43 protein-coding genes (1 of these 43 cut by a window edge) are annotated in these 57,671 nt (G+C 61.8%); 35 read left to right on the plus strand and 8 right to left on the minus strand.

All coding sequences use genetic code 11. The annotated features are described in order from the left end of the window. Window positions 1–603, minus strand: the 5' portion of a protein-coding gene (locus tag BUC24_RS23890) for a peptidoglycan-binding protein (protein ID WP_143167640.1). It extends 198 nt beyond the left edge of the window; the window shows 603 of its 801 coding nt (coding positions 1–603); the start codon lies at window positions 601–603; its stop codon lies off the left edge, out of view. A gap of 641 nt (window positions 604–1,244) precedes the next feature. Here BUC24_RS23890 and BUC24_RS23895 point away from each other — a divergent pair. The 6 genes from BUC24_RS23895 to BUC24_RS23920 all read left to right on the plus strand — a co-directional run bounded on the left by BUC24_RS23895 (window position 1,245) and on the right by BUC24_RS23920 (window position 20,445). Beyond that, a complete protein-coding gene (locus tag BUC24_RS23895; protein WP_178372613.1) occupies window positions 1,245–2,930 on the plus strand; it encodes a ShlB/FhaC/HecB family hemolysin secretion/activation protein in 1,686 nt (561 codons plus the stop codon). A 12-nt stretch (window positions 2,931–2,942) separates the two neighbouring features. Further along, entirely contained in the window at window positions 2,943–3,485 is a 543-nt protein-coding gene (locus tag BUC24_RS23900) for a toxin-activating lysine-acyltransferase (protein ID WP_073222818.1), read from the plus strand. Window positions 3,486–3,520: 35 nt separating this feature from the next. Continuing rightward, entirely contained in the window at window positions 3,521–18,469 is a 14,949-nt protein-coding gene (locus tag BUC24_RS26760; RefSeq protein ID WP_073222820.1) for a two-partner secretion domain-containing protein, read from the plus strand. Further along, window positions 18,466–18,978, plus strand: a complete 513-nt coding sequence (locus BUC24_RS27035) for a hypothetical protein (protein ID WP_073222821.1) — start codon at window positions 18,466–18,468, stop codon at window positions 18,976–18,978. Before BUC24_RS26760 ends, BUC24_RS27035 begins: the two co-directional genes overlap by 4 nt. A gap of 67 nt (window positions 18,979–19,045) precedes the next feature. Then, window positions 19,046–19,453 carry a hypothetical protein gene (locus BUC24_RS23915; RefSeq protein WP_073222823.1) on the plus strand — a complete coding sequence of 136 codons (408 nt, stop codon included), beginning with the start codon at window positions 19,046–19,048 and terminating at the stop codon, window positions 19,451–19,453. Between the two features lie 632 nt (window positions 19,454–20,085). Further along, the gene (locus BUC24_RS23920) at window positions 20,086–20,445 is read left to right on the plus strand and encodes a hypothetical protein (RefSeq protein WP_073222825.1); all 360 of its coding nucleotides are present in this window, start codon (window positions 20,086–20,088) and stop codon (window positions 20,443–20,445) included. A gap of 729 nt (window positions 20,446–21,174) precedes the next feature. Here the strand turns inward: BUC24_RS23920 and BUC24_RS23925 are convergent. Then, complete coding sequence (locus BUC24_RS23925) at window positions 21,175–22,011, minus strand: transposase (RefSeq protein ID WP_073222827.1); 837 nt, start codon at window positions 22,009–22,011, stop codon at window positions 21,175–21,177. Between the two features lie 155 nt (window positions 22,012–22,166). On the opposite strand from BUC24_RS23925, the gene BUC24_RS26765 reads away from it, so the two are divergent. From BUC24_RS26765 to BUC24_RS23940, 5 genes are all read left to right on the plus strand, one after another. Beyond that, complete coding sequence (locus BUC24_RS26765) at window positions 22,167–22,736, plus strand: hypothetical protein (RefSeq protein WP_143167641.1); 570 nt, start codon at window positions 22,167–22,169, stop codon at window positions 22,734–22,736. 20 nt (window positions 22,737–22,756) lie between these two features. Then, window positions 22,757–23,128, plus strand: a complete 372-nt coding sequence (locus BUC24_RS23930; RefSeq protein WP_073222829.1) for a hypothetical protein — start codon at window positions 22,757–22,759, stop codon at window positions 23,126–23,128. 212 nt (window positions 23,129–23,340) lie between these two features. Beyond that, window positions 23,341–23,763 (plus strand): hypothetical protein, encoded by a 423-nt coding sequence (locus BUC24_RS26770; protein ID WP_143167642.1) that lies wholly within the window; start codon window positions 23,341–23,343, stop codon window positions 23,761–23,763. A 149-nt stretch (window positions 23,764–23,912) separates the two neighbouring features. Continuing rightward, window positions 23,913–24,779: an Imm49 family immunity protein gene (locus BUC24_RS23935; RefSeq protein ID WP_073222831.1), complete on the plus strand. Its 867-nt coding sequence runs from the start codon at window positions 23,913–23,915 to the stop codon at window positions 24,777–24,779. 55 nt (window positions 24,780–24,834) lie between these two features. Next, window positions 24,835–25,176, plus strand: a complete 342-nt coding sequence (locus BUC24_RS23940) for a hypothetical protein (protein WP_073222832.1) — start codon at window positions 24,835–24,837, stop codon at window positions 25,174–25,176. 155 nt (window positions 25,177–25,331) lie between these two features. On the opposite strand, the gene BUC24_RS23945 is transcribed toward BUC24_RS23940, so the two are convergent. Continuing rightward, the gene (locus tag BUC24_RS23945) at window positions 25,332–26,789 is read right to left on the minus strand and encodes a cytochrome P450 (protein ID WP_073222834.1); all 1,458 of its coding nucleotides are present in this window, start codon (window positions 26,787–26,789) and stop codon (window positions 25,332–25,334) included. 255 nt (window positions 26,790–27,044) lie between these two features. On the opposite strand from BUC24_RS23945, the gene BUC24_RS23955 reads away from it, so the two are divergent. The 16 genes from BUC24_RS23955 to BUC24_RS24030 all read left to right on the plus strand — a co-directional run bounded on the left by BUC24_RS23955 (window position 27,045) and on the right by BUC24_RS24030 (window position 46,252). Continuing rightward, window positions 27,045–28,025, plus strand: a complete 981-nt coding sequence (locus BUC24_RS23955; protein WP_073222839.1) for a lipin/Ned1/Smp2 family protein — start codon at window positions 27,045–27,047, stop codon at window positions 28,023–28,025. 126 nt (window positions 28,026–28,151) lie between these two features. Then, the gene (locus BUC24_RS23960) at window positions 28,152–29,174 is read left to right on the plus strand and encodes a phospholipase C/P1 nuclease family protein (protein WP_073222841.1); all 1,023 of its coding nucleotides are present in this window, start codon (window positions 28,152–28,154) and stop codon (window positions 29,172–29,174) included. Then, on the plus strand, window positions 29,174–30,496 hold the full coding sequence (locus BUC24_RS23965; protein ID WP_229448639.1) for a peptidylprolyl isomerase: 1,323 nt from the start codon (window positions 29,174–29,176) through the stop codon (window positions 30,494–30,496). The genes BUC24_RS23960 and BUC24_RS23965 overlap by 1 nt, the downstream gene beginning before the upstream one ends. Next, window positions 30,493–31,011 (plus strand): hypothetical protein, encoded by a 519-nt coding sequence (locus BUC24_RS23970; protein ID WP_073222843.1) that lies wholly within the window; start codon window positions 30,493–30,495, stop codon window positions 31,009–31,011. Before BUC24_RS23965 ends, BUC24_RS23970 begins: the two co-directional genes overlap by 4 nt. Before the next feature lie 127 nt (window positions 31,012–31,138). Then, window positions 31,139–31,954: a hypothetical protein gene (locus tag BUC24_RS23975; RefSeq protein WP_143167643.1), complete on the plus strand. Its 816-nt coding sequence runs from the start codon at window positions 31,139–31,141 to the stop codon at window positions 31,952–31,954. Between the two features lie 153 nt (window positions 31,955–32,107). Continuing rightward, window positions 32,108–32,299: a hypothetical protein gene (locus tag BUC24_RS23980; protein WP_143167644.1), complete on the plus strand. Its 192-nt coding sequence runs from the start codon at window positions 32,108–32,110 to the stop codon at window positions 32,297–32,299. A gap of 361 nt (window positions 32,300–32,660) precedes the next feature. Then, window positions 32,661–33,545, plus strand: a complete 885-nt coding sequence (locus BUC24_RS23985) for a carbohydrate ABC transporter permease (protein WP_073222849.1) — start codon at window positions 32,661–32,663, stop codon at window positions 33,543–33,545. Further along, window positions 33,542–34,414 carry a carbohydrate ABC transporter permease gene (locus tag BUC24_RS23990; RefSeq protein WP_073222850.1) on the plus strand — a complete coding sequence of 291 codons (873 nt, stop codon included), beginning with the start codon at window positions 33,542–33,544 and terminating at the stop codon, window positions 34,412–34,414. Before BUC24_RS23985 ends, BUC24_RS23990 begins: the two co-directional genes overlap by 4 nt. A gap of 7 nt (window positions 34,415–34,421) precedes the next feature. Then, window positions 34,422–35,477 carry an ABC transporter ATP-binding protein gene (locus tag BUC24_RS23995; RefSeq protein ID WP_073222852.1) on the plus strand — a complete coding sequence of 352 codons (1,056 nt, stop codon included), beginning with the start codon at window positions 34,422–34,424 and terminating at the stop codon, window positions 35,475–35,477. Window positions 35,478–35,493: 16 nt separating this feature from the next. Then, the gene (locus tag BUC24_RS24000; RefSeq protein ID WP_073222854.1) at window positions 35,494–36,507 is read left to right on the plus strand and encodes a LacI family DNA-binding transcriptional regulator; all 1,014 of its coding nucleotides are present in this window, start codon (window positions 35,494–35,496) and stop codon (window positions 36,505–36,507) included. A gap of 86 nt (window positions 36,508–36,593) precedes the next feature. Beyond that, entirely contained in the window at window positions 36,594–39,086 is a 2,493-nt protein-coding gene (locus tag BUC24_RS24005; RefSeq protein ID WP_073222856.1) for a glycoside hydrolase family 3 protein, read from the plus strand. Then, on the plus strand, window positions 39,083–40,066 hold the full coding sequence (locus tag BUC24_RS24010) for a glucokinase (protein WP_073222858.1): 984 nt from the start codon (window positions 39,083–39,085) through the stop codon (window positions 40,064–40,066). Before BUC24_RS24005 ends, BUC24_RS24010 begins: the two co-directional genes overlap by 4 nt. A 27-nt stretch (window positions 40,067–40,093) precedes the next feature. Beyond that, a complete protein-coding gene (locus BUC24_RS24015; protein WP_073222860.1) occupies window positions 40,094–41,392 on the plus strand; it encodes a sugar MFS transporter in 1,299 nt (432 codons plus the stop codon). A gap of 135 nt (window positions 41,393–41,527) precedes the next feature. Then, window positions 41,528–42,316: a DUF4142 domain-containing protein gene (locus tag BUC24_RS24020; RefSeq protein ID WP_073222862.1), complete on the plus strand. Its 789-nt coding sequence runs from the start codon at window positions 41,528–41,530 to the stop codon at window positions 42,314–42,316. A gap of 57 nt (window positions 42,317–42,373) precedes the next feature. Beyond that, window positions 42,374–43,312: an AEC family transporter gene (locus BUC24_RS24025; RefSeq protein ID WP_073222864.1), complete on the plus strand. Its 939-nt coding sequence runs from the start codon at window positions 42,374–42,376 to the stop codon at window positions 43,310–43,312. Between the two features lie 39 nt (window positions 43,313–43,351). Continuing rightward, entirely contained in the window at window positions 43,352–46,252 is a 2,901-nt protein-coding gene (locus BUC24_RS24030) for a sensor domain-containing diguanylate cyclase (RefSeq protein ID WP_229448641.1), read from the plus strand. Between the two features lie 6 nt (window positions 46,253–46,258). Here the strand turns inward: BUC24_RS24030 and BUC24_RS24035 are convergent, their stop codons facing one another. Then, window positions 46,259–46,849: an FMN-binding negative transcriptional regulator gene (locus BUC24_RS24035; RefSeq protein ID WP_073222868.1), complete on the minus strand. Its 591-nt coding sequence runs from the start codon at window positions 46,847–46,849 to the stop codon at window positions 46,259–46,261. Between the two features lie 9 nt (window positions 46,850–46,858). Further along, window positions 46,859–47,320 carry an OsmC family protein gene (locus BUC24_RS24040; RefSeq protein ID WP_073222870.1) on the minus strand — a complete coding sequence of 154 codons (462 nt, stop codon included), beginning with the start codon at window positions 47,318–47,320 and terminating at the stop codon, window positions 46,859–46,861. Window positions 47,321–47,408: 88 nt separating this feature from the next. Here BUC24_RS24040 and BUC24_RS24045 point away from each other — a divergent pair, with 88 nt between their 5' ends. The 6 genes from BUC24_RS24045 (at window position 47,409) to BUC24_RS24070 (ending at window position 53,874) form a co-directional block, all read left to right on the plus strand. Next, a complete protein-coding gene (locus tag BUC24_RS24045; protein ID WP_073222871.1) occupies window positions 47,409–48,884 on the plus strand; it encodes a MocR-like pyridoxine biosynthesis transcription factor PdxR in 1,476 nt (491 codons plus the stop codon). A gap of 13 nt (window positions 48,885–48,897) precedes the next feature. Continuing rightward, window positions 48,898–49,458: a DNA-3-methyladenine glycosylase I gene (locus BUC24_RS24050; RefSeq protein WP_073222873.1), complete on the plus strand. Its 561-nt coding sequence runs from the start codon at window positions 48,898–48,900 to the stop codon at window positions 49,456–49,458. Beyond that, window positions 49,459–51,087 (plus strand): FAD-dependent 5-carboxymethylaminomethyl-2-thiouridine(34) oxidoreductase MnmC1, encoded by a 1,629-nt coding sequence (mnmC, locus tag BUC24_RS24055; protein WP_073222875.1) that lies wholly within the window; start codon window positions 49,459–49,461, stop codon window positions 51,085–51,087. Between the two features lie 107 nt (window positions 51,088–51,194). Then, window positions 51,195–51,902 carry a sensor histidine kinase gene (locus BUC24_RS24060; RefSeq protein ID WP_073222877.1) on the plus strand — a complete coding sequence of 236 codons (708 nt, stop codon included), beginning with the start codon at window positions 51,195–51,197 and terminating at the stop codon, window positions 51,900–51,902. Next, complete coding sequence (locus BUC24_RS24065; RefSeq protein ID WP_073222878.1) at window positions 51,899–53,572, plus strand: tetratricopeptide repeat-containing response regulator; 1,674 nt, start codon at window positions 51,899–51,901, stop codon at window positions 53,570–53,572. The genes BUC24_RS24060 and BUC24_RS24065 overlap by 4 nt, the downstream gene beginning before the upstream one ends. 86 nt (window positions 53,573–53,658) lie before the next feature. Beyond that, window positions 53,659–53,874 (plus strand): hypothetical protein, encoded by a 216-nt coding sequence (locus tag BUC24_RS24070; RefSeq protein WP_073222880.1) that lies wholly within the window; start codon window positions 53,659–53,661, stop codon window positions 53,872–53,874. A gap of 9 nt (window positions 53,875–53,883) precedes the next feature. Here BUC24_RS24070 and BUC24_RS24075 read toward each other — a convergent pair whose 3' ends face one another. Beyond that, window positions 53,884–54,612 carry a PhaM family polyhydroxyalkanoate granule multifunctional regulatory protein gene (locus BUC24_RS24075; RefSeq protein WP_073222882.1) on the minus strand — a complete coding sequence of 243 codons (729 nt, stop codon included), beginning with the start codon at window positions 54,610–54,612 and terminating at the stop codon, window positions 53,884–53,886. 142 nt (window positions 54,613–54,754) lie between these two features. Here BUC24_RS24075 and BUC24_RS24080 point away from each other — a divergent pair, with 142 nt between their 5' ends. Both BUC24_RS24080 and BUC24_RS24085 read left to right on the plus strand, forming a co-directional pair. Beyond that, a complete protein-coding gene (locus tag BUC24_RS24080; protein WP_073222884.1) occupies window positions 54,755–55,828 on the plus strand; it encodes a DUF3108 domain-containing protein in 1,074 nt (357 codons plus the stop codon). A 14-nt stretch (window positions 55,829–55,842) separates the two neighbouring features. Further along, entirely contained in the window at window positions 55,843–56,589 is a 747-nt protein-coding gene (locus tag BUC24_RS24085) for a DUF3108 domain-containing protein (RefSeq protein WP_073222885.1), read from the plus strand. Window positions 56,590–56,789: 200 nt separating this feature from the next. Here BUC24_RS24085 and BUC24_RS24090 read toward each other — a convergent pair whose 3' ends face one another. Both BUC24_RS24090 and BUC24_RS24095 read right to left on the minus strand, forming a co-directional pair. After that, window positions 56,790–57,056 carry a hypothetical protein gene (locus tag BUC24_RS24090; RefSeq protein ID WP_073222887.1) on the minus strand — a complete coding sequence of 89 codons (267 nt, stop codon included), beginning with the start codon at window positions 57,054–57,056 and terminating at the stop codon, window positions 56,790–56,792. 75 nt (window positions 57,057–57,131) lie between these two features. Further along, window positions 57,132–57,587 carry a hypothetical protein gene (locus BUC24_RS24095; protein ID WP_073222889.1) on the minus strand — a complete coding sequence of 152 codons (456 nt, stop codon included), beginning with the start codon at window positions 57,585–57,587 and terminating at the stop codon, window positions 57,132–57,134. Between the last annotated feature and the right edge of the window lie 84 nt (window positions 57,588–57,671).

Consider the following 57,671-nt stretch of genomic DNA (forward strand, 5'->3'; position numbering starts at 1 on the left):
CGCCAGATTGATGGTGGGGCTGAGCTTTTTGCCGTAGCGGATATAGTTGTGCCGCCCGGTGAGCTGAACAAACCCGCGCCCCTTGTATTTTTCGCCGTCGAAGGTGGCGTCATTGCCCAGATCCTTGCGGTGGTCGTACAGATCGAAGGGGTGCCCATTGGGCGAGGTGTTGAATTTGGATCTGCCCTCGCTGATCGGCAGGAATGATTCGGTCTCCGCGCGAATCGTGGCAATCGCCATCAGTACCATCGTCCTGTGCGACAAGCGGAAGCGGGCCAGCGACTGCAAAACAATCGGCAAGCTGCGCTTGATATTGGCGATCGGTGTGTCCGGGCACATCTTGCTTACGATCTGGGCTGTCATGCCGGTCGCCGCATCCGGTAGATCCGGGCTGGCCACCAGTCCCAGCGCGGCCAGCGTTCGCGGCCCCGCCACGCCATCGGCAAGCATCACCTCGCTGCGCTGAAATGCCAGCAGCGCGGCCAATGTGCCCAGGCCGAATCGGCCGTCCACCACGCCCGGGTTGAATCCCTTCGACAGCAGGGCCTCTTGCAAGCGCGTGACCGCAGGGCCAATCGCGCCAGGTTCCAGTACTTCATTCATCACAGCTCCGCTTGGCAGCGTCGCGAACTGACAAAAACGTGGGTGGTTTGATGTTCCACAAGTCGCGACATGGAAAACCGTGATTTCGATCATCCGCGCTTTACGCGGGAAATGGCTCTCCAAATATCACAATGGCAATTGCTCGTTCATAAAACAACGGACGAACACCATAAAGTTCCGTACGGAATCAAAAATAGCGTTAAAACACGCTTTCCCCTGCTTTTCTATTTCCCATGATGCATCAAAAGTGATTCCGCGTGGCAATACGAGAAAAACTACTAATCATTGGTACATACGGAACATTGTCATATGTTACTATATATTTCTTAGCAGACTGTTTAGTTAATTTTACAAAAGAGTGGCAATAAAGAAATATCTTTCCCGCCGACAGGCGTGACAGCGGCAACCCTCTCCACAGTCCTTCGTCGTACCAAAGACCCCGCAACGCAAGCGTTGTCAGCCAATGCAGGGCAAGGTGTGCGCGGCTATCGCGGCACCTGCAACTTTCAATTCCCCTGAGGATAAATATGCAACACGTTTCCACGCTGCGGCGCGGTCCGGCATCGTGCGCTCTGATGCTTGATGTCGATGGCAGTCTTTCCCGTCCATCTGGCCGCGCCGTGCTGGCCCTGGCACTCGCCATGTTGCCGGTTGCTTCCGCCTTCGGCCAGGCGAATTCGCCGGCAACAGCAGCCACTCAGGAACTGCTGCGCGAGCAGGAACGCGCCCGCTTGCTGCGCGAACAGCTTGAACGTCGCCCCGATGTGCGTCTGCCAGGCGCCGCCGTGGCCGCCGACGTCACGCGGCTTGCGTTTGACGAGAAGCCCTGCTTCACGATCAACAGCATCGTGCTGCAGGGTGACGCGGCCGATCAGTTTCAGTGGGCGTTGGAAGCCGCCGGGATGGCCAGCCCAGGCAAGCCCGATCCTGCCTTGGGCCGCTGCCTGGGCGCGCGTGCGATCGACCTGGTGGTGCGCCGGGTGCAGAATGCGATCCTGGCGCGCGGCTACGTGACCACGCGGGTGCTGGTCGCGCCGCAGGATCTGAACGGCAGCGTGCTGACGCTGACCCTGATTCCAGGCCGCTTGCGCAGCGTGCGCCTGCTGCCCGGGAGTGATGCGCGCGCCAATGTCGCCAATGCGGTGCCGGCCCAGCCGGGCGATTTGCTCAACCTGCGCGATGTCGAACAGGCGCTGGAAAATTTCAAGCGTGTTCCCACCGCTGACGCCGACATCCAGATCGAACCTGCGGCCGATGCCGGCGCCGGCCCTGGCGAAAGCGATCTGGCCATCAAGTGGCGCCAGGAGCGGCGCTACCGCATCAGCATGACGGCAGACGACGCCGGCGGCGACGCCACCGGACGCTATCAGGGCGGCGTCACGCTCTCGCTCGATCACGCGCTGGGCCAGAACGATCTGTTCTACGTCAGCTACAACCACGATCTTGGCCTGGCCTCCGACCGCCGTGGCACACGTTCGCGCGCGCTCCATTATTCACTGCCCTTCGGTTACTGGCTGGTCGGCCTTACCGCCAGCGACAGTGCCTACCATCAGACCGTGATCGGCGCCACCCAAAACTATGGCTACAGCGGTACCAGCCGCAATGGCGACGTCAAGGTCTCGCGCCTGGTCTATCGCGATGCGGACAGCAAAAGCACGCTGTCGCTGCGTGCGTGGCAGCGCGCCTCGCGCAACTTCATCGACGACACCGAAGTCCAGGTCCAGCGCCGCCGCATGGGGGGCTGGGAATTCGGCCTCGAACAGCGCGAAAACTTCGGCGCCGCCACGCTTGAAGCGCACCTCAACTACCGCCGCGGCACGGGCGCATTCGGTGCCGAGCGCGCGCCGGAAGAGCTGTTTGGCGACGGCACCTCCCGCTTCGCCCTGATCACCGCCGACGCCAACCTGAGCGTGCCGTTCACGATAGGCGCCAGCAAGCTGCGCTACACCGGCGCATGGCGCGTACAGAACAACCGCACGCCCTTACTGGCACAAGACCGCTTTGCCATCGGCGGTCGCTATACCGTGCGCGGCTTCGACGGTGATGCCAGCCTGGTTGCCGAACGTGGCTGGCTGGTGCGCAACGAGGTCGGCATGCCGAGCGGTCTGCCGAACACGGAAGCGTATGTCGGTATCGATCATGGTCAGGTCAGTGGCCCGGGTATCCGTCAACTGCCTGGCACCAGTCTGACTGGCGCGGTGGCTGGCCTGCGTGGTCAGGTCCGCGCCGTGCAGTTCGAGGTATTCGTCGGCACGCCTTTGCACAAGCCCGATCTTTTCCGCACCGCCGACTACACCGTCGGCTTTTCGATGAACAGCAGTTTCTGAGCGAGGCAGACCATGCAAGCGACTCCTTTCAACATTACCGCGCCAGCCCTTGGCATGCCCGGGCGCAGTGAACCTGAAGTCATGGGCGCGGTCACCTGGCTGTGGATGCATTCTCCGGTGCACCGCGAGCTGCCGCTGATCGCCCTGAGCCAGACCCTGCTCGCGCCGATGAAAGCGCAGCAGTACATCCTCGCATCGCAAGCCGATGGCGAGGGCGGCTTTCGTCCTGTTGCCTACCTGGCCTGGGCCAACCTGAGCGCCGAAGCGGAAGCGCGCTACGTGCAGGGCGGCGCCAGCGCGCTGCTGCGCGACGCAGACTGGACCAGCGGCGACCGCATGTGGATCACAGACTGGGTCACGCCGTTCGGCCATGCCAACGAGTTCCGCCACCTGGTGTCGACCTTACTGGCGCAGTCGTGCTTCCGCGCGCTGTATCACCGTGCCGGAAGCGGCCCGCAGCGCGTCAAGGCCATGCGCGGCGCAAACGTGAGTCGTGCCGAGGCTGACGCCTGGTGGAGCGCTCGCCCGCTCCCGGCACACGCCAGCGCCATCTGAATTCCCAATAAACGAATACAAATAGAAGCCTTACCATGAACAAGCACCTGTACCGCATCATCTTCAACGAACGCCGTGGGCAAATGATGGTTGTCGCCGAAAACGCCGATTCGCCCGGCAAGGCAGCCAGCGGTGACGGTGCGGCAACAGGTCCGTTCGATGCGGGGCCCGGCAGCGTGTTGACGGCGGCATTGCGGCCCTTGTGCGCTGCGGTGATGGCCGCGCTGGGACTGTCGATGCTGGTGGCCGCGCCTGCGCAGGCGCAGATCAAAGCCGATCCGCGCGCGCCGGGCAACCAGCGCGCGACTGTCCTCACCACGGCCAACGGCACGGCGCTGGTGAATATCCAGACCCCGAGCGCTGCCGGCGTATCGCGCAATACTTACACGCAGTTCGACGTGACAGCGCAGGGCGCGGTTCTCAACAACAGCCGCACCGATAGTCCTACCCAGATCGGCGGCTGGGTGCAGGGCAATCCCTGGCTCGCCGGCGGCGCGGCCAGGGTGATCCTCAACGAAGTCAACTCCGCCAACCCGAGCCAGCTGCGCGGCTATCTGGAAGTGGCAGGCCAGCGCGCCGAAGTCATCATCGCCAATGCGGCCGGCGTGCAGATTGATGGCGGTGGCTTCATCAACGCCAGCCGGGTGACCATCACCACGGGCCAGGCCCAGATGAACAATGGCGCCCTCGATGGTTTCCTGGTGCAGGGCGGTACAGTGTCGGTCAACGGGCTCGGTCTGGACGCAAGCCAGACCGACTTCACCACCATTCTCACGCGGGCTTTGCAGCTCAATGCGGGTATCTGGGCAAAAGACCTGCGCGTTGTCACAGGCGCCAACCAGTTCGATGCCGCTGGCGCGGCAGGGCAGGGCGGGAACATCTTGCCCGTGGCGCCTGTTGGCAATGCGAACGGCGTGGCGCTCGACGTCGCGCACCTGGGCGGCATGTACGCTGGGAAGATCACGCTGATCGGTACCGAGGCCGGTTTCGGCGTGCGCAACGCTGGCGCCATGTCGGCTACCGCCGGTCCGCTGGTGCTGAACGCAAATGGCTGGATCAGCAACAGCGGCAGCATCTATTCTGCTGCCGATACCGCAGTTACCAGCCATGGCGACATTACCGGCGCCGGCCTGATCGCAGCGCAAAACAATGCGGCAATCCTGGCCCAAGGCCCTGGCGCGCACATCGATGCCGCTGCCGGTTCGGCCTTTGTGGCCGGCATGAACGCTGACGGCTCGCTGCGCAACAGCGGTGCGCTGACGATGTCCGCGACCGACGCGATGGCGCTGCACGGAACGGTCGCTGCGGCCGGCCAGGCCGATATCAACGCAACCCAGTTCGATCTGACGGGTTCGCGCATTTCGGGCGCGCAGTTGTCGATCAATGCCAGCGCGGGCAGCATTGACGCCGGCCGCGCCAGCATCAGCTCACAGGGCGCGCTCGCGCTCGGTGCCGCCGGCGATCTGCGTACCGACGGTGCCCAGGTCACGGCCGACAGTCTCAAGGTCAGTGCCGCTAACCTGTCCAACGTGGGTGGCCGGATTGCCCAATTCGGCAATGGCGACCTGACGCTGGCGCTGCCCGGCACGCTCGATAACACGGGCGGCCAGATCGCCAGCAACAGCAACAATCTGGCGTTGCGCGCGACCACCCTGCTTAATGCGGCTGGCCTGATTGAACACGCAGGCAGCGGTGCACTGACGATGGACGCGAGCACGGTCAGCGCTCAACAAGGCGCGATTCGCGCGAACGGCAGCCTGGCCATCAACGCCGCTGATATCGATCATCGGGGCGCCAGCATCATCGCTCAGGATGTCACGATCGCATCGAACACGCTGGACAACCGTGCCGGCGCCATTGAGAGCAAGGGAGCTGCCAGCATCCGCACGGGCACCCTGAACAACGCAGCCGGCGCTGTGATTGGGCACGCCGGACTTGCCGTCGACAGCGGCAATGTCGACAACGGCGGCGGCAGCATGGTCGCCAACGGCGGCGATCTGCGCCTGCATGCCGCAAACTTCGACAACACCGCCGGCACCGTGTACGCGGGCGGCAATCTGGACTTAAGCGCAGCGAACGTGAGCAACACGGGCGTCATCGCGGCCGGCGCCAATGCCAGCATCAGCGCCACCCGCCTTGACAGCAGCGCCACAGGCTTGCTTGGCGCCGGCATCCGCGCCGACGGCGCAATGGCGCAATCCGGTAGTCTGCGGGTCACGACCACGCAGTCGCTGGCAGCGCACGGCCAGAACCTGGCCGCAGGCAGCGCAGTCCTTGCAGGCACCTCGGTCGATGTAAGTGGCAGCCAGACCGGCGCGACCGATGTTGCGTTGCGCGCCAGCGTGGACAACGTCAACACCAGCGGCGCCGTCGTGTCGGCGACCGGCGCGCTGTCGGTCAGCACCAGCCAGACGCTGATGAATGCTGGTGGCAAGCTCAGTGGCGGCCAGCTGGACCTTCACGCCACCAGTGTGGACAACGCCAATGGCACCCTGATGCAAACGGGCGCTGGCGATACGGCGATCAAGCTGACCGGTGCACTGGACAATAGCGGCGGCACCATCGCGGCCGCTCACGCGCTGACCGTGTCGGCGCCAACTCTGAACAACACACGCGGCCTGATTCAGGCCGGCGACGGCGCACTGACCCTCAATACGGACAGTCTGGTCAATGCGCAGGGCACGCTCAGCACCGGCGCCAGCATGGCACTCGGCAGCAGTGGCGACTTGCATAACGACGGCGTGCTGTATGCAGGCCAGGACCAGTCGATCACAGTCGGTGGTACTTTCAGTAATACCGGTTCCGTGGCCGCCAAAGGCGATGTCACGATCACCGCAGCCAGTGTCCATAGCAGCGCCGGCAGCCTGATTGGCGCCGGCTTGCGTGCAGACGGCAGCATGGGCCAGTCTGGCAAGCTGACTGTGACCGCAAGCGGCGCACTGCATGCCAATGGCAGCAACCTGGCAGCTGGCGACGCAGCATTGCAAGGCGCGAGCGTCGACCTGAGCGACAGCCAGACCAGCGCCGCCAATATCGCGCTGACGGCGACCAACGGTGCCGTCAGCACGGCGCGCGCGGTCATCGGCACGCAAGGCACGCTGAGCGTCGCCGCGACGGCGCTGGATAACCAGGCCGGCGTCCTCAATGCCGGGCAGCTGAAGCTCAATACCGGCAGCCTGAATAACAGTCACGGCACCCTCATCCAGAGTGGCAGCGGCAATACCGCGATTGCGACCAACGGCGCGATTGACAACACGGCTGGCCGCATCGCAGTCAACAGCAGCAACCTGACGCTGCAGGCCGCAAGCCTGGTCAATAGCGATGGCCGGATCGAACACGCCGGCAGCGGCACGCTGGCAATCGACAGTGCGACCTTGACTGGCCAGCGCGGCCAGATCATCAGCAACGGCAACCTGGCGATCACCGCCAACAGCATCGACCACCGTGATGCACTGACCGGCGCTCAGCATATTTCGATTACGGCGGCCAGCCTGGATAACCGCAACGGCCAGCTCTCGCAGCTTGGCCTGGGTCAGGCCAGCATCAACGTCAACAGCATCGACAACCGCACCGGTACCATCGAAAGCAATGGCGGCGCTACCATTGCGGCTAGCACAATCGACAACCGCGGCGGGCGCATCGCCGCCGGTGGCGACGCGGTGATCGCCGCCAGCTCGGCACTCGACAACAGTGCCGGCACAATCGAAGCGGGCAAGCACCTGAATGTCAGCGGCGGGGCACTCGACAACACAGGCGGCAGCGTTCAGGCATACGCTGGCAATGCCGCGCTGGCCGTGGCTGATCTGACCAACACAGGCGGCAGTATCTATGCCGGCGCCAATCTGGACGCGACGGCGGCCAACATTACCAGCACCGGCGTGATCGCCGCGCATGGTGATACCACCATCAGCGCCACCAGCATCAACGCCAGCGCGGCAAGTCTGATCGGCGCCGGCATCAATACCAACGGCAGCTACGCACAATCAGGTGCGCTGACTGTCACCACAACGCAATCGCTGGCAGCGCACGGCCAGAATCTGGCGGCCGGGAGTGCCAGTTTGAATGGCGCCTCAGTCAACCTTGACGGCAGCTTGACCAGCGCCGCAAACGTCACCCTGAACGCGGGCGCGGGCAATGTCAGCACCCGCGGCGCGACCGTTTCGACGGCAGGCGCGTTGACGGTCAACGCCAGTGCGCAGTTGCTCAATCAGGCCGGCACACTCAGCGCCGGCCAGCTTGCAGTGCACGTGACTGGACTGGACAACGCCGGCGGCACGATCATTCAAACAGCTGGCGGCGACACCACTGTCAATATGGCTGGCACGCTCGATAATACGGCTGGCCGTATTGCGGTCAACAGCGCCAACCTGACGCTGGGCGCGGGTACGCTTGTCAACACTGACGGCGTTATCGAACACGCCGGCAGCGCAAGCCTGGCGATCAACGCCGGCACCCTGAACGACCAGCGCGGCACCATCATCGGCAACGGCAGCGTGAATATCACTGCCGCTGCCTTCAACCACGATGCTGGCACCACCTTCGGCAAAAATCTCACGGTTCAGGCGGCAAGCCTGAGTAACCGCGCCGGCCACGTGAACAGCGCGGGCGCGATGAATGTGAACGTCACCGGTCAGCTCGACAACCGCACTGGCGACATCTCCGGCAATGGTGTAGTGTCCGTCAACGCGGGCGCACTCGATAACAATCATGGCGCGATCACATCGGCCCAGTCCCTGAACGTGGGCAGCCTCGGTGCGCTCGACAACAGCGACGGCATCATCACGGCCGCGCATACTGTGGCCGTGTCGGCCCAGGCGCTCGACAACACACGCGGCACCCTGCAGGCTGGCGAGGGCGCGCTGTCGGTCAGCGCAGCAAGTCTGAACAACACGGATGGCGCCCTCAATGCCGGCACCGATCTGACGCTTGCCACCAGCGCTGACCTGATCAACAACAGTGTCATCTACGCGGGCCGCGATCAGGCATTGAATATCGGCGGCACCCTGAATAACACCGGGTCGGTGGCGGCACAGCGCGACCTGACGATCAACGCGGGCGCTGTCATGAGCAGCCCTTCCGGTTTGCTGGGGGCAGGCGTAAAAGCAGATGGCAGCCTGGCGCAGGCGGGCAATCTGACCGTGAATGCCGTCAACGCGCTGCAGGCCACCGGCCGCAACGTCGCTGCCGGTAACGCTGCCCTGAGCGGTGGTTCGGTCAATCTGAACGGCAGCCAGACCGGCGCCACCAACATCGCACTCACCGCCACCAATGGCAATGTCAACACCGCGCAGGCGCAGATTGGCACGCCGGGCGCGCTCAGCGTGAATGCCCTGGCCGGCACCCTGAACAATCAGCAGGGCAAGCTGAGCGCTAATCAGCTCGCGCTGAATGTGGCCAACCTGAACAACGACCACGGCAGTGTGGTCCAGAGCGGCAACGGCGACACCAGCATTTCCATGGGCGGCACGCTGGACAACACCGCCGGCCGCATCGCCGTCAACAGCAGCAATCTGAGCCTGAACGCAGGCACCCTGATCAACACTGATGGCACGCTTGAACACGCCGGCAGCGGCGAACTGGCTATCAGCGCCGGCACCTTGTCGGGCCAACGTGGTCAGATCACGGCGAACAAGGCATTAAGCGTTAACGCCGGCAATATCGACCATCGCGATGCCGTCAGCGTGGCGCAGCAGATCAGCATCGCCAGCACCAATCTGGACAACCGCAATGGCCAGATCGCCCAACTGGGTAGCGGTACTGCCAGCGTCTCCGCCAGTGGCACGCTGAACAACAGCGCGGGCGATATCGCCGCCAATGGCGCCGTGCTGGTGTCCGGTGGCACGCTGAACAATACCGGCGGCCACATCGCCGCAGCCGGTAATACAGGTATTCATGCCAGCGTCGCGCTTGACAATACGAACGGTTTTATTGGTGCGGGCGCACAGTTGGACGTGTCGGGTGGCAATGTCGATAATGCCGGCGGCAATCTGCAAGCCCTGGGCGGCAACGCCACTTTGAACATCGGTAATCTGAGCAATGCGGCAGGCAGCATCTACGCCGCGGGCAATCTGGTTACCAGCGCGGCGAATGTGAACAACAGCGGCAATCTGTACGCCGCGGGCGCGCAAAACCTGACGGCAAGTGGCGCGCTGGTCAACAGCGGCCTGATCGCTGCACATGGCGACACCACCATCCACGCCGCCAGCGTGAACAGCAGCAGCACCAGCTTGTTGGCTGCCGGCATGAACCTGGACGGCAGCATGGCGCAGACCGGCCATCTGACAGTCAGCGCCACGTCGGGTCTGGCTGCCCACGGTCAGAACCTGGCACCTGACAGCGTGACCCTGCATGGCGCCTCGGTCGATGTCAGCGGCAGCCAGGTCAGCGCGGCAACGATCGGTCTGAACGCGACTGCCGGCAACCTCATCACCTCCGATGCCGTGGTCGCCACCACCGGCAGCCTGAACCTGAGCGCCAGCGGCACACTCATCAATCAGCGTGGCAATCTGAGCGCTAATACCCTGGTCGCGCAACTCGGGGCCCTGGACAATACCCAGGGCCTGATCGTGCAAACCGGCAGCGGCGATATTGACCTGAGCATGGGCGGCACCCTGAACAACACGGCCGGTCGGATCGCCGTCAACAGTGCCAACCTGACCCTGGGCGCTGGCACGCTGGTCAATACCGACGGCAAGATTGACCATGCTGGCACCGGCACGCTGGCCATCAACGCGGGCAGCGTCAGCGGCGCGCGCGGCCAGATCACGGGCAATGGCAATCTGACTATCACGGCCGGCAATATCGACCACCGTGATGCCAGCACCATCGCAAAGAACATCACCATCTCCGCAGCCAGCCTGGACAACCGACAGGGCGAGATTACCCAGTTGGGCACGGGCGCGACCAGCATGACCACCAGCGGCGCGCTGGACAACCGCGGCGGCGCCATCGCCAGCAACGGCAACACCAGCATCAGCACAGGTAGCCTGAATAATCAGGGCGGCGTCGTGCAAGCTGCCGGGGCTGCAGCACTGAGCATTGGCGCATCCGGCACGCTCGACAACAGCAACGCAGGTTTGATCGCAGGCGGCGGTAACACGACCCTGCTGGGTGGCACAGTCCTGAACCAGTCCGGCGAAGTTACGGCCGGCGGCACGCTGGGCGTCACCGCACTACAGGGCATGAACAACAGCAAGGGTGTTCTTGTGGCCAATGCCGACGTCGCACTGGTCGCGGGCGCGCTTGATAATACCGCTGGCAAGCTGGCCTCGGTTCACGGCAATATCAGCGCCACCACCAGCGGCGCAACGGTCAACGACAGCGGCCTGATCCAGGCCGCTGGCAACGTCGCGCTACGTAATGGGGGCCTGAGCAACAAACAGGCGGCCGGCAATGCGGCAGCCGGCACCATCGTTGCCACCAATGTCAGCATCGACAGCAATGGTCAGGCACTCGACAACCGCGTCGGTACGATTGCCGCCTCCCAGCTGCTGGATGTGCGCAGCGGCGCACTGAACAATGATGCCGGCCTGCTGCAGGGCGGTACCGGACTGTTGCTTAACACGGGCAGCGCGGCGCTGAGCAACAGCAATGGGGCCTCGCACCCGGGCGTCGCCGGCGGCATTGTCAGTGGCGGCACGGCGGCCTTGAATCTGGGCAGCTGGAATAACAGCGCAGGTTTCTTTGGCGCCAGCGGTGCGGTGACGGGAACCACCGGTCAGATCAGCAACAACCAGGGCGGCCAGATTGTTGGCGAAACCAGCATCGAGTTGAACATTGGCGGCCTGAATAACCAGGGCGGTCAGATCCAGGCGCTGGGCGACCTGGCACTGCGCGCGGGCGCGGGCACGATCGACAACCGTCAGAGCCTGATCCGCTCCGGCGCTACCCTGACCGTAAGCGCAGGCACGATCGACAACAGCAATACCAACGGCGCCAACCAGGGCCTGGAAGCGAAGGACGTGGTCCTGAGCGCAGCGAACTTGAGCAACATTGCGGGTGCGGTCCGTGCCGACAATAACACGAGCTTCACGGGCAATGGCAGCCTGGACAATACCCAGGGTCTGATCAGTGCCGGCAACACGCTGAGCATCAACGACGCCAGCGTCAGCCGCACCCTGAACCTGAGCAATACCGCTGGCACCATGATCGCCGGCCAGAACACGACTATTCGTGCGGGCAGCTTTGGCGGCGAGGGTAGTACCCTGTCGCTGGGCAATCTGACGCTCGACCTTGCCGGCAGTCTGGTGCTGGGCGGCGCTGGTCAGATCAGCGCCAACGGCAACACCACCCTGATCCTTGGCGGTAACCTGACCAACATCGGCAAGGTGCAGACCGGTGGCACGCTGGCAATCACCGCGCAGAACATCACCAACATGGCCAGCGGCGACATCAGCGCCTACGCTACCCGTCTGACGGCGTATGGCGAAGTGAGCAACCGCGGTGTGATCGATGGCGTGATCACCCAGGTCAACGCTGGTAGCGTGTACAACATCGGCAGCGGCAGGATATATGGCGACCATGTCAGCATCGGTGCGGGCGCGCTGGTCAACGACTTTGAAGGCGGCGCCGCCGGCACCATCGCCGCGCGCGGCAGGCTCGACATTGGCGCGCAATCGATCGTCAACAATGAACATGCGCTGATACTCAGCGGCGGCGACATGGCCATCGGCGGCGCCCTGGACGGCAACGGCTACGCCACTGGCCGCGCGGCTTCGGTCACCAACGTCAGCGCCACGATTGAAGCGCTCGGCAACCTGAGCATGAACACATCCCAGCTGGCGAACCTGAACGCGCACTTCAGCACGCAGATGAGCGCGCCGGTGTCGTCCGGCTCCTTTGTCGAGTTCGAAGGCAAGGGCAGCGGCATCCGTTACGCGCAGGGAACGCCAGGCGTGTACACCTACGACGACCAGTCGCTGCACCTGCACACGCCGGAGAACAATTACGAAGAGTGGAATCGCTACGATATCACTCGTACCACCCGGCAGACCGAGGTGGTCAGTTCCGACCCGGGCCGCATCGTTTCCGGTGGCGCGCTGAGCATCAGCGCCGACAGCATTCTCAACCGCGACAGCCACATTCTGGCAGGCGGTACCCTGAGCATCGCCGGCGCACTGAACAATGAATCGACCACTGGCCAGCTGATCACCAGGGACCAGGGCACGGTCACGGCCAACTGGCGCGTGCACCACAAGGGCAATGACTCGTCCGGCAACAGCACCACCGGATACGCGCCGCCGGAGCAGATCCAGACCATTTCGCTGGGCACAGCCCGCCTTGAAAGTGGCGTGGGCGGCACCAGCAATGGCGGCAGCGTGCCTGGCGCGGTCGGCGCAAACAGCGTCAACGGCAGCGCCAGCGCAGCCGGTGCCGCGGGCGCCACGGCCAAGCAGGCAGCCATCATCAAAGTCAGCACCAGTGTCGGCGCGGTTGACAGTGCCAGCGGCCAGACGGCAGCTGGGGCGCAGGGTACGGGCGGACGGAGCAGCACCGACCGCACGGGCGGCGCAGGCCAGCACGGCCAGATCGACGGCGCCGTTGGCGCCCAGGCTGGCGCCAACGGCGGCGCTGCCGGCCCTGGCGCGGTCGCCGCGATGGCATTGCAACTTGCCGGCAACGGTGTTGCGAATCAGCAGGCGGACAATGCGGCAGGCGCGGCAGTGCCGCAAGGCGCGAATCACGGCGCCATTGTTTCGGCAGTCATCCGTGCCGTGGCAGGCAGCCAAGCCAATGCGGCGGCAGCGTCCGCAGGCCCTGGCAAGGCAGATATCGCGGTGGCCAGCAACAGCGGCGCCACGGTGCCGCCGGTTGCCAAGGTCGGCCGCATGGCCCAGGTTGCCTTGAGCAATCCATCCGGCGGCGCCCAGATTGTGCGCACCGCTACCCCAACCACGCGCATCCCGGATGCCAGCCTGTTCAGGATTAACCGCTCGAATACGGCCAGCTACCTGATCGAAACCGATCCGCGCTTCGCCAATTACCGCACCTGGCTCGGTTCAGACTACATGCTGAGCCAGATCGAGCTGGATCCGAACGTGACCCAGAAACGCCTGGGCGATGGCTATTACGAGCAGACCCTGATCCGCGAACAGGTTGCGCAGCTGACCGGCCGCCGCTTCCTGGGCGACTACACCAGCGACGACACCGAATACCGCGCCCTGATGGATGCCGGCGTGGCATACGCCAAGACCTGGAACTTGCGTCCCGGCGTGGCCCTCTCCGACGCCCAGATGGCGGTGCTGAGCAGCGACATTGTCTGGCTGGTGGAAAAGGACGTCACCCTGGCCGACGGCTCCGTGCAGAAAGCGCTGGTGCCGCAAGTCTACGTGCGTGTGCGTGACGGCGACATCGATGGCAGCGGCGCATTGCTGTCGGGTAAAGATGTCGACCTCCAGATCACGGGCGACCTGGTCAACAGCGGCACCATCGCCGGCCGCGACGTGGTGCGTCTGACGGCCGACAATGTGCAGAACCTGGGCGGGCGCATCCATGGCGACGCGGTCTCGGTGGCAGCCAAGAACGACCTCAACAACATCGGCGGCACGATCTCCGCCAACAGCCTGCTGGTAGCCACGGCGGGCCGCGACATCAATATCGAAACCACCACCCGCAGTGCCAGCAGCGCAGTGGGCGGCAACAGCTTCAGCCGCACCACGACCGACCGCGTGGCCGGTCTGTACGTGACGGGCGAAGGTGCGACCGGCACTGGTACCTTGGTGGCGACGGCTGGCCGCGACATCAAGCTGACGGCAGGCCAGATCAGCAATGCCGCCAAGGATGGCGACACTGTTCTGGACGCAGGCCGCAATATCGAGCTCGGTACCGTGCTGAACGCCAGCGCGAACAATTTGAACTGGGATGCCAAGAACTACCAAAAGGATGGCAGCACGAGCGAAGTCGGCAGCCAGATTAATGGCGCGGGAAATATAGCGCTCAAGGCAGGCACGGACATCAGCCTGCGCGCTGCCAATGTGCAAGCTGGGGGCGCACTGGCGGCCCAGGCTGGAGGCGACATCAACGTCGTGGCCGGCGTCGCTACGGCCAGCCTGGCTTATGCGAGTCAACACACGGACACGGGCTTCCTGAAGAAAAAGACGGTCACGACCACCGGCAGCAGTGACAGTACATCAGCGCTGGGCAGCAGCTTGGGCGGCGCCACTGTGGGACTGATGGCCGGACATGACCTGTCGGTGGTGGGATCATCCGTGATCGGCGACGGCGCCACGACTCTGGCAGCCGGCAACAATGTGACGATCGCGGCCGCGACCGAGACCTATACGTCGGCTTCGCACGTTGAGGTGAAGAAGAGCGGCATTTCGAGCGCCGGCTTTAGCGTGAGCTACGGCACCCGGACCAATACGGTCGACCAGACAGCGGACGGCGTCACCCAGAGCGGGCAGGCGCGCAGCACGGTCGGTTCGGTGGCGGGCGATGTAGGCATCACGGCCGGCAACGCTATTAAGGTCAGCGGCGCCGATCTGGGTGCGGGCCATGATCTGGCGCTCACGGGCGCCAGCGTCACCGTCGATGCCGGCCTTGACAAGGGGACCGGATCGGCTACCACCAAGACCACTCAGGATGGCCTGACGCTGGCTTTAAGCAGCAGCGTGATCACAGCTGTGGAGGCGGTCAAGACGCTGAAGGAAGCGCAGAAGGCCAAGGATGGCCGTGTCAGCGCAATGGCGGCAGCATCGGCGGCAATGGCGGTGGCCAATGCGGCTGCCGCGGTAGGCGAGGCTGCCAATGGTCCCGTCGCGCGACTGAGTCTGACCGTGGGCCACTCGGAAAGCGAAACGACGCAGACGACAGCCACCAGTACCAACAGCGGCAGCGTGCTTTCGGCCGGCAACGATATCCACATCAGCGCCAGCGGAGCGGGCAAAGACAGCAATGTCATGATCGCCGGCAGCGAGCTGAACGCCAAGAACGATATCGTGCTCAAGGCCGACAACCAAGTCAACCTGGTTGCCGCGCAAGACCTTGAAAGCCAGCACAGCAAGAGCAAGAGCATGAGCGCGGCGGCCGGTATCGCCGTCGAATTCGGCAAGGGCGGCGCTTCGTTCGGCGTCACCGGCAGCCTGTCGGGAAGCCGTGGGCATGAAGATGGTGAAGGCACGACGCAACTAAACAGCCGTGTCACGGCAGGCGAGAAGGTATCGATCGTCAGCGGCGGCGACACCAACATCCGCGGCGCTGTCGTTAGCGGCGCCCAGGTGGTGGCCGACGTCAAAGGCAATCTGAACCTGGAGAGCTTGCAGGACACCGCCACCTTCGATGGCAAGAACCAGAGTGCCAGTATCTCGGGAACTTATGGCTTTGGCGCGAGTGTCAACGGCAGTTTCAGCCAGACCAGCATCAAGAGTGACTACGCGAGCGTGCAAGAGCAAACGGCGATCCGCGCGGGCGACAAGGGCTTCCAGCTCACGGTGTCTGGCAATACGGAGCTGAAAGGCGCCGCCATTTCGAGCACCGCGGCGGGCGCCGAGCACAGCAGCCTGGACACGGGGACCCTGACCAGCAGCGACATCGCCAACCATTCGACGATGAAGGCGAGCAGCATCGGCCTGGCGGGCAGCATGTCGTCAGGCGGCAGCGGCAAGCAGGAGGGCGGCAAGGACGCCGGGCCGGCCGGCTCCAATCTGATCAATTCCGGCAAGGACGGTAGCCAGGCGAGCCTGTCGGGTGCGGCGGCGATCAGTGAAAAGGACGCGAGCGTCACCAGAAGTGGCGTTGGCGCGGGGGCGATCGTGATCCGTGACAATGCCGGTCAAATGGCGGCCAGCGGAAAGGACGCGGACGCGACCATCTCCGGGACTAACCGCAATGTAGTGACGGGACAGGACACGGGCGGTGCTCTTGCGAACAACTTCGATCGTCAGGCAGTGCAGACGACGCTCGAGGTGACGGTGTCGTTTGGTGCGGCTGCGGCCAAGGCGGTCGGCGATTATGCGAGCAAGCAGTTGATGGAGGCATACACACTGAGGCAGGCGGCGTCGGACGAGGCCGATCCGAAGAAGGCGGCGGAAATGCTGGAGCGCAGCGCCCAGCTGGAAGCGAACTGGAAGGAGGACGGGACAGCCAGGGTTGCCCTGCACACTTTGGTAGGCGGTATCGCCGGCGGCACCAGCGGTGCTCTGGGCGCGGGAACGACAGCCGTGGCCTTACCCGCGATAGCGGAAAAAATCGACCAGCTCGATGCACCGGCCGGACTGAAGAAGGCGCTGACGCTGGCCGCAGGCGCGACAATCGGTGCTACGGCGGGCGGAAATGTCGGCGCTGCGACAGCAGCCAATGAGGTGGCGAACAACCGGCAGTTGCATCCGAACGAAGTGAAATGGATTGCCGACAACGCAAAATATTTTGCTCAGCAACTCAATGGTGGCAAGTCTCCAACGCAAGCGCAGGTGGCAGAAGCGGAGAAGATTCTTGCCCAGCAGGCCTACCACGACGTGCAGAATGGGGCGCCGGCTCTGAGCGATACCAATCTGGCGATCACAGCCCATGCGTTCCTGCGAAACGCGCATGGGATGTTGCCAGAGACAGGCTACATGTTCCAGGCGACAGCCGATCAAAAGGCGAATAGCGCCATGTACTCCCAGTATGCGGCGCAGACGGCTGCGTTCTATCAGAAAAACGGATTGGCGGTGCCGACGGCGAAGCAGGTTGAGGCAGGTAACGCCAAGGATGCTGCCGACCGGGAAAAAGTCAAGTCGCGGACGAAGGTGGCAGCGGTGAGTGCAGCAGCCATCGCGACCGCGCCCGCAGCCGTCGCCGGCGGTACAGTTCTTGTGACGGAGTGTCTGGTAAACGTCGTACTGTGCGTAAACAAGGCCGGCATTATCATCGCAGACGCAATGGCAGAAGTGCCGCACGGTATTGGTATTGTCGGCGGGGCAGGGGCAGCCGGGACGAAGGCGGCGCTCAATGCGGAGATCTCCGCAGAGGTAAAGGTTGCTTCCAGTGTGGCTGGTGAGGGCGGTGCGGGCCGGGCCACGCAAAAAATTGGCAGTTTGATGTTCAGCGAAGATGCTGCATTGGCCTCTGTCGGCGCGAAAGCGGCTGGACAGGATGCCAAAGCGGCGAAGGTCGCCGATGACGCCCTGGCCGTATGCACAAACGGGAGTTGTTTCGTCGCCGGTACGTTGATTCAAACTGCATCCGGGCTGCAAGCGATCGAAACTTTCCGTGGGGGCGAGCTGGTCTTGTCGCGCCATGAAGAGACGGGCGAGATTGGTTATCGCCCGGTAGTGGCGACCAAGCAAACACATGATCAAGAATTGTATGAAGTTGTTGTGCGTAACGCGCAAGGCGCCACCGAAATCCTGCATACCACGGCAGAGCATCCGTTTTGGGTTACCGGTAAGGGGTGGTTGAAGGCTGCACTGTTGGAAGGCGGGCACGAGTTGGTGAGCCGCGACAATGACGTTGCGTTGAATGTGGTGAGCAAGCGCGCGGTCGGCGAAACCGCGACCGTTTATAACATTCAGGTTCATGAACATAGCACTTATCACGTTGGTAAACTCGGCGTGTGGGTGCACAATGCTGATTGTTGTGTACTTGGGGCCGAAGGTGGTGCGGCCATCGCCGAGGCTGGAACGGCAGCTACCGGCCGTATTCAATCTCGAATCAATGTTGCAAATGGCCGTACAGCTACAACGCCACTACGTGACAGCGGAAGTCCAGTCTCTGCAGGATTCGACCATGTTCTTGAGGGACATTTCGGGATGCCGATTTCCAACTCGCGTTCTGTCTTCAGCATTACACCTGCTGAATTGAAAAACATTTTACAGAGCGAGAGAGTGGTCAACTCCCCGGTAATAGCGCTTGGTGACGGTCAGTTCGTTCGTACCGTTGATGTTGGACGTGTGATTGGCCTGACAACCGTTAAAGAAGGCGGGGCCGCGACCTCGGTATTAAAAGTATTTACTGATAGGGCGGGAAATCTTATTACGACTTTCCCGGTAAAAGGAGGAAAACGATGAGCAAACTCACGCGTAGCCAGTGGGCGGAATTTCAGAATACTATGGCCGAGATGGACGACGATTCATCGCCGCGCGAAATCTTGAATGTAATATTGGGTTGGCTTAGAAAAAATTCTGAGATATTTTCGGATGAGCCGTTTTCAATTTTTGGAATTAATAGATTTCTCGAACTTCGCGAAGAAAATTGTCCAGTTGAATCTTCTCCAATGCATGGCGTTGAATTTGCGAATTTTAGGAAGATAATAAAAAAATACGGCTGCGATGATATCGAAAATATTGCAAGATATCTCAGAGATACATTGGAAACTCTAGTCGTAATGGAGGCTGATAGGCAATGCCCTAGATGTGAGCGTTGGGGCATGGGTATATATACGAATAGCGAAGATGGAAGGATGGCATTTGAGTGTCGGCAGTGCGGCTATGGGGTCTATACCGATGGCTCTAGAGTTGGAGCTAATGAACTTACTTTCGCTTCTACGGAGGGTTTGCGCGGTATCGATCTGCTTTAAGAGCAGCGAGGAGCAGGGTCAGTCCCGGCGAGGAGCAGGGTCAGTCCCAGCAAACTGCCATTTCGTAATGCACCTGCATGCGCTGGGGAAAACCTACGAAGAGTGGAATCGCTGCGACATCAGCCGCACCACCCGGCAGACCGAGGTCGTCAGTTCCGCCCCGGGCCGCATCGTCTCCGGCGGCGCGCTGAGCATCAGCGCCGACAACATTCTCAACCGCGACAGCCACATTCTGGCAGGCGGCACCCTGAGCATCGCCGCCGGCGTTCTGAACAATGAATCGACCACCGGCCAGCTGATGACCAGGACCAGGGCACGGTCACGGCCAACTGGCTTGTGCACCACAAAGGCAGCGACTCGTCCGGCAACTGCACCATCGGCTATACGCCGCCTGAGCAGATTCAGACCATTTTCGCTTGGCGCAAGGGGCCACGGGGGGCAATCGCGGCAACCCGACATTTCGCAGCAAGCATAGCGGCTCAGTCAGCCGTGCAATTTGTCGGCGGAAACTGAGTGTGAACGCTTAGCTATGGCCGGCGAGAAAGTAAATTTTCGACGTGTAGCCGGCATCCAAAAGAGTGCGAATTGTCGGCTTGCCGGGACCGACCCGCTGCGGACCCCCATTGGGTGAGAGCAACCAGCCACGCGGCGTCAGTCGCCAGCCACGCGGGGTCAGTCGCGGCAACCCGACACTTAGCGGGCCACGCGGGGTCAGTCGCCACGCGGGGTCCCACGCGGGGTCAGTCGCGGCAACCCGACACTTAGCGGGCCACGCGGGGTCAGTCGCCACGCGGGGTCAGTCGCGCCACGCGGGGTCAGTCGCGGCAACCCGACACTTAGCGGCCACGCGAGGTCAGTCGCGGCAACCCGACACTCGCCGCAAGCATAGCGGCTCAGTCACCCGCGCAATTTGTCGGCGGAAACCGAGTGTGAACGCGTAGCTATGGCCCGCGAGAAAGCAAATTTTCGACGAGTAGGCGGTATGCAAAGGAGTGCGGCTTGTCGGCTTGCCGGGACTGACCCCGCCGCGCGCTTCGCTTTCAAGACCAGTTTCACTGGCGAAGTTGTAGTTCCACGGAGCGCGCTTAAACCAATCAAAAAGAGTCCATGATGAAATTGAATATTGAAATCCTTAAAAATCTGGCGACAGACCAACTCCTCGAGCAAGAAAACATCCCTTGTTTTTGCAGAGTAGCCCAAGAATTTGAGATTATTTTTCAAGACCCGTTTCCTGAAGTCGTTGGTGTGGTTTCTGATTGGGACAGGCGCGAATTGGAGAAACGAGCGCCAGCGGGTGGAGGAGGAAAATATACGCACTACACAAATGGTATGGTTACTTTAAAGGAAATTGGAATAAATCAATATGAAATAAAAAATCTTTCGCTTTTCAATCGAATATCTGGATGGAGCTCAATAATCGAGAACGGAATTTATGCGGCGCCGAAAGATTTTTGGGACGAAGAATAGAGGAGATACCCGGTAAAATTTGATCCAATTTTTGTTGAACAGACCCTTGCAACTTGCGGTAAGACTTTGGCAGATTTCCCAGATCATTAGTGGGAAACGCAACAATGCGGAATCCCATAGGTGCCTGAAAACTGGCTTCCGGTCGGTTTAACCTATTCCCGCAAGCGTCAGTATGCTGGCCAGACGTTGGCGTTTTGAAGACTTTGAGCACCTCGAATAACCGGTGATTGCGGCGCTTTTCGTGAGCGCCGAGTGCCGGCCATGCGGCAGTTCGAGGCCGCGAGCTGATTCGGTAACCGCGGTAAGCTCGGCGCTGCGGAGTGGCATAGTTTTCGCGCAGCGGCGCGAGCAGGGTCAGTCCCGGCAACCTGTCATTTGGGGGAGCAGGGCCAGTCCCGGGGGGGAGCAGGGTCAGTCCCGGCAACCTGTCATTTGGTAGCAGGGGGGCGCAGGGTCAGTCCCGGCAACCTGTGGGGGGAGCAGGGTCAGTCCCGGCAACCTGAAGTAGGAGCGGGGTCAGTCCCGGTAGGAGCGGGGTCAGTCCCGGCAACCTGTCATTTGGTAATGGGAGTACGGTGAATCTCGGTAACGGGAGCGAGCCAGGGCCGAGCAGGAGCGGGGTCAGTCCCGGCAACCTGTCATTTGGTAATGGGAGTACGGTGAATCTCGGTAACGGGAGCGAGCCAGGGCCGAGCACCCGCTATTGGCGCCGCGTGCGCACTGAGGCGACTACCGTTCGCGTTGTCTGATGGCGCGGCTGACAGTTCGTGCCGATACGCCGAAGTGGTCGGCAATCTGTTCCATTGTGTATGCAGTTGAATGATATGCCGTCGCCATTGCATCGCCCCGATTTGCGGTTGCGTCCTGATATTCCGTCAATGTGAGTACGGCAGCGCGGCGCTGCATCCTTGCGGTATCGCGGCTCACACGTGCGTCGACAAATGGTTGAAGGCTTGTAACGAATTCGTCGTCACCAAGGATAAGCTGGTGGCGGATTGCTTTCCAAGGGCTATCTGCAAAGATTCCTATGCTGACGAAGTTTTTGTATTCTTCAATTGCGACTTCCGGATCTTTATTGAATTGCCGCAGGAGCCACTCGGTGTCGAGCCATGTCGGTACTTGATCGCGTTGAAGGAAAAAGCGATGGCTGCTCCATTTCCAATCGTTGGCAGTGCTGGCCATGCCTGCGCGTACCGGATTGAGAACGATGTAGCGCGTCAGTGTCATTAAGTAGCGTTCCCGTTGTACCAAAATCGCCTTGTACCGTCCTTGTAGCAGGTGACCGACAAGACGATGCCGGCGGTTAAACGCCTGTGTGTACAAACCGTTGAGCTGCCGCATCCCTTGCGATAAGTTTCCGTCGACCGTTTCGACCAGCAAATGATAGTGGTTCGTCATCTGGCAGTAAGCGTGCACGATGAAATTGAAACGTTTGCACACCAATCCAAGGATTGTCAGCCAAGCGGCACGGTCGTCGTCATCGCGATAGATTGCCTCGCAGTGGTCACCGCGTGATGTCACATGATAGAGAGCGCCAGCGTATTCCAGGCGGAGTGGACGGGTCATCAAAGGACGGTACCGCCCGGCACGATCCCTACGCTGATGTTGCGCAGAAGTGCGGCAGTTCGAGCGTCGACGGGATACTTGTCGGGTTGCCGCGACTGACCCTGCATGGCGCGACTGACCCTGCATGGCGGACAAATGCAGCTGCGGGAACTGCCTTGGCCAATCCGGCGCATGGCCCTGGTGGGGTGAACCAGTTATTTATTCCTAACTATGAGAATGCGCTGACGCCGCTTTATTCCATACCGTTTGAGAAGCCGAGTACACCAAGTGCCCCGGGCACGACTGGTAGCGAAGGGGCGACACCGGCGGCGGCATTGACGACCTCTGGGGCAAATAGTTCAAATGCTTCTGCTGCACCTCCTACCGCGCCAGTCTTCAATCCGGCAGGCGCTGCACGTGCTGAGAAATTCGCTGATTTCCAACAGAAGGTTTCCGCACGCGATACGATTGCAAATATCGCCGGTGACAATCCAGTGATTACATACACGGAGTCTGGGAAGACTATATATGCGAATCCCACCACTGGAAAACAAGTTGTATACGACAATGCTGGCAAGTATTTCCGGGTCGAAGATACAACTGTCAGCGGTCCGCTTAGGTATACTGATCAATTCGGAAATCCAATACCAAACAATGTACCACTGATAAAAAAGTCAGGAACATCACAAACCGGCGTTCCTGCTGATGTTAGGAAAGCATTGACACATTTTACTGATGGGGATTAAGAGTGCATCCTTCATATTTTATGATTTTAGACTCGCCCGAAGAACAATCACAGAGCGAGTTGACGCTCTCCGCTGAAGCATCGGAGTGGCTTTTTTACGTTAAATTTTGGGATGGGATAAACGAAAAGTATCAAACAGACTTTGCTCAATACGAGGAAGAGAGTCTGGCAGCTGATATTGTTGAGGAAACGTCCAATTCCTTGGCGAGCATGAAAGCGTCTCTCCTCAATGAGGATGGGCAAGTAGTAAGTTTTCGCTATGGGTGGAACCAGAACAAAGAGGAGTTAATTTGTCGTGTTAATAGCCAAATCATTGCTGATGAGATTGAAAGGCTAATTGTGCTCCTTAATAGGGCTGCACATAATAACCTCGATGTTTACTGCCAATTGTAGTTGGGGGTATGGTTCAGACCTGGCCGATGACCTCGAAAAACTGCAAGCGTATCTGCGGACTTTGTCCGATCATTTTCGAGAAAGCGGCGAATTGATTGCTTGGGGTGTGGCCGCTGAAGCATTTGTTATAAGTCGGCGTAACGCCGACACCGTTACCCATGGTAGCCCCAGCAGGTAAGCGATCGGTTGGTGAGTTTTACAAAGGAAAAAGAATGTCAATACCATTGAATTTGCAGAGCGGTGAAATCTACGTCGACTCAGCTCTGACTCTCAGGAACAATATAACTCCAGAAGAACTCGTGGCCATGGGAGTGAAATTTAATCGAGAAATCGACATGAAAACGGGATGGATCCTTCGAACAATGGGACCGTGCTCGGTTTTTTTGCGTGCGGCTAATTTTTCGCTGGCATTCTTGGGCGAGAATTTAAAGCGTGCAAGTTTTGCCTTTGCTGATCCGGCCAACAAGAATTTGAATGAACTGTATAACTTGCATAATCAGGTGCTTTTCAATGCTCTTGGTGAGCCGCATAGCCAACTCAACCATATGGTTAGTTATAGTTATCCGTGGGGAGCAATCGTGTCGGAATTGGACCCACGTAGCGATTCCTGCAACGTAACAATATCGTGGAAGTAGCGTAACTTGGTGCCGGTGCGGTGCCTGATTATCGAAAGAGGCCGGTTGCCATTGGCCACAGCGGCCACAGCAATGACTACTCAGGTGTCCAGTCCCGCCCGGTCATAAACACGTTCATAAGACGTGCGACATGTCGAAAGAGACTGGCCATGGCAATCGAAGATGTCGAAGTGAGTCGTTCACGTGGCATTGCCAAGCTGTTTGATAATCTCAAGTCTGATTATCAGGGTGCGATCGACTATTTGAACAGCGGTAGCGGCAGCAGGCGCGGATGCTTGAATATCGTTACATCCTATGCCGAGACAAAGTGCCTGCTGGCGTGGTTTGCCGATGGTGATCTTCAAGCCCACAAGCAGTGGGCTTATGTCGCCGCCAAGCTAGGTCGAATGATCTACCAGACCACGCCGGCGGAGTGGTATCCCGCATACAGCCACCTGTATGCTTTGCTCAGTGATCATCCTGACATCGTGAATTGGTACCGGCAGCATACCGTTTCGTACTTTGTGGCAGGCGAAGCGGATGACCGTGACAACCCCAAGATGGCGGCGTTCCACGGATATCAGACACTGCTTGCATTGAATGGGAAATGGGATTTGCTTGCGCAGCGTTCCGAGCAAATCCTGGGCATGAACGTCACAAAAGACAAACGGTTTCTCATTGATCACCGGTTTTACCTGGCACTGGCCAAAGGTGATCAAGCCGAAATGGAATCGGTGTTGCGCACGCTTACCAGCCCCACAATCGCCCGGGTGCGCAACTTCGAGCATGCATTTGCATTTACAGAAAATTTGATCGCCACCCACGCCACCGTTTTCGCCAAGATTGCGTGGCGTCACGGCTTCGAAGTCGAACTCGATACGCCCTGGGTGCCAAGGGAGTGGCTGCCGATCCTGCCGCTCGAACGTTATGATGACCCTTGGGACTTCATGAAGACCTTTGATTTATATCTGCCTTTCGAAGAGGGCTGGGCTGATTGGTCGCCGGTGCCCGGGGATCGGGCGTTGGTCCTGCCGTGACCTGGCCAGGTTCCCGCTCTTCGCCGACTGTTTTGCCTTCAGCAACGCGCTCGTCATGTATTTTTTCTTTAGCGCGCATTTGTTTCGCGCCCATGCCACAATCTGTGCCAAGATTGCCTGTCGCGCCATGGTGACGAAACGGTTTTTCAAGCAGCTCAGTGAAAGCGAGGTTGATATGGATGTGAAGAGGACCCCTGCCGCAGTTGAGGAATTTTTGTTCAGCAGAGGCCAGAGTCTGGACGATTATTTCGTCAAGCAAACGCCTGTTGCCGAGACGATTTGCTATCGAAACGCGGAAGGCGAGGTTGTTGACCTCGCCATTGCCGACGCTGAATTTGCGGAGGTAGTCAGTTCGCGGATAAAGGAGCTGGGTGTCGAGATAATCCGTTCGCAATAGCTGCCTTACAGGCCCGCGAGGAGATGTCGAGATGCTTTGTTACGACAGTCGTCTCGTTGTTGACATGTTTTCCGATTTCTTCGGGCGGCATAAATACCGCAGTTTTTGCGTTAGTGCGGCGCGGATTGCCAGGTCGCGCTGCTCACGCCCGAGCCTCAGCGCACCCGCACCCGCATCCGCAAGCCCACCGGCGTCATGGTGAGCGCCATGTTCTCGCGCGGCGCCTTGCCATCCGGCGTTTCCAGGCTCACGATATCGAAGCGCCCCAGTAAAGTCGCCATTGCCATCTTCATCTCCAGCAGCGCCAGATAGCGCCCTGGGCATATGCGCGGGCCGCCGCCAAAAGGCATCGAAATGCGCTTGGCGGAAGTGGCGTTCAGCGCCGGATTATTTTCATCCATCCAGCGCTCCGGGGAAAACGCTGCGGCGTTGCGCACATGGTCTTCGCTTACCGAGTCGTGCCGCATGACGGAAATGATCATCGTCCCTGCGGGCACGTGCACATCGCCGACCTGGCTGTCGCGCTGGGTATGAAAGCCGATGTGCGGGGCCACCGGTTTCAGTCGCATTGTCTCGTGCGCACAGGCTTCCACATAATCGAGCTGCGCCATGTGCTCGATGGTCAGCTCGCGCGCGTCGCCGCATACGGCGCGTACCTCGGCCACTGCCTTGGCCATGGCGTCCGGATTGGCCCACAGCAGGTGGATCATCCATGCCAGCGTGTTGGCGGTGGTGTCCTCGCCGGCCAGCAGCATGGTCAGCACATTGCCGGCCACCTGGCTGTCGTCGATGCCGCTGTCGGGCTGGTCGGCCGCGGCGATCATCGCTTCCAGCAGATTGCCTGGGTCGGTGCGCAAATGCGGCTGCTCCGCCATGCGCGTGCGGGCCTGCGCCACGAAGCCATCGACGGCGGCCATTACTTCCTTGATGCTGGCGGCCAGCTCCCGGTCTGCGCGTGAAGGCAGCCAGCGCCACACAGGGAAGGGCGCGAACATGCGCTTGAACAGGGCGGGGAAGATCTTGTCCAGATGACGCTGGATGATGTCGCCATCGGATTCAAGCGTGTTGACCTTGGCGCCAAAGGCCAGGCCGGCGATCGTGTCGACCGTAAAGCGCATCAGGTCGGCCTGCAGGTCGATGGCCTTGTGCGCCTCGGCCGCCTTGGTCCAGCGTCCGGCCAGGCATTGCGCGACATTTTTCAGGGCCGGGAAGTAGCGCTTCACGTGGCCCGGATCGAAGCCGGCCATGACCATGCGGCGCTGGCGCTTCCAGGCTTCGCCATTGGAGCCGAACACGCCGTTCGGCAAACCCATCTCCTGCCACATTTCAGTAAGCCGCTGCGAGCGGCCAAAACCCTCGGGCCGGTCGCGCAGCAGCACGCCAATGGCAACGTGGTCGGCCACCACCATGATGCGGCGTGGACCAAGGCGCAGCTGATAGTAGGGGCCGAACTCACGCGCCCAGGCTTCGAGCTGACGATGCATTTCGTTGGATTTGATCTGCAGTGCATTGCCAAAAATCGGCATGCGTTTCGGCCCGGGCAGGGCGTCGACGGTGTGCAGTGACGATGCCGCCGTGTTTGCGGCTGGCGACTCGAGTACCTCTGGTCCCATGCTGTTCTCCTGTGCTGACACAAGTGCGAGCGTTGAATGTAACGCAGCGCAGGCGCCGGAGAAAGCGAAATTTGCAGCCACCAGCAAGCCGCCCCAGGCTTGGTCGAATGCGGGCGGGTTGCTTTGGATTCGCATTCTTGCAACAGCGTTTTTTTGGCGCGATTTCGTAATTGGTCTGTCACTTGTGCTCGCTAGAATCGAACGGTTGTGCTCAGAGTTTTTTCAAAAAACCGATTCTTTTCAGGAGAGAAATTGATGTTGAAAAATACTGCCAAGGTCTTGATTGCTGCAACTGCCATTTCCTCAATGCATGCGATCGCTGCCTGCCCCGATTACGTCACCGCAGCCTCGGCGCCAGCGCTGGCCGGCCCTGCCAAAAAGGGGTTTGCCAAATTCGGCAATACCCTGCTGTCGAACTGGTACAAGCCGTGGCACATGGCGCATGACGTGATCGCCAAGGCGGGCACGCCAGCGAACATCGAAGCCAAATTCGATTACGACGCCGTGCTGCACAAAGACCTGGAGGGGGAACGTGTGCATGCGTATTTGTACGGTACCGGCATGACGCAGTGGCAGTATCTGGGCAACTACACCACCAATAGCGACGGCAAGATATCGGTGCCGCTGGGCGCGCGCGCGGTCGGCGACTATGTGGTGCGCTTTGTGGTCGAAGGCGACCTCAGTTCCACTGCAGGTTATGTGAGCGTGGTCGACCCGGGGCGCGAGGCGGTGCTGTTCGATATCGACGGCACGCTTACCATCAACGACTTTGAAGCCTGGGCCGACTACGCCGGCATCAAAACGGCGACTGCCTACTACTATGCGCCTGAAGTGGTCAATGCCTATCGCCAGAAGGGCTACCAGATCATCTTTCTGACGGCGCGGCCCTATTGGGTCACCAAGGATGGCAGGGAGTGGCTCGGCATCAAGAATATCGGGCAGTGGCATTACCATTCCAACCCATACGGCGACGGGCCGATCCCACCGAATACCCAGCAATTCAAGACGGACTATGTGCGCTACCTGCGCAATACCGTCGGCCTGAACATCGTGCGCGCTTACGGCAATGCCACGACTGACATTGCCGCCTACGCCGACGGCGGCATCGCCAAGGCCAACACTTACATCATCGGACCCAACGCCGGCGCATCCGGTACCCAGGCGATCAATGGCGAGTATGGCGGCCACTTTGCCTTCGTGGTGCAGCCGACGCGCGAATCGAGTTGCCGCGGCTGAGATTTTCGACATCGGTAACAGACCCGTAACCGGGGCGTCACAAATTGTGTTTACATTCAGCGGTTCCCACTGAACCGCGAACCGCCACGGCGCGTACAACGCCGTGGACACCTACCTGGAGAGACGATGAAATCTGGACTGCTGGCCACAAGCCTCGCCGTAGCAATGCTCGTTAGCGCCCCCGCCTTCGCATGGAAGCAAGACACCCACCGCCGCATCGTGCTCGATGCCGTCGCCTTCATGAAGAACAATCCATCGACCACCAATTACACCAAGCTTGAAGCGGGCGTCACCCGCGCCGGGTACACCATGGAGCAGTTCGCGCAAGCGCTGGGCCAGGGCGCTTATGACGTGGACGATTTTGCCGACACCTACTTGTGCGGCGCCACCACCGGCAGCTGCGTGATCGCGCCCTTGTGGGGTCTGGGTTCGGGCATTGCCAACTACACCTCGTACTGGCACTTCCAGAATCACGCCAGCGGCCCGGACGTGCATGGCAATGCCTTCGGCGGCTACAACTACGCGAAAATCGCCAAGCGCGGCGATATCGACAAGCTGGCCGCAGCCTGGCTGGTGGGCGACTATCTGGACGATGGCGCCGGTGGCCTGAAAGGCTGGTTTGGCGACAGCAGCAAGTACAACACCTTTGGCATCACCGAAGCGAACTACCGCCAGGGCAGCTACGCCACGGCCAAGCAGTATGCGGACTTCGAGTCGGCCCCGTTCCAGCCGGTGGACAATCTGGCCCAGTACTGGTTCTCGCAATTCCTGGCCCGGCCCACCGCGCAGTCGCTGGGGTTTGCGCTGCACAGCACCGACATCGTGCAGCCGCACCACAGCTGGAGTACCTCCGGCAATGGCCACTCGGGCTGGGAACAATGGGTGAGCGACTACTACGACAGCGAACAGCTCGGTGATACGGTTGCCGTGCGCAGCGCGCTGACCACGTTCACACCTGTGGCGGCCAGCGCCACAGACATTCGTCCCTTGCTGACGCAGGGTGGCTCGTTCTCGTATGCGAACGGTGGCATCGTGCTGTCCTCGACCGACCATGCGGACCGCCGCACCGTGGCCAAGAAGATGATCCCCCATTCGATCGCGATGGTGGTGCACGTGCTCAATCGCGCCGCCGAGCGCCTTGCGATGTGATGCGCATTGCGATCGTGCGTGTGCTGGCCGCTGTGCTGCTGACAGCGGCACTGATGCCAGCTGGTGCCGCGCCAGCCGTGGCGGCCCGCATTGACGGCGTGCCTTTGTATGGGTCAAGCGTCGACACCATGTGGGCGCTGGCCAGGGCTGGGTCGCCCAGGACGGCGCGCCAGGAGGTGCTGGACGCGCTGATCGGCAACCGTCTGCTGGCGGCGGAAGCGCGCAAGCGGGTGGGGGAAGCGGCGCTTAGCAGCGGGGCACGCGTGGCGTTCCCGCGCGAGGTGACAATCGACGATCAACTGGTGAGCGCTTTGCGCGCCGTGCATGGCGCGCAAATGGAGAGCGATCTGCGCAAGCTCGCTGGCGGCATCGATGGACTGGTGCGCGCACAAACGCGCCCCGACGCCGCAGCGCTCGCGGCACTGGCCGGCAAGCCCGGTGGCCTGCTGCTCGACGCCAGCTACACCGCCGCCCAGCTGGAGGCCGCGCGCAAGCTGGTTTTGCTGCGCTACGCCATGCCGGACGGCGGCGCCGAGGGCAGCGTGACTCTGGCCGATGTGTATCAGCGCCAGAACGTGCAGGGCAGGGTGGCCATCATCGCGCGCGATGTCGATTTCATGCTGGCGCAGGCCCGGCAACTGGTCGGCGCGCAGTACGTTCTGCACTGGGGCGGGCGCCGATTGGGCGAGGCAGCGCTGGCGGACCTGCGTGCGGCGCTGGCCGACCAGGCCGACGCGCAGGCCTTCATGCGCATGCATGGCATGGGCGAAGACGCGCATGGCGAAAGTGTCCTGATCGACCAGCTGGCGCGCCAGAGCTCCAGCGAGGAAGTGCGGGACTACTACCGCCGTCACCGTGAGCGGTTCATGCGCATTGAGCGCGTGCGGGCGCGCCACATCCGGGTAGCCGACGAGGCCACTGCTGCAAAGGTCGCGGCACTGCTGGCTGGCGGGGCCGACTTTGCCGCTGCCGCGCGGCGCCACTCAATCGCCACTGATGCCGCCAGCGGCGGAGACCTTGGCTGGGTGCGGCATAGCGCGGCACCGCCCTGGCTGGCGCAGCTGGTCTTCACGTTCGAGGAAGGAGAGGTGTCGCCACCGGTGCGCATGCCGGGCGGTCCGGATGACAATCCGGGCTGGGAGCTGGTGCGCGTCGAACAGCGCGTGCAGGGCTATCAGCCGATCGAGTCAGAGTCGGTGCGGTATGTGGCCAGCCGCGCCATCGGGCGCGAGAAAGCCCTGGCCAAGCTGGCAGCGCTGCGCAAGCAACTGAAACAGAGTGCGCAAGTCGAGATCGTCCGCACTGCAGGAGCGCCATCGTGAAGCTGGCGTTCGCTTGTCTGCTGATTCTGGTGGCGGCGTGCTGGCTGGCCGACCGTGCCAGCGAGCCGCCGGCCGGCATGCCGGCGCCGCGCGCTGCCGCCATGCGCAGTCCGCAGTCTGGTAGCGTGCCGCCTGCGGCTGGGCGGCAGTGGATGGATGCGGTGGGCGCGGCGCGGCCGGCCACACCGGCCTGGGAAAGTCTGGCCGACGCCAGGCAGCATGGCGACGCGCGCATGCCCCCGCTGGCGGCGCCAGCCCCGCGCGACGCCGGCCCCAGTCCGGCCCAGCTGGCCGACCCGGCCGCTTACCAGCGTTACGAACAGGATCAGAACGCGCGCGTGATGGCCAATTACGCGGCAGCGGTCGACGCCGAAGTGCCGCGCCTGCGCGCCGATGTGGAGCGGGCGCGCGCCATGGGCATCCCGGCAGCGGAGATCGCCAAGGTGGAGGCAAAGATTTTCCGCCTGGAAAAACTCAAAAAAAGCATTGCAGAAACGGGCGGCGTCAATGACTGATTAGCCACACTGCAAATTGCTAAATTGGCAAAAAGACGGTACGCTCTCACGGATCAGATTCACGTCCCTGGGTTCGCGCAATTGCATCGAGCTCCTTGCTAAAATTGTTGCGTAGCGCTGCGTATCGATGAATACCTTGTTAGACCGTTTGCAGTCCTTGTTTGCGGGAGCGCCGGCCGAGCCGGAGATCGCAGCCCTGACCAAGCCCGAGCTGCACCAGATGCGCAAGGAAGTCGTGGCCGGCCTGGTCGAAGGGCTGCAGCCCTTGCTCCAAGCGGAAGGGTTTGGCCGCTTTTCAAACGGCACCGCCTGGCGCCGCAACGAGCGCTGGGTGGACGTGGTCCAGATCCAGTTCATTCGCTCGGCGCTGACCAGCGCCCACTCGCCGTCGCTGCATGTGGGCCGTTATTTCAACTTCATTCCGCTGCGCGACCCGGGCAACCCGCTGCGCTGGCACAAGGGGCAGCGCGAACCGATGCCCGAGCAGTGCCACATCCGCAAGACTATCTACAAACCGGTGCGCGACAAAAAGTCGCCACCTCAGACCTGGCTGATCGGACCCACCGGCGAAGGGCTGGAGCAGTGCATTGCGCAGGCGCTGATCCTGGCCCAGTCGCACATCCTGCCCTGGTGTTTGTGGCTGGACGACCTGGATGCGGCCTTGCAACTGGTATTGAACCGGGTGGCCGACATGGAAGGCGTGAGTGAGGACCCACTCATGTGCGGCACCTGGAATCACCACACCCACTTCGGCAAGCATGTGGTGGGCGGCATGCTGGCGCTGGAGTTGGGGCGCTGGGAATTGGCCGCCAAGCTGCTGGCGCCTGTCCTTTCCACGGGCGGCACCCTGGGCAAGGGTGACCGCCTGTTCCCGCTCGATCCCAAGTCGCTGACGGAGCTGGCGGCTGCGCGCGATCATGCTTTAAAGCAAATACAAAAATAGCACTCCCCGCGATAGCAACAATGGGCTTTCACCTTGCGTCTCAGCAATTGTGAAAGTTTCCATAGGGCTGTATATTGCGGGTTACTGGAGGAATTGATGGTTCAAGAGCGGAAAAACCGGTTGATGGCATACCGGGTTGAGAAAGGCCTGTTGGTGCAAAAACTGGTATCCACGCGCGCCGCAGCAGCCTATCTGAGCAATTATGGGGTACCGATGCACGTCTCGATGCGCGTGCTGAGCACGACCAACAAACGCGCCGAAGCCACCTACAACGAAGAACCACTGTGGTTCGAAATCGTGCTTGCCGCCGGGCCCACCTACGGCGCCAAAATGGAATTCTTCTAGGATCTGACCCAGCGACATCTCCGCGCACCTGGCAGTGTTGCAAAATCGGGGTCAGACCCCGTTTTTATTTGGTCATTGCTTCCAATTGCCAAATTCAAGTCAGATTCTCGTAAATAAGAGAAACGTTCGCCTTCGTTCAATATTTTTCATTCGCCCGAACCGCTTCCACAACAAATAAAACCGGGGTCAGACCTCAATTCTGCAACGTTGCAGAATTGAGGTCTGACCCCGGTGTTGCTTTGGGGCTGGGGGACGGGCGTTGACACTGAAAATCGTTGGGTGCTATATTCCGTCGTGGTAGTGGGAACGTTTCCAACGTCTTCCACGCACGCGGCCACAGAGCCGCCTACGAGGAGACACAATGGTTCGAGCTGCGGCGCATCCGCTGCGCAAGGTTATTCCGTTCGCGGCGCTGTTGCCGATGGCGCTTACTGTCATTGTCGGCTACCTCGGTACCGTGCTGTGGTCGTTCAAGACCTCGCTCACCAATGCCCGCAGTTTTCCTTCCGATACCTTTGTCGGCATGGCCCAGTACACGCGCCTGTTTGAAAACGAACGCTGGATCCTGTCGCTGCAAAATCTGGCCCTGTACGGGGTGCTGTTCATTCTGGCTTGCCTGATCATCGGTTTTTTGCTGGCGGTGTTCATCGACCAGAATGTCACCGGTGAAGGCGTGCTGCGCACGGTCTTTTTGTACCCGTATGCGATGTCCTTTGTGGCCACCGGTCTGGTATGGCAGTGGATTCTGACCCCTGGCAATGGCATCGAGCAGGCCGCCGTGCACATGGGTTTTGCCGACTTTACGTTTGACTGGATCGTGGACCAGGATATGGTCATGTACACGATCGTGATCGCCACCGTGTGGCAGGCATCGGGCCTGGTCATGGCGTTGATGCTGGCTGGCCTGCGCGGCATTGATGGCGAAATCTGGAAGGCGGCGCGCCTCGATGGCATCCCCACCTGGCGCGTGTACCTGTCGATCGTGCTGCCGATGCTGGCGCCTACCATTGCGACGGTGCTGCTGTTGCTGACCACTGCCGTGGTCAAGCTGTTCGATGCGGTGGTCGCGATGACGCAGGGCGGCCCCGGTACCGCCAGCGAGGTGCCGGCCAAATTCATCATGGATCATTTATTCGGACGGGCCAATATCGCCCTGGCCTCGGCCGGCGCGATTGTCATGCTGCTGCCGGTGCTGGCGCTGGTGGCGCCGTATGTGTATGCGCGCAGCCGCAAGGCACGCGCATGAGGCCGCGCAGCATGAAGGCGGCGCTGTCGCCAGCCCGCATCGGCATCTACTTTTTCTTGTTCACAGCTGCGCTGTTTTTCCTGCTGCCGCTGTACGTGATGCTGGTCACGTCGTTCAAATCGATGCCTGAAATCCGGGCCGGGAATATCTTTGCGCTGCCCCTGGCCGTGACGGTGGATGCCTGGCGCGAGGCCTGGAGCGGGGCCTGCACGGGCCTGTCGTGCGAGGGGATCAAGGGCGGCTTCTGGAATTCGGTGGCGATCGTTGTGCCCAGCACGATCCTGCCTATCCTGATTGGCGCGATCAACGGCTACGCGCTCTCGTTCTGGCGCCCGCGCGGCGCGGCGCTGCTGTTCGGCGTGCTGATGGTGGGCGCCTTCATTCCGGTGCAGGTGATGATTTATCCACTGGTGCGGGTGCTGGCCGGGGTAGGCCTGTTTGGCTCCCTGCCGGGTATCGTGCTGGTGCATATGATCTTTGCCATGCCGGTGATGACGCTCCTGTTCCGCAATTACTACGCTGCGGTGCCGCATGAGCTGTTCCAGGCAGCGCGCATCGATGGCGGCGGTTTTTTCCGCATTTTTGCGTACGTGATGCTGCCTTTGTCGCTGCCGATCATCGTGGTGGCCGCGATCATGCAAGTCACCGGCGTGTGGAACGACTACATTCTGGGCCTGGTATTTGCCGGGACCGAGAATCTGCCGATGACGGTGCAGCTCAATAATGTGATCAATACCACCACCGGCACGCGCCAGTACAACGTCAACATGGCGGCCACCATTCTCACGTCGCTGGTTCCGCTGGCGATCTATTTCATTTCCGGGCGCTGGTTCGTGCGCGGTATCGCCGCCGGCGCGGTCAAAGGGTAATCTATCAATGTCGAATGTCTGCTTGCGCAAGCTGTCCATCACCCTGGGCGCCAATGAGATCATCAAGGAACTCGACCTGTCCGTGGAAGAGGGCGAATTCCTGGTCCTGCTGGGCCCTTCGGGCTGCGGCAAGTCGACCCTGCTGCACAGCGTTGCGGGGCTGATCGATGTCAGCGGCGGCACGGTTGAAATTGGCGGTGCCGACATGACCCATGCCGATCCGAGCGAGCGTGGCATCGGCATGGTGTTCCAGTCGTACGCGCTGTACCCGACCATGACGGTGGCAAAAAACATGTCCTTCGGTCTGCGCATCGCCGGCACACCCAAGGCGGAAATCGAACGCCGCCTGGCGCGCGCAGCCGAGATGCTGCACCTGGAAGCGCTGCTCGACCGCAAGCCGGCGCAGCTGTCGGGTGGTCAGCGCCAGCGGGTGGCAATCGGTCGCGCGCTGGTGCGCCAGGCAGGGGTGTTCCTGTTTGATGAGCCGTTGTCGAATCTGGACGCCAAGCTGCGCGCGGAACTGCGGCGCGAGCTCAAGCTGCTGCACCAGACGCTGCGCTCGACCATGATTTATGTGACCCACGATCAGGTGGAGGCAATGACGCTGGCAACGCGCATCGTGGTCATGCGTGCTGGCGTGATTCAGCAGATCGGCGCGCCATCCGAGGTGTACGAACGGCCCGCCAATCTGTTTGTGGCGGGCTTCCTCGGTTCGCCGTCGATGAACTTCATTGAGGGTGAACTCGATGCCCTGGGCCGCTTTACCTCGTCTTCCCTGATGCTCGATACGGGCATCGAGGCCAAGGCCGGCGCGGTGGTCCTGGGCATTCGTCCGGAACATATCAGCGTGAGCGTGGCCGGCCAGTTCGAGGGCAGCGTGGCGCTGGTGGAACCGATGGGGAACCATCAGATTGTGTGGATCGCGGTGGGCGAACGCAAGCTGTCGGCCATCGTCAATGACACCCGCGTATTCAATCTGGGTGATGCGGTGCGCTTCGGGGTGGACACCAGGCGCGTTTCGCTGTTCGACAAGGCCAGCGAGCAGCGCCTCGCCGGTACCTGATCACGATAGGACGCATATGGCAACCATCAAGGATGTAGCGCGCCTGGCTGGCGTGGGGCTGGGTACCGCGTCGCGGGTAGTCAGCGGCAAGGGCTCGGTCTCCCCGGCGACGCTGGAAAAGGTGCGCCAGGCGATCGAGACGCTCGATTTCCGGCCGTCGCACGCGGCCCGCTCGCTGCTCTCCGGCTCGTCCCAAATGATCGGGGTCTACATCCCGGTATTGAAAGGGACGTTTTACACGCCAATTCTGCAGCTGATCGATACCGAGCTGCGCGCGGCCGGACTGCACATGGTGGTTGCGTTTGGCGTTGGCCTGGGCGACCCGCGCCAGCAAGCCATCGAGGGCATCGAGTTTTTGATGGAGCGTGGCTGCGATGGCCTGATTGCGATGACCAATCACCTGCTCGACAGCGACATCGCCGCCCTGGGCCCCAAGCAATCGCGCCTGGTGGTGCTCAATCATGTTCATGGTGCCATCGCCGAACAGTGCTTTTCGGCCGACCATACCCAGGGCGGGGTGCTGGCCGCCCGTGCCCTGCTTGACCTGGGGCACCGCCAGATCGCGGTGATCGCCGGCCCGCACACGCTGCCCGACAACGTGGACCGGATTGCCGGCTTCATGGCCGAGATGGCACGCGCGCGCATTGACACCGCCACCATGTGGGTCGCCGAAAGCGACTTCTCGCCCGAGGGGGGCTGGCATTCGGCGCAGGAGCTGGTGCAGTCGGGCTATCAGTTCAGCGCACTGTTCTGCGCCAACGATGAAATGGCGGTTGGGGCGCTGTCCTACTTTCACGAGATCGGCATGTCGGTCCCGCGCGATGTGTCCGTGCTCGGCTACGACGATACACCCAGCACCGAGTTTTCGGCGCCGCGCCTGTCGTCGGTCCATGTGCCATGGCGGGCCGTCACGCTGGCCGGTTTGAACGCCTTGCTGAACCGCTGCTACGGGCTGGCGCGCGCAGTGGACCATGCCTTCCCCGTCAGCGTGACCGAACGCGCTTCGATGGCGCGCGCCACCAAGAATTGATTGACAAAAGAACGCGACAGCCGCAATATCAGGCCTGATTGGAATCGCTTCCAATTTCCCTCGAACCCTTCTCCCGTGCTCATATCATGATCAAACCTATCTGCCTTATCGCCGCCGTGCTGCTGCACAGCGCAGCTGCCGCCGCCGCCGCCGCCGCACCCAAGCCACTGGCCGACTGGCCAAAAGTGCGCAGCGCCGTTGCCCCGGATGCCAAGCTGGAAGCGCAGGTGGCCAAGATCGTCGCTTCGATGACGCTGGCGCAGAAGGTGGGCCAGATCACGCAGCCGGAAATCAAGACCATCACGCCGGACCAGGTCCGCGAGTTCTATATCGGCTCGGTTCTGAATGGCGGCGGCAGCTGGCCGAACGGGAATAAATACGCCACCCCGGCGGACTGGGTGGCGCTGGCCGACAAGTTCTATGAAGCGTCGATGCAGACCGACATGGCCACCAAGGTACCGGTCATCTGGGGGATCGATGCGATGCACGGCAACGGCAATGTGTATGGCGCCACCCTGTTCCCGCACAATATCGGCCTGGGCGCCGCGCGGGATCAGGCGCTGGTGGGCAAGATGGCCGTGGCAGTGGGGCAGGCAGTGCGCGCCACCGGCATCAACTGGGTCTTCGCACCCACGCTTGCCGTGGTGCGCGACGATCGCTGGGGCCGCACTTACGAGAGCTTTGCCGAAGATCCTGCCCTGGTCCAATCGTACGGCGCCGAATACGTGCGTGGCCTGCAGGGTAATCTGCGTGGCGACGGCAATGTAGTGGCCACGGCCAAGCACTTCATGGGCGATGGCGGCACCGATCAGGGCAAGGACCAGGGCGTCGCCAAAGCCAGCAAGGCCGACATGATCAACATTCACGGGCAGGGCTATTACAGTGCGCTGGCCGCTGGCGCGCAAACCGTGATGGCGTCGTTTAACAGCTGGAACGATGTCGCTGGAGGCACCGATTACGGCAAGATACATGGCAGTAAAGCGCTGCTGACCGATGTCCTGAAAACCAAAATGGGCTTTGACGGCTTTGTGGTCTCGGACTGGAATGGTATTGCCCAGGTCCCCGGCTGCAGCAACGCCAGTTGCCCGCAAGCGATCAATGCCGGTATCGACATGGTAATGGTGCCGGACGACTGGAAAGCCTTCATCGCCAACACCATCAAACAGGTTGAAAGCGGCCAGATTCCGATGGCGCGCCTGGACGACGCCGTGACCCGCATCGTACGCGTCAAGCTGCGTGCTGGCCTGTTCGGCAAAAAACCGTCGGCGAGCAGCTTTGCTGGCCGCCCCGAGGCACTGCAGTCGCGCGACCTGGCGCGCCAGGCGGTGCGCGAGTCCCTGGTACTGCTCAAGAACGATACCGGTGCGTTGCCGCTGGCGGCGGGTAAAAAGATTCTGGTGGTTGGAAAAAGCGCTGACAATCTGTCCAATCAAAGCGGCGGCTGGAGTCTGACCTGGCAGGGCACCGACAACAAGAACAGCGATTTCCCGAACGCCGATTCGATCCTGAAAGGGATCGAGGAAGCAGCTGGCGCCGGCAACGTGAGCTACAGCGCCAATGCGGTCGGCATCGACCTGGCGCGTTTCGACGCCGTGGTCGCTGTAATCGGTGAAACACCTTATGCGGAAGGCGACGGCGACATCGGCCCGTCCGGCACACTGCGCCACAGCGGTCGCTATCCGGAAGACCTGGCTGTACTCAAGGCGGTTGCAGGCAAGGGCAAGCCGGTGATTACCGTGTTCGTGTCCGGCCGTCCGCTGTACACCAATGACTTGATGAATCTGTCGGACAGCTTTGTCGCGGCCTGGCTGCCAGGTACCGAAGGCAAGGGCGTGGCCGATGTTCTGTTCAAGGGCAAGCATGACTTCCGCGGCAAGCTGTCGTTCTCGTGGCCGAAGTCGGCCTGCCAGGCCGAGCTCAATGTGGGCGCCAAGGACTACGCTCCCCTGTTCGCCTACGGCTATGGCCTGAAGTACGGCAGCAAGTCGCGCGTTGGCCAGCTTGACACTGCCTATCCGGAAGGCGGCTGCGGCGTCACCAATATGTACCCGGTCTTCAATCAGGCTGACCGCGCTACCTGGCCACTGGCCGTGGTCAGCGGAGAACAGCGCGTCGCACTGGGCGCCGACGTGAACGGCGTCACCACACTGCCTGGCGTGAAGGTGGAGACCACCCAGGTCAACACCCAGCAGGACGGCAAACTGGTTACCTGGACCGGGCCCGCGCGGATCGAAGCACGGGGCGCGAAAGCAGCTGCCTTGCCTGCGTTTGCCACCAAGGATGGCGCGCTGGTGTTCGATACGATTGTCAGCGCCGCACCGGCCGGCAAAGTGACGGTGGCCATCGGCAGCGCGTCGCTGGATCTGAGCGCCGTGTTCCAGCGCCTGGCGGGCAAGGGCAAGCAGACGGTGCGCGTCCCGCTGGCGTGCTTCGCTGCCCGTGGCGCCAATCTGGCGCAGGTTGAGGTACCGTTTGCGGTGGCCAGCGACGCGGGCTTCACGGCTGCATTCGCCAACGTGCAAATCGTCGGCGGCGGCGCCAGCGAAAAAGACGCCATCAGCTGCGGCGAGGCCAAATGAACATGGAACCGATCCGCTTTTTCGATGGCCCGCGTCTGCTGGCCGACGTTGGTGGCACCAACGCGCGCTTTGCCATCGAGACGGCACCACGCCAGTTCGAGGCGGTAACGGTACTGCCTTGTGCCGACTACCCGAGCCTGGGCGCCGCCGCTGCTGCCTACCTGGCCAGCGACGCGGCCAGGCCGCACACGGCGGCGATGCGCGACGGCGCCATTGCGATCGCCAATCCGGTCGATGGTGACGCGGTGCGCATGACCAATCACACCTGGAGTTTTTCGATCGAGGCGCTGCGCGAGGAACTGGACCTGGCCACGCTGCTGGTGGTGAACGACTTCACCGCGCTGGCAATGGCGCTGCCGCATTTGCGACCTTCGCAACGCGTGCGCATTGGCGGCGGTACTGAAATGCCGGGTCGGACCATTGGTTTGATCGGTCCTGGTACCGGACTGGGTGTGTCGGGCATTGTACCGATGGATGGACGCTGGGCAGCACTGGCCAGCGAAGGTGGGCACGCCAGTTTTGCGCCCGCCAACGAGACCGAATTCGCCATCGTCCAGCATCTGTGGCGGGAGTTCGGCCATGCATCGGCCGAGCGGCTGCTGTCTGGCCCCGGCATTGAACTGATTTACCGCGTGGTGACCGGCGCCAGTCTGAGTGCGGCCGAGATTACCCAGCGGGCGCTGGACGGCAGCGATCCCGATTGCATGCGCAGCGTGGACTTGTTCTGCGGGGTACTCGGCTCCGTGGCCGGCAACGTGGCGTTGACGCTGGGCGCGACCGGGGGCATGTATATTGGCGGGGGAATCGTGCCGCGCTTAGGTGCGCGCTTTGCCGAGTCCCCGTTCCGCGAACGATTCGAGGCAAAAGGACGGTTGCAGCCTTACCTGGCGCGCATCCCGACCTTCCTCATCACTGAACAGTATCCGGCTTTCCTGGGCGTCTCGGCTATCCTGTCCGAACAACCCGCGCACCGGCATTGAGTATTTTCACCAGGAGACATAACTAAAATGGAAACCGTCACACAACCGGGTGCCCTGCGCAGTTCTGCAGGCGCCAATTACCAGGGCAATACTGGCCCGCTGGTCATCGTCACCATTCTGTTCTTCATGTGGGGCTTGCTGACCTCTTTGAACGATGTGCTGATTCCGCATCTGAAGTCGGTCTACACCCTCACGTATGTGCAGGCGATGCTGGTCCAGTTCTGCTTCTTTGGGGCGTACTTTGTCGTGTCGCTGCCGGCCGGCATGCTGATCCGGAAAATCGGCTACCAGAAGGGCGCCGTCACAGGCCTGATGATCGCCGCTGCCGGCTGTGCCTTGTTCTACCCCGCTGCCACCTCCGGTTACGCGGTGTTCCTGCTGGCCTTCTTTGTGCTGGCTGCCGGGATCACCATTTTGCAGGTGGCCGCCAACCCGTACGTGACGGAGCTGGGCGATCCGCAGACGGCGTCGAGCCGTCTGACCCTGACCCAGGCCTTCAATTCGCTGGGCACCACGGTGGCGCCGGCGCTGGGCGGCATGCTGATTCTGGGCGGCGTGGTGTTGGGCGCGGCCGAACTGGCGCAGTTGCCGGCTGCCGAACAGGCAGCCTATCGCGCCAAGGAAGCGGCCATGGTACAAGGGCCCTATCTGGCGCTGGCTGCCGCCCTGCTGGCGCTGGCGGTGCTGTTTGCCCTGGCACGCTTGCCCAAGATCGCGCATGCGGAGACCGTGGGCAGCGTGCAGGCCGGCGCGGCCAAAGGCTCCGTTCTGGCGCATCGCCACTTGGTGCTGGGTGCCATTGGCATCTTCCTGTATGTCGGTGGTGAGGTCAGTATCGGCAGCTTCCTGATCAGCTTTATGGGAGAACCGAGCATCGCTGGCCTGAGCCACGCACAAGCGGCGACCTATGTCAGCTTCTACTGGGGTGGCGCCATGGTGGGCCGCTTCATCGGTTTCGCGGTGATGCGTTATGTCAGCCCGGGCAAGGCGCTGGCGTTCAACGCGGCCTGCTCGATTGCGTTGATTCTGATGGCAATTTTTGGCAGCGGCACCACCGCCATGTGGGCAATTCTGCTGGTGGGCCTGTGCAATTCGATCATGTTCCCCACCATCTTCAGTATGGCGCTGCACAAGCTGGGCGACCTGACCGGTCAAGGGTCGGGCATTCTGTGCATGGCCATCGTTGGTGGGGCACTGGTGCCGTTCCTGCAGGGTTATCTGGCCGATACCGTTGGTTTGCAGATGTCGTTCCTGGTGCCAGCGGCCTGCTATACCTTCATTTTGTACTTTGGTCTGAAGTACGCGGGCATGTACCAGCAGCGTTAAGCAATTCGTTTCCCCTGAAAAGCAATGCCGCCCGCAAGGGCGCATTGCTTTTTGTCTTTTTGAACCGCTGAACTTGCGCGCGGCACGCGTTGTCAAAAAAACGGAGCCAGACTTCAAAACCAACAGGAGAACAACATGCTAAAAAACAAGGTAGTCAAGGGCGTGCTGGGCGTATCTGCCGTGGCGGCGCTGTTTGCGGCCGTGGCGGTGCATGCACAGAGTACCGGCACACAAAGCGGCAGTCAGGGCGCCGGGCAAACCACATCCGGGCAGACGTCCGAACAATCCACGTCCAGCCAGTCCGCCGGGCAAAGCACGGCAGGGCAGACCAGCAGCGGCAGCGGCAGCAGCAGTACCGCCAACCTGAGCCGGGCCGACAAAAAAGTCCTCACCGATCTGGGCATGGCCAATATGGCCGAAATCGAACTGGCGCGCACTGCCCAGTCCAAAAGTCAGAACGAGCAGGTTAAAAATTTCGCGCAACAAATGATCGACGACCATACCCGGGCTTTGAACGAGGTCAAACAACTGGCACAGACCAGGGGTGTCACGCTGCCTACCGAGCTCGACCGCACGCACAAAGCAAAAGCCGATCGCATGGCGGCACTGTCTGGCGAGGCCTTCGATCGCAGCTATATGGAACAAGCTGGCGTGGCTGAGCATAAAAAGACCCATAGCAAACTGAGCCAGGCGCAAACCCGCGCCAAGGATCCCGAGCTCAAGGCACTGGTGGCGCGCCTGCTGCCCGTGGTCGACCAGCATCTCAACGCCGCTCAGCAGTTGCACAAGAGTACTGCCGTGGGCAGTAGCGGAACCCAGGGCAGCACTGGCTCGTCCAGCGGCAGGTCCAGCTCTGGCGAGTCCAAAGCGCAAGATGAAAAAATGGACGACGAGACTTCGGGCAAGCAAAAATCAGACAAGTAAGGGCGGTGCATCGTCGCAGCTGGCAGGCGGGGGCGGTCAGGCTACAATGACCGTTCCATGCTTGCCATCCTCGCCACGACCTTTCCATTTTTCGCACTGGTACTGTGCGGCTATCTAGCCGTGCAGCGCCGCCTGATGCCGCAATGGGCGATTCCGGGCATGAACAGCTTCGTGCTGTATTTCGCGCTCCCATGCCTGCTGTATCGCTTTGGCGCAACCACGCCGCTGGCGCAGCTGCTCGACCCAGCCGTGTTGGGGGTGTACCTGCTGTGCGGTTTGATGGTTGTAGGGCTGGTAGTCGCTTATACGCGCTGGCGCGGGCTGGACTGGAATAACGCCGCATTCGGGGCGCTGGTTGCAGCGTTTCCGAACACGGGCTTCATGGGCGTGCCGCTGCTGCTGGCGCTGCTTGGGCCACGCTCATCCGGCCCGGTCATCGTTACCATGGTGGTGGACTTGATCGTCATTTCTTCCCTATGCGTGGCCTTGTCACGCGGTGGCGCGGGCAGTGGCAGCGCGGCCTTGCGCCAGGCGCTGGCCGGCATGGCACGCAATCCCATGCCGTGGGCGATTGTCTTGGGGGCATTGGCGTCGGGTTTCTCAGTGCAACTGCCCGGCCCTGTCATGCGTACCGTTGGTCTGCTGGCCGATGCCGCCTCACCGGTCGCCTTGTTCACCATCGGTGCGGTGCTGGCCCGGTCGCGCATGCAGGCCAGCGAAGTCACGCCCTTGGGAGCCGCACTGCCTGTGGCGATGGCTAAACTGCTGCTTCATCCCTTGCTCATGCTGACACTAGGCATGGCCGCGCTTGCCGCGGGCGTGCCAATCGATCCCTTTGCCCTGCGGGTACTGGTGCTGGTTGCCTGCTTGCCCAGCGCAAGCAATGTGGTCATGCTGGCCGAGCGGTTTGGCGCCGATACCGGGCGCCTGGCCTTGATCATTCTGCTGTCGACGGCGCTGTCGTTTTTCACCTTTTCCGCTGCGGTTACATTTTGACATCAGTGAATCGACTTTCGCTCGGTGGTTTGTGAAATAATGGGTCGGTCTTCCGGCGTCTTGCCGGCAGTCAATGGGGAGACTGCATTGCCGGACATGTTTGCACTGGACGAGGCCTTGGCTCAATGGGAGGCGCAACTGCCTGCCCTGCAGGGCAGTGCGCGCCTTGAGCTGGTGCTCACACTGGCCTGGCATCTGCGCCAGCGCGACCCCGTTCGCGCGCGCGCCCTGCCATGCCAGGTCAGCGATCTGATGGCGCAGCTTCCCGAAAACGAACGTAGTCTGGCCGAGGCCCGCTTCATGCTGATCGAGGGCGAAGCGAAATGGCTCCTGGGCGAGCTGTTTGCCGCCCGCGCTTTGGCCGACCAGGCACTCATGGAATTCGATTTGCAGGGCGATGCGATCGGCAGCGCCGACGCACACTGGCTGCGCGCGTGGATCGAGGTCGATCGCGGCAACGCGGCGCTGTACAACGCGGAGCTGCATGCCGCCGCCCATGATGCACGCCGGGCTGGTGACCATGTCCGCATCGATGTCTTCGACGCCGCAACAGCCTTGTTCGATGCCTTCAGCGATCTGCAGGCCGCTGAACAGCGCTGGGGCGGACGCTTTGACGACACCGAGGGTGCAAGCCACATCGCCGCCAGCGGCTGGATTCATGACTACCAGGGTACCAGCGCCTTTCAGGCCAGCGACTTTGGGCGCGCTGTCAGCCTGCTGCTGCATGCCTATGAAGCGGCACTGGCAACGGGCCAGCTGCGGCGCGCAGTCAACATCGCCACCAACATTGGCAATGGCTTCACCAGCCTGAATTCACACCATGCGGCACTGGACTGGATGCAGCGCGGGCTCGATCTGGCCCGGACCACAGGCTGGCCAATGAGCGTGGGACTGGCCTTGATGCAGACTGGCGAAACGCTGCGCCAGCTTGGTCAGCGTGATGCAGCCCAGGGCCTGCTGCAGGAAGCGTTGAGCACACTGGCCGAGCTGACCGGCTCGCGCGCGTATGCGCTGGCGCTCGAGTATCAGGGCGACCTGGCGCTCGACAGCGGCGACTACAACCGCGCCCTGGACAGCTTTGCCTTGCTCGAAGAACGGGGCTACGCCCTGGGGCAGCCCGATTTCCAAAGTGGCGCGCGGCGCGGGCAGGCACACGCGCTGTTGCGGCTCAAGCGCCCGCAGGATGCACTGGCCAAGGCGGAGGCCGCGCTGGCACTGGCCATCGAAAACAGCGATCCCTACAGCCAGATCGGCGCCCTGAAGGTGCTGGCCGAGATTCATGCGCGCTACCCGTTGCCGCCACCGCGCAAGATGGTGGCGCAGACCGCGGCGCTGCATTATTTGCAGCAGGCGATGGCGCTGGCGTCGACCATTGACGGCTATATCGTGCCGGGCGATTTGCTCGACGCGGTGGCACGCGAAAACGCCAGGATCGGCGATTTTGCACGCGCCTATGAGATCTCCCTGCGGGCTGGCGCTGCGCGTGAAAAGACCCACGGCCGGGAAGCGACCAACCGTGCCATTGCAATGCAGGTGCAAAGCCGCACCGAACGGGCGCGCGCCGAGGGCGACCATTTGCGGCAGATGGCGCAGGCTGAATCCCTGCGCGCCGAAGTGCTGCAGCAAACGACTGCCACACTCGAGCATCTGAGCGCGATCGGCCAGGAAATCACCACCCATCTGGAAGCGGTGGCCGTATTCAGGGCGCTGGACCGCCACGTCCATGGCCTGCTGGACGCCACCCATTTTTCCATCTTCCTGATCGATACCGATGGTTCGGGCCTGACCTGCGCCTTTGGCCTGGAAGACGGCAAGCAGCTGCCGCCCACGCGCCACAGCCTGTCGGATGAACACGCCAACTCGGTGCGCTGCGTGCGCGAGCGCCGCGAGATCCTGATTGAAATCGGCGCCGACGAGGCGACGCCGAATCTGATCCCCGGCACACTGCCGACGCTGACCTTGCTGTTTGCCCCGCTGATGATTGGCGAACGCGTGATGGGTGTGATGACGGTGCAGTCGCTGCGCGCTCACGCCTACGGGGCGCGCGAACGCCTGATTTTCCGCACCCTGTGCGCGTATGGCGCGATTGCACTCGATAACGCCAATGCTTATCGCCAGGTTGCCGCTACACTCAACACGCTCAGCGCGACGCAGGCGCAACTGCTGGAAAAAAATCTGGAGCTGGAACGCGCTTACAAAGCGCTGGAAGACGTGAGTCTGACTGACCAGTTGACCGGCCTGCGTAACCGCCGCTTTTTCCTGCAGCACGTCGAAACCGACGTCAACATGAGCTTGCGCCGCTACGACGATCCGCTTCATCGGGGCGCCGATGAGCGTGACAACGCGCCCGGCAAGGACCTGGTGTTTTTCATGGTCGACCTGGACCATTTCAAGGAAGTCAATGACCGCCACGGCCACGCTGCCGGCGACGCGGTTCTGGTGCAGATGCAGGAACGCCTGCGTGAAGTGTTTCGCGAGACCGACTATCTGATCCGCTGGGGCGGCGAAGAATTTCTGGTCCTGGCCCGCGCTACCCACCGCGACGATGCGCGCGTGGTAGCCGAACGCATTCGCAAGGCAGTGGCCAACCGGCCCTTTACTTTGCCCGACGGGTCCGAGCTGCCCAAGACCTGCTCGATCGGCTTTGCCTGCTTCCCGTTCGTGCAGGCCGAGCCTCGCCTTCTGTCATGGTCGGAAGTGGTAGAACTGGCCGATCAGGGGCTGTATCTGGTCAAGCGGTCGGGTCGCAACGCCTGGGCGGGTATCTACAGCACCCCCGAGGTGCAGTATGACGATCTGTTCGCGCGCCTGATCAACGAACTCGATAAGACGCTGGCCGAGGGCGAGGTCAGGCTGGTCACCAATGTCGAAACCGTCCAGCTCAGCAGCGGCCCCAAAACCCGGCGCCTGATGGTCAACGCCGACAAGCGCAAGGCCTGAGCAAATTCAAGAAGCCAGGCGCAATCCCGTATCCGCCGCCATGGCAAGCTGGTCATGCTGCGACCGGTTCTGGCTCATTTTCCATTTGCCCTCCAAGCGCTCGATCACGATCTCGATGCCGACAATGGCGCCCAGCAGCTGGTCGATGAATTGCGACGGTGCGTCAGCCACGGCCCATGGTGTGCGGCGCGCGCTTTCATGCTGGGCCGTCAGCCGTTCCAGCAGTGCGAAAATCCAGGCCGGATCTTCGACCGCACGCATGCGCCCGTGCGCATGCAAGACCGCGTAGTTCCAGGTTGGGACCACCTTGCCGCTCACCGGCTTCTCCTCATACAGGGACGGTGACACGTAGGCCGACGGCCCCTGAAACACAGTGAGCGTATCGCCCGTGTGCTGCCACAGCGGATTGGCACGCGCCACGTGGGCGCGCAGAATGCCGAATGGCGCCGCGTCGCTGGCGGGGGCAATCTCGAACGGAATGTGATTGGCCTGCAGGCCCGCGCCGTCGTGGGTGATCACGGTACCAAGCGGATGCTGCCGCACGAGGGAATGCAGCACGTCGAGCCGGGTTTCGTTAAACGATTTTGGAATATACATGGCCGGCGCTTATGCCTCTTCGATGCTGACGTGGGCTTTGATGGAATTGGCGATGTAGCACTGCGCGTGGGCGCTGTTGTGCATTGCTGCCCGCGCAGCCGCATCGGGTACGCGCTCGCCGCCGAAGACAATGGCCGGCCGCAGCACAATGCCGGTCATCGACTTTTTGCCGCCGCCGTCTTTCTGCATGGTGCCCACCGCCCGGTCGACGTAGCTGTCGACCACAAAGCCGCGCTGCGCTGCAATCGACAGGAAAAACAGCATATGGCAGCTCGACAGGGCCGCCACCAGCGCTTCCTCAGGATCGAGCGCAGCCGGATCGGACATCGGCAGTGGGACTGAGAGTGGCGACGACGATGCCGGCACCTGCAGGCCGCCATCGAAGGCCCACTGGTGGGCGCGGCTGTAACGCTGGTCCAGAAACGGCTGTTCGCCGCGTTGCCAGGTCACGCTGGCCATAAATTGCTGCATGCTGCTCTCCAAATGAAGTATCCGATCCCAGTGTAGCGAGCGATTTGGCTTTTCAAAATAGCCAATTTGAGCGAATATCGAGCTACCAATGAAGACCTCCGATATCCTGGCCGCGTTCACGCTGCAGCGCGGCACTGACGAACCCTTGTTCCGCCAGCTTTACGGCCAGATCAAGCAAGCCATTCTGCGTGGCGCGCTTGGCGCGGGCATGCAGCTGCCGCCCACGCGCGAGCTATGCCAATTGCTGGGCGTGTCACGCCAGACGGTGTTGAATGCCTACGACCAGTTGCTGGCGGAGGGCTACCTGAGCGGCACGGTGGGCAAGGGCACCTTCATCAGCAGTCACCTCACCCTCGACAAGCAGAAAAAGCGCGCGCCGCGCGGCTTGATGCGGCCCTTGTCCGCGCGCGGCGCGGCCTACGCCACCGCCATGGCGAGAGTCAAATTCCACAATGGTGCGTTGCGCGCCTTCCGCCCCAGCATGCCGGGACTGGACCTGTTCCCTTTCGATATCTGGAGCCGCCTTGAAGCGCGGCGTTGGCGGCATCCGGACCACCACATGGGCTATGGCGACCCGGCCGGCTACGCGCCGCTGCGCGAACTGCTGTGTGTTTATCTGCGTGCCTCGCGCGGTGTCAACTGCACGCCCGAGCAGATCATCATCACCTCCGGTTCCCAGCAAGGCTTGTATTTGCTCACCCAGCTGCTGCTGGCGCCAGGCGACCAGGTGTGGGCCGAGTCGCCCGGGTACCAGGGTGCGAGTGCGCCATTCTTCGCCGCTGGCGCGAGCGTCTGCACAGTGCCGGTCGATGCACAGGGCATGGACGTTGACTTCGGTATTCGCCACTACCCGGATGCCAAGATGGTTCTAAGTACGCCGTCGCACCAGCTGCCGCTGGGCGTAACGATGTCGTTGACACGGCGCCTGCAGCTGCTGCGCTGGGCCGAGGCCAACAAGGCCTGGATTGTGGAAGATGACTACGACAGCGAATACCGTTACACCGGGCCGCCGCTGGCGTCGCTGCAAAGCCTGGACCGCAGCGATTGCACGGTCTACGTGGGCACGCTGTCGAAAGTGCTGTTTCCTGGCTTGCGCATGGGTTATGTGGTGGCGCCGCCGGCCCTGGTTGAACCCGTAATCCAGGCCAAGGCGGTACTGGACCGGCACAACGCGATCGTGCCGCAGATGGTGCTGGCGGACTTTATGGCAGAAGGTCATTTCGGCCGCCACATCAAGCGCACGCGCGAAGCGTATGCTGAGCGGCGCCAGGCCATGCTGACCGGCATAGCCGCGCATCTGGATGACGAGTTGCGCTGCGGCCCGTCCGATGCGGGCCTGGATCTGTGCGTGCATTTTCGTCGCGCGCTGGATGAAACCAGGGTGGTGCACGCAGCGCTGGCGCAAGGGATCGAGGTACGCGGCCTGTCGTATTTTGCCAGTCCGGTCGCCGTACCCGCCTGCGCGGTTGACCCTGGTCTGCTGCTTGGCTTTGCGGCCTTGCAGCCGGCCGAGATCGCGCACGGCTTGCAGGTGCTGGCAAGGGTGCTGCGCAGCCAGCGATGATTTATACTGGGGTATGACTACTCGCTGCTCCTGGGCCAATATGGCCAATCCCCGCTACGTCGACTACCACGACCACGAGTGGGGCGTGCCCTGCCACGATGAAAACCGCTTGTTCGAAATGCTTAACCTGGAGGGTGCGCAGGCTGGCCTGAGCTGGGAAACCATCCTCAACAAGCGCGCCACCTACCGCGAAGCCTTCGACGACTGGGATGCCGAGAAAATCGCCGCATACGGTCCCGATAAAGTCGCCGAGCTGCTGGCCAATCCAGGCATCGTGCGCAACCGTCTGAAGGTGGCCGCGGCCATCACCAACGCGCAGGCGTACCTGCGCCTGCGTGCCGAAGGCAGTTCGCTGGACCAGTACCTATGGGCCTTTGTCGATGGCAAGCAAATCGTCAACCGCTTCACGCGCGAGGACCGTCCCGCCAAGACGCCCTTGTCGGACCAGATCTCCAAGGATCTTGCCAAGCGCGGTTTCAAGTTCGTCGGCTCGACCATCATTTACGCCTACATGCAGGGCATCGGTATGGTCGACGACCATGACGTGACCTGCTTCCGGCACAGCCGCAAGTAAATGGACTGGCAAGTCCTCTGGCGCGGCCGCCCGTATTTCACCGTGTTCGACAGCGGCAGCGATTTTGGCGCATTGCTGGCGGCCTGGCATGCAGACCCGCAGCGCCCCGCGCGCCTGCACCTGATTACACTGGACGCCGGACCGCTGCCGGGTTTTCGCCGTGTGCCCCAAGCCGATTCCGCCATAACCATGGACTTGCTGTGCGCGCCGCTCGATGCCGCGCTGGCGCAGCTCGATGCCCGGCTGGACGCGATTGTGCTGCATGACATGGCCGGCGCCGGGACGCATTTTGCGCGCGCGCTTGCCAGGCTGGCCAGCCCCGGCGCGATTCTGCGCGCCAGCGGTTTGACGCAGGCACAGGCGCACGCGCTGGCCGGCGCCGGCTTTGACTGTCGGGTGGACGGGGATGTCATCAACGCTGTATTCACCAGCCGCAAGCCGCCGTCTCCGTGGGCGCGCAAACCGGAGCCGCAGCGGCGCGCACTGGTGCTGGGCGCCGGTCTGGCCGGCGCCGCCGCGTGTGAACGTCTGAGCGCGCGCGGCTGGCAAGTCACGCTGATTGAGCGCCATGCCCAGCCAGCCACCGAAGCCTCCGGCAACCTGGCCGGCATCAGCATGCCGCTGCTGTCACGCGACGACAACATCATGACGCGCCTGTCGCGCGCCGCCTTCCTGTATGCACTGGATTACTGGCCGACGCTGGGGCAAATCAAGTCCGCGCGCTGCGGCGTAATCCAGCTTGCCCGCGATGCGCAGCACGCCCGAGTGCAGCGCGCCATCGCTCAGGCGCACGCCTACCCGCCTGCGTTTGCGCGCTGGATGGAAGCACCGGAGGCGAGTGCGTTGGCCGGTGTGGCCGCACCGGACGGTGCCTGGCTGTTTCCACAGGCGGGATGGATGCGCCCGTCCAGCGCATGTGCCGCCATGCTCGATGCCTGCGGACCGAACCTGGTGCGCCACTTTGGCGCCGGCAGCGTGACGCTGGCGCGCCGTGGCGATGCCTGGCATGCGGTCGACAGCGAGTGCAAGAGCATTGCGCATGCGCCTGTCGCAATTGTGGCCAACGGCGCGGGCGCACGCCAGCTGGCACAGACTGCGGGTTTGCCGCTGGCCGCAGTGCGCGGTCAGGTCACGCACCTGGCGGAAGGGGGGCTGCCCGCCATCGGACAGGTGTTGTGCCGCGAGGCTTATCTAACCCCGGCAATCGATGGCATCCATAGCCTGGGCGCCAGTTACGATGATGATGCCGCCCCGGATCTGCGCGCAGACAGCCAGGCCGAAAACCTGACAAAGATCCGCTCGCTGCTCGGCATAGCCAAAGTCGGCCAAGGTGCACCGCTGCTGGGGCGCGTGGGGTTCCGCTGCGTGGCGCCGGACCGGCTGCCGTTGGTGGGAGCATTGCCCGATCTGGCCGCGGCCGGGCGCGTTGAGCGCCTGCGTGAAATTGAACGCCTGCCTGGCCTGTACGGCTTGCTGGGCTACGCTTCAAGGGGGCTGGCGTGGGCGCCCCTGGCGGCGGAATTGCTTGCTTCGCAACTGGACGGCAATCCGCTACCATTGGAGGCAGAATTGGCTACAGCGCTCGATCCTGCTCGCTTTATCTTGCGTGCGCGGCGCCGTCCCGTGTGATTTTGAGCAACACTGTCGGAACAATCCGGGAAACCGGTGCCGGAACCTGCGTATAATTGGCCTGTGGCAACTTTTGCGTTGCCGCACCTGAGGGAGACTGGGACGCGATGGATGATTCGTCAGGCTCGAACGAGCTTTTTCTGTTTCTGGCGTCGAGCGCGCACGACATGAAGAATTCTGTCAGCGTGTTGAGTGGCACGCTTGAGACATTGCTGGCCGACGCCTCGCCGCAGACCGAGTCGGCCTATCCGCAAATGGCGCACATGCTGTACCAGACCAAGCGCCTCAACGACAACCTGATTCAGTTGCTGGCCCTGTACAAGCAGGTTGGCAAACCAGGCTATCCCTTCGAGATGCAATCGCTCGAAATTGGCGGTCTGGTGGAGCAGGTGGTGGCAGCCGAACGCGTGCTGCTCAAGTCAAACAACATCACGCTTGAAACCGATTACGACCCCAAACTGATCTGGCATTTTGACGAAGACCTGATCATCGGCGTGGTGTCGCACGCAATCAACAACGCCATCCATTACACGCGCGACCGGATCCGTCTGTCGTTTGCACGGGACGGCGATTTTCTCGAGATCCGGGTCGAAGACAACGGCGCCGGCTATCCTGCGGCGCTGCTCGAAGCGGGGGTCTCGGCCATGCATGGCGCCACCGCCGGCGTCAATTTTCTGACCAACAGCACGGGTCTGGGCCTGTACTTTTCCAGCGAGGTCGCGAAGATGCATCGGCACCGCGACCAGGGCGGCAGCCTGCGCCTGGAAAACGGCGGCGCCTACGGCGGCGGCTGTTTTGTACTGAGGCTGCCATGAACGATGTCGTCAAGCCGGTGGCCACCGCTCACGTGGACTGGTCCAGCAAAAACTATCTGGTGGTCGATGACTTCATCGGCATTCGGCAGCTGCTGCGCGAGTCGCTGCGCAATCTGGGCGCGCGCCATATCGACCAGGCTTCGAGCGGCGGCGAGGCCATGGCGCTGCTGGCGCGCACCCGCTACGACGTGGTCCTGTGCGACTACAACCTGGGCGAAGGCAAGAATGGCCAGCAGGTGCTGGAAGAGGCGCGCGTGCGCAATCTGCTCATTCCCAGCTGCGTGTGGATGATGGTGTCGGCCGAAAAAAGCACCGAGTCGGTGATGGGCGCCGCCGAGCACCAGCCCGACGCCTATCTGATCAAACCCATCACCGAAGGCGTGCTGCTCACGCGTTTGAACCGGGTGTGGCACAAGAAGCAGGTGTTCCGCAAAATCGACCAGGCCTATGCCGAGAAGGACTTCCTGCGCGCGGCGCGCATGTGCGACGAGCAGATCGCCGTCGACAAAGTGCACGAGATCGAACTGCTGCGCATGAAGGCGCTCCTGCTGCTCAAGAGCGGCGAACCAGGCAAGGCGCGCGAAGCGTACGAGCGCGTGCTGCAGGAGCGCGAATACCAGTGGGCGCGCACCGGCCTGGCCAAGATCCGCATGGCCAATGGCGACTACGAACAGGCGCGCCAGATCTTTCAGACAGTGATTTCCGAGAACCGCTACTACATGGACGCCTACGACAATTTGGCCAGAGCCTATGCGGCCATGGGCCAGTCGGAGGAAGCATGCAATATCCTCGAGCGGGCCTCGAAGATGTCGCCCAATTCCGTGACGCGCCAGCGTGAACTGGGTGCACTCTCGCTCAAGCTGGGTCACGTGGGGATGGCGGAAAAGGCCTTCCGCAAATGCATCGCGATTGGCGAGTACTCGGTCAACAAGAGTCCCGAGCCTTATCTGGGCCTGGCGCGCGTGTGCGGTCTGAAGAACGACACCAAGGAAGCGATGGCCCTTCTGACGACGGCCCAGCGTGAATTTACGGCCGACCTGATCGGCCTGCGCGCCAAGATCACGGAAGGCCTGGTCTACCACGAGAGCGGCGACTACCGGCGCGCGCGCAAGGCCGGCGACGACCTGGAAGAAATGCTCAAGGCCCAGCCCGAGCGCCCCGATGTACCGACCTGCATGGAGATGGCCTCGCTGCTGTTTGCGGTGGGCGTGAAGGAAGCGCCCGTCGAATTACTCAGCTACGTGATTCGGAATAACCACGACAACATGGTGCTGCTCGATGAGGTGCAGCGCGTGTTCGACAAGGCGCGCCTGAGTGAAGAGGGCGTGGCGCTGATCAAGGCATCGAAGAAGGAAGCGTCCGACCTGATGAATCAGGGCGTGCTGCTGTGGAAAACGGGCAAGCTGGAAGAGGCCGTGGTGTGGATGCGCGACGCGCGCCGCGAATTGCCCAACAATTTACGGATCCTGTTCAACTGCGCCCAGATTCTGATTTCCCACCTGCAGCAAATGGGTTATGACGAGGCAATTGCGCTCGAAGCAACCGAGGTGCTGCTGCATGTGGACAAGGTGCAGCCTGGGCAGCAGCGGTTTGCCCAGCTCATGGAGCAGCTTGCCGCGTTGTGCCCAAAAGTCGGTGAAATTGTTGCGCAACAGGATCAGGCAGCCTGAACCTGCGCGTGGCGCTTGCCTGAGCGCTTGCGGGTGATAAACTGCATGCTTGGCGGGGCATCCCGCTTCATCGGAAAGGGACGTGCATGCGCGACATCGCAAAAGAAGTCTACGAAAAGATGAAGGTTGGTAGCAGTGCCTGGATTAAACCTGTTGCCGCGAAAGGTGATACGCTCCCTTCGTTCCAGGCGGTTCACGATCAAGTCCGGCAAATGGCCGAGGATGGACTGATCCACGTTTCTACCGTTAAACGTCAGGCCGACGGCCTGATCGATGCCATCCGCATCCAGCGCCTGACCTGAGGGCGGCGCCTAGGTTTCCTTTTTTACAGCTTTGGGCTTGGCGGGCGCTTTTTTCGCGGCGCTTTTGGTGGCTGCCGGTTTGGCTGCCGGTTTCGGCGCGTTCTTGGCAATGGCATTGCCGAATTTTTCCACCTGGCCTGCTGACGCTGCGCTGAGCTTGGCCGCCGCTTCCGACGACATGGCGTTCGTTACCGCCTGCTTGAACTGATCCTGCAACATGTTCCACCAAGCCACCGGATTGGCCATGGCCGCCGCCGCCGTAGCCACGGCCGGGTCGGCTGGCGTTTCTGCTTTGGGCACGGCTGCGGCTTCGATTTTCGGTTCCGGTTTGGGTGCCGGCTTCACTTCCGCTTTCGGCGCCGGTTCCACTGCAGGCTGGGCAAAGAAGGCGGAGGCGTAGGGCGCTGCTGCCAATACCGTTTTCTCGTTTGCGCCTGGCTGCTTGACCGCGTTGGCCAGCGTTGCGCCCATGGATTTAAGGGTGGCAATGGTGCCGCGCTGCACCTCCAGTGCTTGGATGGTCCCGCGTAGCATCGACACGTTCAGATTGAGCCAGGATTCCACGGCCTTCAGGTCGGCGATTTTTTTGTCGAGTTCGTCGACCGAGAGGGTCGGCGCGGCCATGGACGGCAGGTTGATGCCGGGCACGCTCATGCTGCCCCACAGGTTTTTGACGAAGTCCAGCGTATCGGTCACGGCACCGACACCGGGAATGTTGGGCATTTGTGGTTTGAGCATGGCGGTCTCCGTCTGAGTGAGGCCTTAGCGTAGCAGATAATGATTTCCCCTTCAAAGAATGTTGTGCGACTTGCAAACGGTCTCATGCATACAGGATGGCCATGTCAGCGGAAAACCGCGCTGACACGTTAAACTAACAACTATGACGATCGCTTCCGCCCTTTTTCGACAGCGCCGCGTACTGGCGCTGTGCCTGGCGACGGTACTGCTGCACTATGTGGCGATCAATTGGGCCGGCGCCCATCTTGCTGCGGCAAGCGCGCCGGACCAGCCGGCCAGGCCGCCCGTGATTGTGGCGCAGCTGAAGGCGCCGCCGGTGCCGGTTCCTGCGCCGCCCGTGTCCGCGCCCGCAGCGTTGCCGGCTCCAGTGCCAAAGCCCAAACGCGCCCGCCCGGCGCCTGCGCCCGAGGTGCCGGCAGCGGCGCAAGTCGAATCGAACGCGCCAATCGCCGAGCCACAAGTACAATCGCCCGAGCCAGTGGTCGCGGCCGAACCAGTACCGGCAGTCGAACCTGCGCCGGAACAAGCGCCGGATCCAGCGCCCGCACCAGCGCATTACTCGGTCAGCCTGCCGCCATCGGCCAGCTTGAACATGGATGTCACACGTACCGATGCCAAGGGTGTGAACTGGTCGGGCCAGGCGGTCATGGACTGGCGCCAGACGGGTGGCGCATACCGCATGTCGGTGGTGGCCAGCGTTACGGTGGTGGTCAGCATCAACCTGGTGGAACTGGCCAGCGAGGGCACGCTTGGCGAGGCAGGCATCATCCCGCGCACCATGACCGAAAAGCGCCGCAACCGTTCAGAAACGGCCACGCATTTCGACGCGCAGCAGGGGAAGATCACCTTCTCTGCCGTCACCGCCAGCTTCCCCATGCCGCACGGTGCACAGGACAAGGCGACCTTCCCGATGCAGCTGGCCGGCATCGGCCGCGCCGACAAAGCGCAGCTGGCAGCCGGGGTGGAGATGGTCGTTGGTGACAACAAGGATGCAAGCCCGTTCCGCTTCGTGCTGGTGGGTGAAGAAGAAATCGATACGCCGCTTGGCAAGCTGGCGACGTGGCACATGACGCGCCCGCCGCTGCCAGGTTCTTACAACTCGCGCCTTGATGTCTGGCTCGCGCCTGCGCACGACTGGTACCCCGTCCAGCTGCGCAGTACTGAGTCCTCGGGCGCGGTAACGACGCAGACGGTCCGCAAGATCGTCCCCAGATAAAACGGATAAACGCCATGCACATATCACTGTTCAAACCACTGGCTGCCGTTGCGCTGATGGCTATTGCCGCTAGCGCCATCGGCAGCGAACATCCCGCCATCAAGCGCGCGGTGGACCTGCCGCCATCGGCCGACCTGGGCTACAAGATTGAAGCGCGCCAGCGTGGCATTACGCTCGGTGGCGAATCGCAGCTGAGCTGGCGCGCCGACGCGGGCAGCTACAGCATCAACAATGTGGCGCGTGCCCAGCTGCTTGGGAAAATTTTGGAAAGCAGCAGCGAAGGTGCGATTGACGCGTTCGGGCTGGCGCCCGCGCAGTTCAGCGAGAAGCGCTATCGCAAGCCGCAGGCGACGGTCACCTTCGACCGGGCCGGCAAGGCGCTTGGTTTCAGCGATGCGGAAAAAACCTATCCGCTGCTGGGCGGCGAACAGGATCGCAACAGCGTGCAGTTCCAGCTGGCGGCCGTGGCGCGTGCGGCACCGGAGAAGTTTACGCCGGGGTCGGAATGGAAATTCTTCGTGGCCGGGCGGCGCGACGCCGAGCAGTGGGTCTTCAAGGTGCTCAAGCGCGAGTCGGTCAAGACGGGCATGGGGCCAGTGCAGGCGGTCCATCTCGCCAAGACGCCGGGGCCGGATTCAAAAGATCAGCAGATCGATCTGTGGCTGGCGCCGTCGCTGGAGTGGTATCCGGTCAAGCTGCGCGTTTCGGATGATCCGGACGAGTTTGTGGAGCAGACGCTGGAGAAGGTAGAGAAGAAATAGGGTCGGGGTTATCCGGCGAGCAGGTCTTCGAACAAAGTCACCGTCGCCCTCGCGGAGGCGGGGGCCCATAGCATGTGACGGAAGTCCACTCAGGTGCTAGGGCCCCGCCTTTGCGAAAGCGTTGTGTTTTTTGGCGTATTCGCGTGACTTGATCTGAAATTCGGCGTCCGCAGCCCAATCCGCACATGCAAGCCGCAGCGTTAGGTATGAATTTTAGCCGCTTCTATCGCAACGCTAAGTAAGCGCACCAGTTCTTTTGCCTGCGCAACATTCAATTCAATTTCCGTCTTCGCAGTGACATCGGCATCGGCAAGGCAAACGTCCGTTATGTCGGTAGCCCGCTTATCGTGGTCGGGATGTAGATTCCACACTTCAAGGTTAATGTGTCCTGAATGCACATTAGGAAGTACTTGGACAAAGCCGGACCTGTACGAAACGCTATTGCAGTAAATTTTTGGCGATTGCATAACGATCTTTCATGTTTGGTCGTTTTGAAAACCTGAGTTCTTGAGTCTCTACAATAGGCCACCAACGCCATACGATTAAATTGCAGCGGCCCGGCGGACAGCCCGGGCGTACTCGGAGTAATCGAATCGGAATGGACCTAATCCTTCAAAAATCGCAGGCGCTTCATAGCCGTTCTCGTACGAAAAATCTGACCAAATCATTTCCTCACCACGCCGTTCGACCGTCACGGAAAATCTTCCGCAGCCGATATCGCCACATTCCGGGCAAATATAGATCCCGACTCGGCGTTTAGGGGAGTCAACTCGTCCTTCAAGTAAAAGCTCATTCAACGCCTCTGCAATGGCGTCGCGAAACCCGTGAACGAAGCAGCCCATGTAATCGCCGTGGCCACCATCCATTCTCACCAGTCGAGCCAGTAACGACTCTCCGTTCACCAAAAAATCTGAAGAGTCGCGTTGCGCGACAGTGGTCCCGTTTGTAGCACTTCCAGGGCGATGCATGCTTGCATGGCTCAGCTTTGCTAGTGACATAAGTGAATACAGGTAAAGGTTGGTTCACTATTTGCAGCCGGTCGCTTTTGACTGCGGATTCAATCGGTGAGCGAGAGCAAAGGC

Origin of the sequence: Massilia sp. CF038 (assembly GCF_900129765.1) — a bacterium.
Lineage (GTDB): Bacteria > Pseudomonadota > Gammaproteobacteria > Burkholderiales > Burkholderiaceae_D > Telluria_A.

Coding starts and splice junctions, on each gene's coding strand:
- BUC24_RS23920 (WP_073222825.1), top strand. CDS start 20,086: ATGATGAAATTGAATATTGAAATCCTTAAAAATCTGGCGACAGACCAA.
- mnmC (WP_073222875.1), top strand. CDS start 49,459: ATGGACTGGCAAGTCCTCTGGCGCGGCCGCCCGTATTTCACCGTGTTC.
- BUC24_RS23985 (WP_073222849.1), top strand. CDS start 32,661: ATGGTTCGAGCTGCGGCGCATCCGCTGCGCAAGGTTATTCCGTTCGCG.
- BUC24_RS24030 (WP_229448641.1), top strand. CDS start 43,352: ATGGGTCGGTCTTCCGGCGTCTTGCCGGCAGTCAATGGGGAGACTGCA.
- BUC24_RS24025 (WP_073222864.1), top strand. CDS start 42,374: ATGCTTGCCATCCTCGCCACGACCTTTCCATTTTTCGCACTGGTACTG.
- BUC24_RS23930 (WP_073222829.1), top strand. CDS start 22,757: ATGATTTTAGACTCGCCCGAAGAACAATCACAGAGCGAGTTGACGCTC.
- BUC24_RS27035 (WP_073222821.1), top strand. CDS start 18,466: ATGAGCAAACTCACGCGTAGCCAGTGGGCGGAATTTCAGAATACTATG.
- BUC24_RS24020 (WP_073222862.1), top strand. CDS start 41,528: ATGCTAAAAAACAAGGTAGTCAAGGGCGTGCTGGGCGTATCTGCCGTG.
- BUC24_RS24090 (WP_073222887.1), bottom strand. CDS start 57,056: ATGCAATCGCCAAAAATTTACTGCAATAGCGTTTCGTACAGGTCCGGC.
- BUC24_RS23895 (WP_178372613.1), top strand. CDS start 1,245: ATGTTGCCGGTTGCTTCCGCCTTCGGCCAGGCGAATTCGCCGGCAACA.
- BUC24_RS23960 (WP_073222841.1), top strand. CDS start 28,152: ATGAAATCTGGACTGCTGGCCACAAGCCTCGCCGTAGCAATGCTCGTT.
- BUC24_RS24040 (WP_073222870.1), bottom strand. CDS start 47,320: ATGCAGCAATTTATGGCCAGCGTGACCTGGCAACGCGGCGAACAGCCG.
- BUC24_RS24070 (WP_073222880.1), top strand. CDS start 53,659: ATGCGCGACATCGCAAAAGAAGTCTACGAAAAGATGAAGGTTGGTAGC.
- BUC24_RS24015 (WP_073222860.1), top strand. CDS start 40,094: ATGGAAACCGTCACACAACCGGGTGCCCTGCGCAGTTCTGCAGGCGCC.
- BUC24_RS23965 (WP_229448639.1), top strand. CDS start 29,174: ATGCGCATTGCGATCGTGCGTGTGCTGGCCGCTGTGCTGCTGACAGCG.
- BUC24_RS24060 (WP_073222877.1), top strand. CDS start 51,195: ATGGATGATTCGTCAGGCTCGAACGAGCTTTTTCTGTTTCTGGCGTCG.
- BUC24_RS24035 (WP_073222868.1), bottom strand. CDS start 46,849: ATGTATATTCCAAAATCGTTTAACGAAACCCGGCTCGACGTGCTGCAT.
- BUC24_RS26770 (WP_143167642.1), top strand. CDS start 23,341: ATGTCAATACCATTGAATTTGCAGAGCGGTGAAATCTACGTCGACTCA.
- BUC24_RS23935 (WP_073222831.1), top strand. CDS start 23,913: ATGGCAATCGAAGATGTCGAAGTGAGTCGTTCACGTGGCATTGCCAAG.
- BUC24_RS23925 (WP_073222827.1), bottom strand. CDS start 22,011: ATGACCCGTCCACTCCGCCTGGAATACGCTGGCGCTCTCTATCATGTG.
- BUC24_RS24065 (WP_073222878.1), top strand. CDS start 51,899: ATGAACGATGTCGTCAAGCCGGTGGCCACCGCTCACGTGGACTGGTCC.
- BUC24_RS24010 (WP_073222858.1), top strand. CDS start 39,083: ATGAACATGGAACCGATCCGCTTTTTCGATGGCCCGCGTCTGCTGGCC.
- BUC24_RS24075 (WP_073222882.1), bottom strand. CDS start 54,612: ATGCTCAAACCACAAATGCCCAACATTCCCGGTGTCGGTGCCGTGACC.
- BUC24_RS24000 (WP_073222854.1), top strand. CDS start 35,494: ATGGCAACCATCAAGGATGTAGCGCGCCTGGCTGGCGTGGGGCTGGGT.
- BUC24_RS23995 (WP_073222852.1), top strand. CDS start 34,422: ATGTCGAATGTCTGCTTGCGCAAGCTGTCCATCACCCTGGGCGCCAAT.
- BUC24_RS24095 (WP_073222889.1), bottom strand. CDS start 57,587: ATGTCACTAGCAAAGCTGAGCCATGCAAGCATGCATCGCCCTGGAAGT.
- BUC24_RS24085 (WP_073222885.1), top strand. CDS start 55,843: ATGCACATATCACTGTTCAAACCACTGGCTGCCGTTGCGCTGATGGCT.
- BUC24_RS23990 (WP_073222850.1), top strand. CDS start 33,542: ATGAGGCCGCGCAGCATGAAGGCGGCGCTGTCGCCAGCCCGCATCGGC.
- BUC24_RS24080 (WP_073222884.1), top strand. CDS start 54,755: ATGACGATCGCTTCCGCCCTTTTTCGACAGCGCCGCGTACTGGCGCTG.
- BUC24_RS24050 (WP_073222873.1), top strand. CDS start 48,898: ATGACTACTCGCTGCTCCTGGGCCAATATGGCCAATCCCCGCTACGTC.
- BUC24_RS23955 (WP_073222839.1), top strand. CDS start 27,045: ATGTTGAAAAATACTGCCAAGGTCTTGATTGCTGCAACTGCCATTTCC.
- BUC24_RS26760 (WP_073222820.1), top strand. CDS start 3,521: ATGAACAAGCACCTGTACCGCATCATCTTCAACGAACGCCGTGGGCAA.
- BUC24_RS24045 (WP_073222871.1), top strand. CDS start 47,409: ATGAAGACCTCCGATATCCTGGCCGCGTTCACGCTGCAGCGCGGCACT.
- BUC24_RS23975 (WP_143167643.1), top strand. CDS start 31,139: ATGAATACCTTGTTAGACCGTTTGCAGTCCTTGTTTGCGGGAGCGCCG.
- BUC24_RS23940 (WP_073222832.1), top strand. CDS start 24,835: ATGTATTTTTTCTTTAGCGCGCATTTGTTTCGCGCCCATGCCACAATC.
- BUC24_RS23945 (WP_073222834.1), bottom strand. CDS start 26,789: ATGGGACCAGAGGTACTCGAGTCGCCAGCCGCAAACACGGCGGCATCG.
- BUC24_RS23915 (WP_073222823.1), top strand. CDS start 19,046: ATGCACCTGCATGCGCTGGGGAAAACCTACGAAGAGTGGAATCGCTGC.
- BUC24_RS23900 (WP_073222818.1), top strand. CDS start 2,943: ATGCAAGCGACTCCTTTCAACATTACCGCGCCAGCCCTTGGCATGCCC.
- BUC24_RS24005 (WP_073222856.1), top strand. CDS start 36,594: ATGATCAAACCTATCTGCCTTATCGCCGCCGTGCTGCTGCACAGCGCA.